Source organism: Citrifermentans bremense R1 (genome assembly GCF_000426865.1).
GTDB lineage: Bacteria > Desulfobacterota > Desulfuromonadia > Geobacterales > Geobacteraceae > Geomonas > Geomonas bremensis.
In genome coordinates this window covers 1-57,671 of sequence record NZ_AUGE01000025.1, presented here as the reverse complement: position 1 = coordinate 57,671, position 57,671 = coordinate 1, and the positions used below count along the sequence as shown (strand labels likewise).

The following is a 57,671-nucleotide window of genomic DNA, read 5'->3' as shown; positions in this document are numbered from 1 at the left end:
GGCGTGCTGGAAGAAATGCCTCCTGAAGGCGTAGCGCGAGTCGCGGGTCGCCTCGTTGCCGGTGGAGATCCAGGAGCCCCCCTTGATCAGGTTGTGCCGCGTGTCGAAGGTGGGGGTCGAGAAATCGTCGTACCAGGGGTGGACCCGGAAGCCGTGGAAGGGATAGATGGGCGTCTCGGTCCACTGCCAGACGTTCCCGATCAGGTCGAAGAAATCGCCGAAGGCGAAGCCGTCCACCGGGCAGGAGGAGGCCCAGTATTCGAGGTTTATATTGCCCGGCGCCCGGCGCCACCCCGGCTGGTCCGGCACCCCCGCCAGGTCGCGCAGGCGGTACCACTCATCCTCGGTCGGAAGCCTCATCGATTTGCCGCTTTTAGCGGAGAGCCAGTTGCAGAACGCCTTCGCCTCCAGGTAATTCACCTCTACCGGCCAGTTCCACGGAAGATCGATGATCTCCAGCATGGTTCTGAGCCCCCACCCCCATTCGCGCTCCACCCAGAAAAGAGGATGCTCCGCCTGCTTGAAGCTGCGCCAGTTCCACCCCTCCTCCGTCCACCACGCCCGCTCCCGGTACCCGCCAGCCTCGACGAAGGCCTGGTACTCGCGGTTCGATACCAGGAACTTGGAGGCGGAGAAAGCCTCCACCCTCGCCTCGCGGCTTCCGTACTCGTTGTCCCAGCCGTAGAGGGGATGCCCCTCCTCTTTCCCGAGCCTCACCGTCGCGGCGGAAACCGGCAGCAGTTCGTTCGCCGCGGGCTCGCCGGACTCCCGGCAGATCTCCCAGAAGTCGTGGCGCCGCACCTGGTCCAGGGGAAGCTGGCGGATCAGCACGGACGAGGTCTCCAGGTGGATCCGCTCGTGCTCGATCCCCATCATGATGGCCCAGAAGGGGTGCTCCCAGGTGATGGGGAGGGTAAGCGGCAGCGTCTTGATCAGGCCGTCCACCAGGTCGCGCACCTGGTCCCGGTAACGCTTCACCTCGCCGGGGGTGGGCCAGTCGTAATGAGACTCGTTCAGGTCGTCCCAGGACATCTCGTCCACGCCGACGGCGAAGAGCGATTCAAAACGGGGACTCAGGCGCCGGTCTATGACCCGGGCGATGATGAGCTTGTTGATGAAGAAGGTCGCCGTATGGCCGTAGTAGAAGATGAGCGGATGCCGGAGGCGGTCCCCCTTAAGGTAGAAGGTCGATTCGTCCTTCAAGGTCTCATAGAGCCGCTCGTCAATGGTGAAGGTGGCATGGAAGTAATCCAGTATCTCGGACCTTTTCTGTTCGGGGTCCCCTTCTGTCAGTATTACCGAATGTGTTTTTCTCAGATCCATAATAACGCTCACTATTCCCTTTTGTTAATGTCATCAGCAGTTGCCGATATACTGGCTTTGGCACCCGCTGTTACAGGCGCTATGTCAGTATGATCAGACTATACCAGGAAATTTTCGCACTGCTGCTTAAGCTCTGACGATACCGTTGGCTGGAACTGCGGCAGTTGACAACCCGTTGCTGGATTTTATCTTTAGCTGGTCTGCGCGACGTCTACGCAGGCGAGGGGGATATATGTCATACAAGAAATTTCCGGCCCTTTGTGCCGGGGGGTGCGCGCTATTTCTGGCGCTTATCGCTATTGCGGGAGGTTCCATGGTCATCCTGCCTGGACAGTCCTACCGGGGGGCGCTCCCACCGTTGGAACTGGAGGAGTTGCAGCTACGCGATAGGCTGCGCCAACACGTCGTTCAACTTTCCGGCGCCATCGGAGAGCGCAACGTGGCGCATTACGACCCCCTGATCAAGTCTGCCGAGTACGTCAAAGCCGAACTGCGAAAGGCCGGGCTTTCGGTAAGCGAGCAGCCGTTCGCAGCGGACGGAAAGGTGGTGGCGAATCTGGAAGTAGAGGTGAAGGGGACGACTGAGGCCCAGGAGATCGTCGTCATCGGCGCGCATTACGACTCGGCTCCAGGAACTCCCGGCGCCAACGACAACGCTTCGGGGGTCGCGGCGCTGCTGGAACTGGCGAGGCAGTGCGCCAACCTGCGTCCCGCCCGCACCGTTCGCTTCGTCGCCTTCGTGAACGAGGAGGCACCCTATTTCCAGGGGGAGGAGATGGGGAGCGTGGTCTACGCCCGGCGGGCCAAGGAACGGCGCGATAAGATCGTGGGAATGGTCTCGCTGGAGACCATAGGGTACTACTCGGACCAGCCCGGGAGCCAGCGCTACCCCGCGCCGCTGAGCCATTTCTATCCCGACACCGGCAACTTCATCGGCTTCGTCAGCAACTGGAGTTCGCAGTCGCTGCTGCGCCAGGCGATCGGTGCCTTTCGCAGGGGGGGCGTCAAGTTCCCCTCCGAGGGGGTGGCGGCTCCGGCAGGGATACCGGGGATCGGCTGGTCGGACCAGTGGTCTTTCTGGCAGCAAGGGTACCCGGGGCTGATGGTCACCGACACCGCTCCTTTCCGCTATACCCACTACCACGAGCCCTCAGACACTCCCGACAGGATCGACTACGACAGGATGACGCGGGTGGTGCAGGGACTCGGAAAGGTGGTCCAGGAACTGGCGGGTAAATGAGTGCGATTAAAAAAGGCGCCCCCGGAAATTCGGGGGCGCCTTTTTTCTTTTGAATCAGACCAGCTTCCGCTCCCTTAGTCGCAATGGAAGTTCGACTCGATGCGGCGGTTCTTCTGCTTCCCAGCCGCGGTCTTGTTGTCGGCCGCCGGCTTGGTCGGGCCGTAGCCCACCGCCTTCACGCGCTCGGGAGCTATGCCGAACTTGTCGACCAGGTACTTCCTGACACTGTCGGCACGACGCTGAGAAAGCTTCATGTTGGCGGCCTTGTCGCCGACGCTGTCGGTGTGACCCTCAATGGTCCCGGTGGCGTTCGGGAACTCCTTCATGAACTCCGCCAGGGCCTTAAGCTCGTCATGGTACTGAGGCTTGATGTCGGACTTGTTGGTGTCGAAATGGACGTTGATCACCGCCGGCTGGCACAGTTTGACCGGCGGCGCCGGGACCGGGACCGGGGGAGCCGCCACCGCCACCTTGGCATCGCTTCTTGCCGCGCCGCCGGGGCCTGTGCAGACGAGGGTGTAGAGGATATCGTCTTTCGGCGTGATGGTGAGAGTACCGGCGGTCGGGACCGGCCCGATTTCCGGCTCGATGGCGCAGGCGCTGGCGTTGGCGGAAGTCCAGCTGAGCGTGGCGGTCTCACCCTTGGTCACGGAAGCCGGGTTGACCTGCAGCGTGTCGGTAGGAGCCTTGGGCGCGGGCGGTGGCGGTGGCGGCGGAGCGACCACCGGCTTGGGAGCGGGCTCGGCCGGTCTCGGCGGGCAGAGCGCCTTGGCCTTCGCCGTCGCCTCTTTCGCCAGGGCGGCCCCCTCCTCGGTGTGGCAGGCCCGGAAGACGTCGTAGGCGTTGTTCTTCGCCGCCTCGGCCTCCCTGAATTGGTCAGGACAAAGGGCGGCTTTCCCGTCGGCGCGCGCAGCCTCGATGGCGCGGTCGGCCTCCTGCATCTCGTAACGGATCCAGTAGCCCGGGATGTTTCCGCGGCCGTTGTTTACTTCGTAGTGTGCGCATCCAGACAAGGTCCCCACCGAGCCCAGCGCTAACAACAGTAAAGCTTTCCCAACCAGCTTCTCCCGTTTCATCTTCCCCTCCTTTTGCATTAAATTCAGTGCCGGCATTGCATCGAGCCGGCAAAGCCTGGACGATAATCGCCTTGTCCCCTGTGACTTTGCGAAGTTCAGATGCAAAAAAGTTACAGCAGGGACAGTGTATGTCCACATAAAGGATGAATTAATTATTTTTAAGCGTTACAAATGGGCAGACAGTAACTGCGGCCGGGGGCGTGTGTTAAACAGATCCATTGACGGGAATAGTTGAGAGTGTTGGGCCGGCAGAGTAAAGGAAATGTGTCGAATAAGCTTCAGGAAATAGCCTTGTCTATGACAGACAGGAACTGCTCCGAGGTGAAAGGCTTGGGAAGGAAACTCACCTGCTGATGCTGCCTGGGGTTATGCACCTTCACATCGAAGGTATAGCCGGAGATGTAGAGTACCGGGAGTCCCGGCTGGAAGAGTGCCAGGCTCTCGTACAGCTCGGGTCCGCTCATCTCCGGCATCACCACGTCGGTCACCAGCAGGTCCAGGGAGACGGCGCGCTTCTCTACCAGTTGCAGCGCGAGAGCCGGCGTTTCCGCGGTCAGGACATGGTGGCCCGAGGCCTGGAGGAGCTCCAGGGCCATCTCCCTGATGCTCTCGTTGTCGTCGACGACCAGGATGGTGGCCCGGCTGTCGCTTTGCTCGATTTTTGCCACAGCCTCCGGCTCCGCCTGCTTCATTTTCGCCTTTGCCGCCTGCCTCGGGAAATAAAGGAGGAAGCTCGTGCCTTTGCCTACCTGGCTCTCCACCTTGATCCAACCGTTATGCTGCTTCACGATCCCGTACACCGTCGCAAGGCCTAGCCCCGTTCCCTGCCCTACAGGTTTCGTGGTGTAGAAGGGCTCGAAGATGTGGCTCAGCACCTCTTCGCCCATGCCGCAGCCATTGTCGGTGAAAGAGAGCAGCACGTGCGGGCCGGGCTTGATGCCCGGGTTCACGCGGGCGAACTCGTCGTCTATGGTCACGTTGCCGGTCTCTATCACGATGCTGCCGTTCCCCTTGATGGCGTCCTGGGCGTTGACGGCGAAATTGATCAGGATCTGCTCGATCTGCCCACGGTCGGCGAAGATCCGGGCGCCGCAATCGGTCAGGTTGGTCCTGATCTCGATGTTCGCCCTGATGGTACGCTGCATCAGGTCCAGAAGCGACGCGATCACCTCGTTCAGCTCCAGCACTTCCATGGTAAGCATCTGCTTGCGCCCGAAGGAGAGGAGCTTTTTGGTCAGGTCGGCGGCCTTGTGGGCCGAGACGAGGATGCCGTCGAGCTTCTTCCAGTTGGGGTCGTCGTGGGCAAAGCTCCGCTTGGCGATGTCGGCATAGACGAAGATGGGCGTAAGCAGGTTGTTGAAGTCGTGCGCGAGCCCCCCCGCCAGCTGCCCGATCGCCTCGATCTTCTGCATCTGGCGCATCTGCTCCTCTAGCTTTTGTCGGCTCTCCTCGCTGCGCATCCTGCCGATGGCGATGCTTGCCATGTGGGCCGCCGATTCGATCAGGGCAATTTCGTCCTCCCTGGGGGTGCGGCAGCTCCGGTAATAGATGGCGAAGGTCCCTAAAACCTCCGCCTCGCGCGAGAGGACCGGCTCGGACCAGCAGGCGCGCAGGCCGGCTTCGCTCGCCAGCCTGAAATTCCTCCAGTAGGGATGGGTCTCGATGTCCTCGACCACCACGCGTTTTTTGGTGAAGGCGGCGGTGCCGCAAGAGCCCATGCCCTGTTCGATCCTGAGGCCGGTCACGGCCCGGTTGTAGAAGTCGGGAAGGCTCGGCGCGGCGCCATGGACCAGGCGGGTGCCCGAGTCGTCCACGAGCAGCACGGAGCAGAGCGCACCGGGACTTTCCTGCTCCACGAAGCGGACAATGTCCCCCAAAAGCTCTTCGAGGTTTGAGCCTGTGGCCATCTGCTCCAGTATTTTCAGCCGCGCGTTCTCCCGCCGCTCGATGCGCTTGCGCCGGGAGATGTCTCGGACCACGCTCAGGATGGCCGGTTGCGCGCCGAATTCGATCCTCCGGCTGGAGACCTCGATCGGGACCGGCTCCCCCGCCCTGGTCTGGTGCATCGATTCGTACAGGGCCCGCCCATCCCTTTGTGCAGCGGCAAGCCGTTTCGGCAGTTTCTCCCTCTGGCTTGGGTGATTGATCTCATAAAGGCTTACGTGCAGCAGCTCTTCGTGGCTGTACCCCATTTTGTCGCAGGCCGACTGGTTCGCCTCCAGTATCCTGAAGTCGAAGTCGTGGATATAGATGGCGTCGACGGTGTTGTCGAAAAGCTGCCGGAACCTCGCCTCGGACATCTGCAGCACTTTTTCCAGCCGCTTGCGCCGTTCGTTGTTCAGGTAGAGGGTCAAAAGGCCCGTCAGCATCAGTACCGCTACGGCCAGCGCCAGCCAGAAGACGGTCTTGTTCACCGCATACACCGCGACCGGCTTGTTGATGACGCGTGCCCCGGCGGGAATCTTCCCCCGGTCTATGCCGAACCTGCGCACCACCGCATCGTCGAACATGGCCTCGGAGAGGTTCTGGTCTACCACGGCGATACTCTGCGCCTTCTCGCCGGAGATGATCCTGAGCGCCAGTTCCGCAGCTTTTCTCCCCTGGGTCTGCCCCTCCATCATGCGCCCGCCGACCACGCCTTTTCCCAGCTGGGCGGCGTGTACGGCATAAACGGGGACGGGGCTTGCGGTTGACACCATTTGGGCTACCTGGCCCTGGGTGAAGGAGCGTCCCCCTTTCTCCACCGAGTAGGAAAGGAGCAGCACCAGGGTGTCCGGACGCAGCGCCTTCAACTGCTGCACCGCGATCTCGAGCGGTAGGTTCGGGAGGAAACGTAGACGGACCCCCGCGAACTGCACATGGTGTTGGGTAAGTTCATGCGCCATGGCGAGCCCGGTGTCGGTATAGTCGTGCACCACCATCACCTGCCGGGTTCCGGGATGCAGGGAGAGCGCCATCTCCAGCGTGCCGACCATGTCATGGTGTTCGGCGACGCCGGTCAGGTTTTTGCGTCCCACGATCATCCGCGGGTTGTAGTCGTTGATGCCGCAAAAAACCAGCGGCGTGCCCGGGAATAGACGGTCACGGTAGCGCAGGGCGAACTCGAAAGCCGCGTTGTCCAGCGCCATCACCACCTGGAAACGACTGGCGCTGTATTTCGCCGCAAGGAGGTCGGCCAGTTGGGGGAAGTGCTTTTTGGCGGGGAATTTCTTGGTGTCGAGGTGCTCGATCAAGAGCTCCAGGTGGGGGAGCCTGCGGGTCAGGGTCTCCCGCAACCCGTGCATCTCGTCGTCGGACCATTCATAACCGTCGTTGTAGGAGTTGAGCACCAGGACGTGCGGTCTGGAAGCCGCCTGCAGCTGCGAGTAGCCGATAAAAAGCAGCCCAAACAACACCAGCAGGAAGATCAAAGCCGCGCTGATTTTACGGGGAACAGCAAGCATTTACTACCTCAGGAACCTATCCTGGAAAGTGTGCGGACCTTTTGAGGCTGGTTCTCGAATTATCGGTAAACCGGACAATTCCTTTAGTTATTAATGATGCAAGGAGTCAACTTAACAGCACGTAACGGCAGTTGACAATGGACAATTGACAACGAAATGCGCAATACGGACTGATAAGGGGGACAGGCACTTTTTTCAATAAAAAAGAAGCCTGTCCCCCTTATCAGTTACAGCGGCCGGGGGGTGCAGAGGTAACCTTCCTCGTCGGCCTTCGCCTGGCACCTGTTGCAGATGAACTTCGGTTTTGACGAATGCAGATCGATCTCCTCGATCCTCCCCTCGCGCTTCAACTGGCACATGTGCGCCTTATGCTCTGCCAGCTTCGGACACTCTTTATACTCGTTCATTGGAATCTCCTTTATTTTTGCAGTGGATACCGTTATCATAGCACATCCGCAATGCCGCACCCATCCTTGCATTGCGGCGTTTCCTTCCTTTACATGACCCGTTCCCCTGATAACATTAACGTAAAGTTACGTCACCCACATTAGAGGAGCAGGACATGCAGAAGACCATGCAGGCGCTGGTTAAGAAGTACCCTAAGCCCGGGCTGTGGCTCGACGAAGTCCCGGTCCCGGAGGTAGGGATCAACGACGTGCTGATCAAGGTCCACAAGACCGCGGTCTGCGGCACCGATCTGCACATCTGGGACTGGAACGACTGGGCCCGTAAAACCATTCCGGTCCCCATGGTGGTGGGCCACGAATTCGTGGGGCGGGTGGCCGCCATGGGCAGCAACGTCGCCGACCTGAACATCGGGGACATCGTCTCCGGCGAGGGGCACATCGTCTGCGGCAGATGCCGCAACTGCCTGGCCGGCAGGCGCCACCTCTGCAAGGACACCAACGGGGTAGGGGTCAACCGCGCCGGCGCTTTCGCCGAGTACATCTGCATCCCGGTCACCAACGTCTGGCACGCCGACCCCACCATACCCATGGAAATCCTCGGGATCTTCGATCCCTTCGGCAACGCGACCCATACCACCCTCGCCTTCCCCATCCTGGGGGAGGACGTGCTCATCACCGGCGCCGGCCCCATAGGCATCATGGCGACGGCCATAGCCCGCCATGCCGGGGCGCGCTACATCGTGGTGACGGACCTGAACCAGTACCGCCTCGACCTGGCGAAGAAGATGGGGGCGACGGTGGCCCTCAACGTCAGGGAAGGAACCCTGGCGCAGGTGCGGGAGCAGCTGGGGATGAAGGAGGGATTCGACGTGGGGCTGGAGATGTCCGGAAACGGCGACGCCTTCAAGGAGATGCTGGCCAACATGTGCCACGGCGGCAAGATCGCCATGCTGGGGCTTCCCTCGGCGGATCTCGCCGTCGACTGGAACCAGGTGATCTTCAACATGCTGACCATCAAGGGGATCTACGGCCGGGAGATGTACGAAACCTGGTACCTGATGCAGTCCCTGATCAAGATCGGGCTGGATCTCACCCCGGTCATTACCCACCGTATGCACTACACCGAGTTCGAAGAGGCGTTCCGGGTGATGAGCACCGGCAACGCCGGGAAGGTGATGCTCAACTGGGTCGAGGAGTGAAAATCACGCCAGGAGGCAAAGGATGTCCGAGAAGTTCGAGTGGATCAATGAGGAAATGGAGACCCTGAAACAGCAGGGGCTGAAGACGCATATCCGCACCATCGGTTCGGCCTGCGGCCCCTGGATGGTGGTGGACGGCAAGAAGGTGCTCAACTTCTGCACCAACAACTACCTGGGGCTCGCCAACCACCCGCGGCTCAAGGAGGCGGCCCGGGCCGCGGTACAGATCTGGGGAGTGGGGCCGGCGGCGGTCAGAAGCATCGCCGGGACCCTGGAGTTGCACCGGTTGCTGGAGGAGCGGCTGGCCACCTTCAAGGGGGTCGAGGACGCCCTCTACGTCCAGTCCGGGTTTTGCGCCAACCAGGCGGCCATCCCCTCCATGGTGGGGAAGGGGGACGTCATCTTCACCGACCGGCTGAACCACGCCAGCATCATCGACGGCTGCAGGCTTTCCTCCGCCCGGGTCGTGGTGTACGAGCACTGCGACGTGGAGGATTGCGAACGCGCCATCAAGGAGAACCTGGGGGAGTACCGACGGGCCCTTTTGATCACCGACGGGGTCTTCTCCATGGACGGCGACATAGCCCCCTTGGACCAGCTCTTCGAACTCTGCGAGCGCCACGGCATCATCACCATGGTGGACGACGCCCACGGCGAGGGGGTCCTTGGGCGCGGCGGGCGCGGCATCGTGGACCACTTCCAGCTGAACGGGAAGTTCGACCTGGAGATAGGGACACTCTCCAAGGCCTTCGGCGTCATGGGCGGGGTCATCGCCGGGAGCAGCACGGTCATCGAGTGGATCAGGCAGAAGGCGCGCCCTTTCCTCTTTTCGAGCGCGGTAACCGCCGCCGACACGGCGGCGTGCCTCGCTGCGGTCGACCTGTTGGAGGAGGGGACCGAGCTGGTAGAGCGGCTCTGGGAAAACACGCGCTACTTCAAGGAGGGTATGCGGAGTGCAGGGTTCGACATCGGCGCCAGCGTCACTCCCATCACGCCGGTGATGATCGGGGATGCCACGCTCGCCCAAAATTTCTCGCGCATGCTCTTCGATTCCGACCCCGGCATCTTCGCCATGCCGATCGGCTACCCGACCGTCCCGCAGGGAAAGGCGCGCATCAGGGTCATGATCAGCGCCTCCCACTCCCGCGAAGACCTCGACCTGGGGCTGGACATCTTCACCCGGATCGGGAAGTCCGTGGGGGTAATCGGCTAAAGACACGGGAGATCGCACGAACGGAAAAAGAAAGCCTCCTCGTCCCCGACACTGGTGGGAAAGAGGGGGCTTCTTTATTTGGAAATCCTGTTCCCCTGGTTCCCAAGCCCCAGCTATGCAAAAGGGGAAGCTGGAGCTTCGGCAGGGCCTTGCGTTCCCAAGGTGGACCTTGGGAACGAGATCAAGAGGGACTTAATACCAAAGTTAGCCGCGTCCGCCCTTGATCGCCCTGGGGTTGCAGAGCCGGCAGGGGTCGTTCGCCTGCATCTTGCACTTGTTGCAGAAGACGATGGGGTTTTCCTGGAACTTTTCCAGTTCCTCGGTCCTGCCGTCTTTTTTCAGCTTGCACATGTGATCCTTGTGTTTCAGCGGGGTCTCGCACTTTATCTTGTCGGCCATCTCAAGGCTCCTCCTGTCATTTAGCACCGAATATAGCAAGGGTGACCAGTAGCGGGTAGCAATGAAGCACCAAACCGGCGAAGGGTTCCCAACGCTTCCTGGACCAGAACAGGAGGGGGACCGGCAGCAGTATGGTGCAGATAAGGGGCGTGACCCGGACGACGCCGAAGAGCGGAAGCATCAGGGTGCCGGCTACCATGGCCGCCATCCAGAGCCGGCAAAGCGGCGCGCAACCGTCGGCGCCGGCGGGAGGCGTGAAGACGGGGAACCCGGCGCGCCGGTAGTCGTCGGCATGCTTTCGCTGCAACTGCCAGAAATGCGGGACCTGCCAGAGGTAGATGACCCCGGCCAGCAGGATGACCGGAAACTCCCCGAGCCCCCCGCCGGCGGCGCTCCACCCGACCAGCGGCGCACCGCACCCGCACAACCCTCCCACCAGAAGCGCCAGCGAACTGACCCGCTTCAGGGGGGTGTACAGCGCCAGGTACCAGAAGAGGGTGAAAAGAGAGACGGCGGCCGGAACCGTACCGGCCACGAGGAAGAGAAGGGCCGCGCCTGCCGAAAGCGCGGCGAGTCCCGCCAGGAGGGCGGCGGCCGGTGTGAGTTTTCCGGTGGGAAGAGGGCGGCCGCAGGTGCGCCGCATAAGCGCGTCGAGGTCGCGCTCCATGACCTGGTTCAGCGCGGAGCCTGCCGCGGCCAAAAACGCCACCCCCAGGAAGACGGCCAAGAGGGTAGGGCGCTGGGCAGGGGAGGGGAAGAGCAGGTAACCCGCCGCCGCCGCGGCCCCGTTCATGAGCGCCAGCGGCAGCCGAAAAAGTCGCATCAGTATTTTCACTTCAACCCCTTCAGGTACTCGATCACCGCCTTCAAATCCGCCTCAGGCATGGTGGAGGGGGGCATCACCGCGGGGTAGTCGTCCACGATGGCGGCCGCGGGATTTAGTATGGATTCGCGCAGGTAGGCGTCATCAGCGGTGACCGTTTCCTCTTTCTTTTCCCTTTCGACCTTGACCTTGCTTCCGTAGAGCCCCTTGAAGGTGGGCCCGACTTTCCTGGTGCCGTCCAGCGAGTGGCAGCCGAGGCAGCCGTATTTTTCCAACAGCGCCTGCCCCTGAGCCGCGCCCCCTGCGGCTGTCTGCTGCAGCCAGGCGGCGAACTGCGCCGGGGGGAGGGCTTCGACCGTGGTGATCATGGCGGAGTGGCCGGTGCCGCAGTACTGGGAGCAGAAGAGGTCGTAGGTGCCGGGGCTCGTCGCCACGAACCAGACGTGGTTCTTCATCCCCGGGACCACGTCCCGCTTGATCTTGAAGGCGGGGACGTAGAAGCCGTGCACCACGTCCTTCGACTCAAGGTTCACCTGTACCGCCCTCCCTACCGGGACGTAGAGCTTGCCGCTTTGCTTGCCGTTGTCGTAGACGAAGTTCCAGGACCACATCCTCGCCTCGGCCTTAACCTGCATCGCGTTTTTAGGGACCGTCCTGAGCGACAGGTAGCTGGTCCAGCCGTAGTAGAACATCCCCATCACCAGGATGGTGGGTAGGACAGTCCAGACCACCTCCAGAAGCGGACTCCCCGAGACCTGCGAGGTCGGCTCCGGGTTCTTGGAGCGGCGGTAGCGGACCACGAAATAAACCATGGTAGCGGTGATCCCCAAAAGCAGCACCAGGCAGGCGCCAAAGAGGAAGGTGAATACCGGGTCCACTGCTTGTTGCGTCGATGTAATTAGCTGATTTTCCACGATGCCCCTCTAACGGTAGAGTACGTCGAAAAAGGTGCCCCCGATGAATCCGGCCAGGGTGAAGAGGGCCACGAACAGGATGATGCGAAATAGCCGCGGCTCGTACTTCATGTGCATGAAGAAGGCGATCACCAGCCCGGACTTGACGCTGGCTATGGCGAGCGCCGCCCAGACCTTCCAGACCCCCAGCTCGAACCGTGTGACCATGATAGTGGCGGCGGTAAGGACCAGCAGCGCCACCCAGACCGCTGTCAGTTTCCCGTAACTCAGGATATGTTCCGTATGTTCCACGTTGGCTCCTGGAAACCAGATAAAGATAAAGATTGAGTTAAGGCAGAAACCTAAAACAGGTGTACAGGGCTTACTCAATTTTTAATCTTTATATTATCCGTTTCTAAAGGGTTTCTTTATCTTTATCTCTATCTCTATCTTTATCTGTTTCTTTATCTGTTTCTTTATCTGTTTCTAAAGAATCAAGTAGTAGAGCGGGAAGATGAAGATCCAGACCAGGTCAACCAGATGCCAGTACAGGGTCACGTTTTCCAGGGTGACGTTGTCAGCGCTGTTGAGTATTCCTTTTTGCACCATGACTGCGGTCCAGGTCATCAGGATCCCGCCGATGATGACATGGATCCCGTGCAGCCCGGTGCTGAGGTAGTACAGGCTGAAGAAGATCGATTCTCCCGGCGGCCCCGCGATCAGCTTGGGGGAATTCGGATAGATGCCGTGATGGAACTTGGCGCTCCACTCCAGGTACTTGATGAACAAGAAGATGAGCGCGCAGCCGATGGTGCCGGAGAGAAGCCCCAAGGTGAGCTGCTTCGCCCCACGCTTGATGGCGGTGACCGACATGGCGGCGAAAAGTGAGCTGGTCAGAAGCACCACGGTGTTGGTCGCGCCAAAGACCAGGTCAAGCTGGTGCCCCCCCAGGCCGAACTCTTTCGGGTACCGGGTCAGGTAGACCGAGTAAAGGATGAAGACCCCGCCAAAGAGAAGCATCTCCGTGAACAGGAACAACCACATGCCGAGCTTTGCTCCAAAACTGTCCTTTTCCGCATGACTCATGGAATGCCTGCCCCCTTGAACTCGTACGGCCCGTGGGTCACCACCGGGTCCTCATCAAAATTTTCGGTGGGAGGAGGCGTGGCGATGCTCCACTCAAGCGTCGCGCCCCCCCAGGGGTTGCCGGTGAACGGCTCGCCCCGGAACAGGCCGCGCCAGAGGTTCCAGACCACGATGACGATTCCTGCCACCAGGATCCAGCTCCCGACGGTGGCCACGAAGTTCAGCCGGGCGAATTCCGGGAGGTAGTCGTAATAGCGCCTGGGCATCCCCTCCATCCCCAGCACCTGCATGGTGAAGTACATGACGTTGAAGCCTACGAACATGAGGATCCAGCCGAAGATGGCGGGCTTTTCCTTATATCTGCGCCCGTAGTATTTGGGGAGCCAGTAATGCGCCGCCGCGAAGAAGGCGAAGCCGGTGCCGCCGAACATGACGTAGTGGAAATGCCCGACCACGAAATGGGTGTCGTGCACGTGGATGTCGGTGGCGGCGGCGCCGAGGATCAGCCCCGACAAGCCGCCGATGGAGAAAAGCAGGATGAAGGAGAGCGCGAAGAGCATGGGGGCCTCAAGCGAGATGGAGCCCTTGTACATGGTGGAGACCCAGTTGAACACCTTGATGGCCGAAGGGATCGCCACGATGAAGGTCAGGAACGAGAAGACCAGGACACCGAGGTCGCTCATGCCGGAGGTGTACATGTGGTGCCCCCAGACGGCGGAGCCGGCCGCGGCGATGGCGAGGCTGGAAAAGGCGATCATCTTGTAGCCGAAGATGGGTTTCCTGGAGAAGACCGGGATGATGTCCGAGATCACCCCCATCCCCGGCAGGATCATGATGTACACGGCAGGGTGCGAGTAGATCCAGAACATGTGCTGGTACATCACCGGGTCCCCGCCGCGGTTCGGGTCGAAGAGCCCGAGGCCCAGGATCCGCTCGGTCACCACCAATAGGAGCGTGATGGCGATGATCGGGGTGGCGAGCACCTGCACCCAGGCGGTCGCGTAGAGGCTCCAGGTGAAAAGGGGGAGCCGGGTCCAGGTCATCCCCGGCGCGCGCATGCGGTGGATGGTGGTGATGAAGTTGATCCCCGTGAGGATGGAGGAAAAGCCGAGGACGAATACGCCGAAGACCGCGAGGGAGACATTAGTGCTGGTCCGGGCGCTGAAGGGGACGTAGAAGGTCCACCCTGTGTCGGGCGCGCCTCCTCCGGTGAAAAGCGAAACGAGCACGATGACGGCGCCGATGGCGTAGAGCCACCAGGATAAAAGATTCACCCTGGGAAAGGCGACGTCGCGGGCGCCCAACTGGATGGGGAGCACCAGGTTGCCGAAGGAAGCCGGTATCCCCGGGATGATGAAGAGGAAGATCATCACCACCCCGTGCACCGTGAAGAGGGCGTTGTAGGTCTGGGCGGTGACGATGGTCGGGCCGGGGGCGATCAGCTCCAGCCGGATCAGGAACCCGAGGACGACCCCCACCAGGAAGAAGCTCAGTACGCAGTAGAGGTACATCATCCCTATCCGCTTGTGGTCGGTTGAGAAGATCCAGGAGCCTATCCCGCTCCTCCCGGTATCCCGCCAGAAACCGCCCTGCGCCATTGCCGTATCTTGACTCATTTTCCCTCCGAACGAACCGGCACCCTGTCACAGGCGCCAGGTGATCTTGTCGCTGTTATTCCCTTTTCTGCCCTTTCCCCGCCGGCGGTTTTTTGCCCCCGAAAACGAGGAAGGCGGCGAATGCGAGCACGCAGGCTATGATCACCGTGGCGCTCACCCGCAACAGGTTGAATTCGTAGCTTTTGCTCTTGGGATCGAAGCTGAAGCAGTAACCCACCATCTTGCTGATGGTGGCGCCGACCCTCCCCTGGCGGGCCTCGATCAGGGCGAGGGTGACGTCCTTGGCCAGGAACTGGGTGCCGTAGAGGTAACGGACGATCATGCCGTCGCCCGCCACCACGAAACTCGCCACCGGATGCACGAAATCGTTCCCCTGGCGCCGGAACTGGAACCCGGCCGCATCGGTGAGCTTGCGGATGCTCGCCGCGTCGCCGGTCAGGAAGGTCCAGTTGCCGGCGGGAAATTTCCCGCGCATCACCGTCTCGTACATCCGCTTGGAGCGCGCCGCCCGCTCCGGCGTCTCGCGCTCGTCGAAGCTCAACGACAGGACCCGGTAGTCCTTTCCCGGGACCAGCTTGATCTCCGGGAGCACCCTGGCCAGACCTTCCTGCATATAGTTGCAGACGTTGGTGCATGAATAATAGACGGGAAGGATGATGGTCGGCCCGGTGATGAGTTCCGACAGGCGCCGTTCGCGCCCCGTCTCGTCCCGGAAGGTCAAATCGAGGGGTATGCGGCCGCCCAGCCTCTCGGTGAGCCCGAGCGGTTGGGCATTGGCGGCGGCGGAGGAAAAGGAACTAAGCGGCTGGGGCCCTTCCACGTGTGCCGCTGCGGTGCCCCAAAAAAGCAGCACCAAAACCGGCACCCACGCTCCCCACCGCCTTACAAAACCCATGTGTCATCCCGCCTTGCCAAGATCATTAAGAGACAAGTGCTCATTGTAATGGAAAGTTGCAGCATGTCCATTGCTGAGACAAAAAATGCAGACCCGCGCTGGGAGCATGGCTGCGGGTTTGCTCGGCCAAAAGAGGGAAGATGTGCCGGCCAAATAATAAGCTTGACTTAATAACCATATACATTAGACTGTACCAATCTCATTCCTCATATGGCAATCTAGCCTGTGGGCGGCGACGCCGCCTTTTCGGCGACAAGGAGGCCGGCATGAAGAATTACCGCGGTAAATTGGTCATGGCTGCAATCATCCTCTCCTGTGGATTGGTGATGCAGGCCGAGCATTCGGAACAGGTCCAACTGAAGCAGGATACAAACGAGATCCGCACAAGCCCAGAGGACAGCCAAGCAGGGACCAACAGCAGTACGGTCGCACACAACGTAGACAGCTCCCGGTAACTGCCGGCAACGGCCCAAGATTCCAGCGCCCGCCCCGCGGCCCTCGACAGCCGCTGGGCGAGTTGCCCCTCCCATCCGTAATCCTCTCCGGTTTTCTCCATATAGTTTCACTAATTGCTCAAGTTTTAAATTACGCGGGACGATAAACGACTGTGAATCTTAAATGCCAAGATCTACAGGAGATCGTATGTCTTTATTCTCTCGCGTATTAACGATCAACTTCATTGCTGTCGCCACCACGATTGGCGCTGCCGTCGCCTTCGGCAGCGGGGTTGGTCTGTTCGCCGCCGGCGCCGTGATAATCCTCCTCTCCGCCGTAGCCTGCGGCCTGTCGTCACGTGGGGAAACCAGGGCGTTGGAGGAAATGGCCATCGCGCTGGAAAGCGCCGCGGCGGGCGATCTTTCCTACCGGGTGACCGGCGGCGGCGACGGCGAGATAGGACGCATAGGGGCCGCATTCAACACCATGATGGGCGACTGGAACAAGACCATGCACAAGTTCTTCACCGTCACCGATCTGGTACGCGATTCCGTCGCCCTGGTGAGCGCAACCAACGACGCCATGGCTGCCGCGGCCGAGGACGTCGCGCTGCAGGCCGCTACCATAGCTACCGCCAGCGAAGAGATGTCCGCCACCTCCGGCGACATCGCGCGCAACTGCCTCTACGCCGCCGAGAACGCCCACAGGGCGACCGAGGAGACCACCTCCGGCGCGGAGATCGTCAGTAACAGCGCAAGGCTCATGGAGAACATCGCCCAGCGCGTCATGGCCACCTCCAGCTCCGTCGCCGGGCTGGGCGAGCGTTCCGACCAGATCGGCGCCATAGCGGGGACCATCGAGGACATCGCCGACCAGACGAACCTTCTGGCCCTGAACGCGGCCATCGAGGCGGCCCGCGCCGGCGAGACCGGCCGTGGCTTCGCCGTCGTCGCCGACGAGGTGCGCGCCCTGGCGGAGCGGACCACCCGCGCCACCAAAGAGATCGACGCCATGATCAAGTCGATCCAGACCGAGACGAGAGCCGCCGTCGGCTCCATGGGAGAAGGGGTCGAGCAGGTGAACCAGGGGACCGCCGAGACCTGCCGCTCCGGCGAGGCGCTGAACGGCATCCTCAAGATGATCAACGACCTGACCATGCAGCTCTCCCAGATCGCCACCGCGGCCGAAGAGCAGACGGCTACCACCCACGAGATCACCAGCAACATCCAGATGATCACCAGCGTGGTCAACAGCAACGTAGAAAGCGCCCGCGACACCAGGGCCGCAACCGGGAAGCTGGTCCAGCAGGTGGACGAGCTGCACCAACTGGTATCGCACTTCCAGCTCTCCGACGCCATGGTCTGGGACCAGAGCTTCGCCACCAACATCGGCACCTTCGACGACCAGCACAAGAAGCTCTTCGCCATGGTGAACGAACTGAACCAGGCCATGCAGCACAAGCGGAGCAAGGAAGCGATCGGCTCGGTCTTGAACCGCCTGATCGAATACACCGGCAGCCACTTCGCCGCCGAAGAAGAGGCTTTCCGCAAGAGCGGCTATCCCGAGGAGGAGGCGCACGTCAGGGCGCACCGGGACCTGGTGCAGCAGGTGGTGGCGCTGCAGCAGAAATTCAACGCCGGCGAGACCCTCCTTACCCACGACGTCATCGAATTCCTGCAGAACTGGCTGGTCAAGCACATAAAGGGGACCGACGTCCGCTACACCTCCCACCTGACCAAGGCCGGAGTCCGCTAATCCGGCGGCTACAGCAAAAAGGGGGACAGGCTACTTTATTTTTCGAAAAAGTAGCCTGTCCCCTTTTTTGTTTCCTGCCGGCATTCCTCCAGCCACCCCAATGAATTTAAGGAGTTCTCCTGAACATCTTTTTCTGCTATTAAAGGGGGGCAGGCTACTTTATTTTTTAAAAAAGTAGCCTGTCCCCTTTTCCCAACTGCCGAGGTCGCTATGTCATCGAAAACAGCACTCCTTCTGCTCCAGATGGGAGGCCCGGACTCCCTGGACGCCGTGCACCCCTTCCTTATGAATCTGTTCACGGACCGGGACATCATCAAAATCGGGCCCGCTTTCCTGCAGCCGTTCATCGCCCGGCGCATCGTCAACAAGCGCGCGCCCAAGGTGGAGGAGTACTACCGGCAGATCGGCGGCAAGTCCCCGATACGCGAGCTGACCGAGGCGCAGGGAGAGGGGCTGCAGCAGCTTTTGGGGGAGGATTTCCGCTCCTTCGTGGCCATGCGCTATTCGCGCCCCTCGACCATCGACGCGCTGGCGGCGATCAAACGCGCGGGAATCGAGCGGGTGATCGCGCTGTCGCTCTACCCGCACTACTCCAAGGCGACCACCGGGTCGAGCGTCAATGAGCTTAAGCGCGTGCTGAAGGAGTCGGGGGCGAAGTTCGAGATCAGCTACATCGACCGCTTCTACAACCATCCGCTCTACATCAAGGCCTTGTCGGAGAAGGTCGTGCAGGGGCTGGCCTCGTTCCCCGACCGCAAGGACGTGGAGATCGTGTTCTCCGCCCACTCGCTCCCCCAGTCCTTCATCGAGGAGGGGGATCCCTACCTGGACCACATCCAGGAGACGGTGCGCCTGGTCATGGAGCAGGTGGGGGAGGGGAGCCACACCCTTTGCTTCCAGTCCAAGGCGAGCCGGGTCAAATGGCTGGAGCCTTCCACCGAAGCGACCATCGTGCAGATGGCGAAGGCCGGGAAAAAGAACCTACTGATGGTTCCGCTTTCCTTTGTTTCCGACCACATCGAGACCCTGTACGAGATCGACATCCAGTACGGCGAGGAAGCGAAGGCGCTCGGCATCGAGCGTTTCGTCCGTAGCGAGTCCTTGAATTCATCGCCGCTCTTCCTGGAGTGCCTGGCGGACCTGGTGAAAACGGCGGCAAGCTGATGAAAACCTGCAGCATCTGCAAGAAAGAGTACGACGAGAACGAACCCGACACCCTGTACGGCGAAGCGGGGGAATGGCTGGCGGAAGAGCTTTTCAAGGACGCTGGCGAGCTTTGCCGCAGCTGCCGCGAGAACCGCGCCCGTCTGGTCATGATGTACGGGCACGACGTGAACACCTGAAACCCTGAAACCATTGGCAAGGAGAACATCTGAGGAGATCTGAGAAAAACCAAAGAGAGACCCCTTAGAGGTTTGGGTTTCTCCCGCCTTTGCTCAGATTTCCTCAGAGTGCCTCCTTGCCAACGGTTTTCGTTTTTGGAGCCTTACATGGAACGCATTACTTTAGACGGCATCAACCTCACCCTCGCCAACCCCATCGAGCTGCCGCTGCGCTGGGTGGGGGACGAGGAACTTTTGAAGCAACTTCTGGCCGCGTGGATGGTGATCGACGAAAGGGACATCCCCTTCAACCCCCGCCTGATCGGTAAGCCGGGCGTGGGCAAAACCACCCTCGCCTACGCCGCCGCAAAAAGGCTGGGACGCAAGGTCTACCTCTTCCAGGCCACCATGGACACGCGCCCCGAGGACCTGATCGTGACCCCGGTGATCGGGCCGGAAGGGTCCATCCAGTACGCGGCTTCTTCCCTGGTCTCCGCCATGATCAGCGGCGGCGTGCTCATCCTCGACGAGGGGAACCGCATGAGCGAGAAGGCCTGGGCTTCGCTCGCGCCGCTTCTGGACGACCGCCGTTACGTCGAATCGATCATCACCGGCCTGCGCATCACCGCCCACCCCGACTTCAGGATCGTGGTGACGATGAACGAGGATTCCTCCACCTTCGAAGTCCCGGAATACATCCATTCGAGGCTGCAGCCGCAGCTCTTCATCGACTTCCCCGAGGCGGACGAGGAGCTGGCCATCCTGAAAGAAAACCTACCCTTCGCCGGGAGCTCCATCCTCAACTACGTCGTGCAGTTCCTGCAGCGCGGACACGCCTCCGACGAGCCCTATTCGGTGCGGGACGGCATCAACATCGCGCGCTACGCGCTGAAGATGATGGCAGCCACGGAAAAGGATCCGCGCGAGCTGCTGCCGCTTGCGGTGGAGAGGATCCTCGGCGAAGAGGCGCTCCGCTACCTGAAGTAACCCAACCACTTATGCCCGAGCGCCTGCATCTCGAAAATTTCGGCAACGTCCACGCCCTCCCGATCCTGCACTACCGGATGGAGTTCGCGCATCTGGTGCGGGATGCGTATGAGGTTCTGAAACCGGACTGCATCGCCATCGAGCTCCCCAGGACTCTGGAACCGCAGTTCCTGCGCGCCGTCGCGCGCCTCCCCGAGCTTTCCGTCCTCGCCTATCATGTCGCCGGCCAATCCGTCTTTCTCCTCGTCGAACCCGCCGACCCTCTCATCGAGGGGGCGCGGCTCGCGCTCAAGCACCGCATCCCGCTGCACCTGGTCGACATCGACCTGGACAGCTACCCGTCCCACGACGAGCAGCTTCCCGACTCCTACGCGGTGCAGCGCATCGGGCTGGAACCGTTCTACCGGGAGGTGGAAAAGCTCTACCGCGACCTGGAGCCTTGCGAGGAGGACCTGCGCCGCGAGCTCGGCATGGCCCACAGGCTGCAACAGCTCTCGGCGCAGCACCAAAGGGTCCTTTTCATCTGCGGCATGTCGCACCTGGAGCGGATCCGGGAAAGCTTCGGGCGGCCTCTGGCGCAGCCTCTTACCCGCACCCACCGCGAAGGGATCGCCATCTTCAACCTGCACCCGGAATGCTGCCACGAGGTCCTGGCCGAATATCCCTTTCTTTCCTCCCTCTACGAGACCAGGAGATCGCCGCTTCCTCCCGAACCCACGCAGGCCGCCTCCTTGCGGAAAAGCTTCAACGCCTTCGAGCTGATCCTGGGAGGGAAGCAGTCCATCCCCGAGGAGCAGGCGCTCTTGGAGTCGATCCAGCGCAGCGCCCACCGCATAGCTGACGAAGGGGAGATGCCGGACCGCCAGAAGATCATGCTGCGGCTCTTCCTGGAGGCGGCGCGCCACTACCGACAGGAGACAGGCGATAAGGTCCACTACTGGCAGAAGCGGGCCTTCTTCCGTTTCGCCAGGAACTATGCCCTGCTGTCGCAGATGCTCCTTCCCGACCTGTACCAGATGCTCGCTGCCGCCCGAGGGTGCCTCGACGACAACTTCGCCTACGCCTTCTTCCGGTTGGCCGCGCACTACCCCTGGCAGCGCGAACAAAGCGACATCCCGACCCTGAGGCTTTCCGCGGCCGAGCTTTCGGCGGGGACCCGCAGGATACGCTTTCGCCCCCGGGAGCAGGTACGCGGCAAGGGGCGCTCCGGCATCAAGATGACGAACCGGCGCAAGGAAAAGCGCCCCGGCGACTGGCTGGAGGGGTTCGACGACCCGTATATCTGCTCCTATCCCCCCGAGGACTTAAGCATCGAGGAATACGGAAGGAACCTGAAGCGTATCGGGGCGCGGCAGCTGAGCGAGGAGGCGAGCCGGACCGAGCCATTCTCGGTGTCCCTTCTGGACGGGATCGACATGCGCGAGACCATCAGGAACCTGCGCGAAGGGAAGATCTACGTAAAGGAAAACAAGCGGTTAAAGAGCGGGGTAGGGTGCGTGGTGGTGGTCTTCGACGAGGACCGGGAGGATTCCGGGTACCCCTACTGCATGACCTGGCTCGGCGAGCACGAACAGGAATCGGACATGGCTTTTTACGCCACACCTCCCACCGACAATATCGTCGGCCCCGGCATTTCCCGCTGCGAATACGGGGGGTTCCTGTTAAGCTACCCGCCGCGCCGGATGCACGACGTCTGGCAGGACCCGGATTACCGCGAAGCCCTGGGGAAGGGGGAGGTGCTGTTGATGGCGGCGCTGGATTATTCGTTGGAGAAGGACGTGGTATATGCCGCGGCGAAGCCGCCGAGGAGCTATCTGAAGCAGCAGGCGGCGCGCCTTGGGAAGAGGATCATCTATCTGCCGCTGGGGAGCCTCTCGCCGGTGGCGCTCAAAAGGCTCCGGGCGTTTCACATCCTCTACGGCAAGGACAAGCGGGACATCGCCAAGGACTATATCTGGTAAAACCTTAAAACGGTTTTGCTTTTCATCCCTTCCGCAATATCCTCTTGTCCCCCATCCTGATGGTGAGCTTCTCGCTGTCGAAGTATTCCAGAAGCGGAATCATGAACTTGCGGCTTAGGCCCGTGACCTCGCGGAATTCCGGGGGAGTGATCTCTCCTTTTTCCTTCAGCCGCGCCACGAGTTTCTCGCGCAACTCGGCTACGGCCCCGGGGGCATAGAAGATATCCCCCTTGATCTTCGCCACCCTCCCTTCGCGGGTGAGCAGGTTCGCATGATCTAATACCTGCTTCTCGCTGCAGCCCAGCATGTCGCAGAGCTCCTTCAGGGTGGGAGGCTCGCACCATCCCTTTTTCAGCGCCTCCTCCAGCGCCGCCTGCACGCTCGCCTGGTCCTGGGTCACCCCCGCTTTGCGCCCGGGGAGCTTGACCAGATCCCGGTCGGAAAGGGCCTGTCCGTCCTTCTCCATGCTGGCCAAGAGCGGGCCGAAGAAACGGGGGTCGCTCCGCTTCGGTATCCGGGATTTCAGCTCTTCCTTCCCAATCCCCTCTTGCATCGGGTTCTCTTCCAGGTAGTCGTGCAGTTCCCCGGACAGCTTCTGCTTCAATTGGGCGAAAGCGTCCTTGCCCAGGAAGATGCGAGGCTCCTTCACCACCTGAATCGCCGCGCCGCTGGAGAGAAGGGGCGCCAAGGCGGCCTCGATCCGCTTTGCGGACATGCCGGAGCGGTTCACCATCTCCTGCACCGAGATCCCCGACAGAAGCGACGACTCCACCAGTAACCGGATCCTCTCCTGGTCGCCCCCCGATTCCGCCGCGGCCAAGAGTTCCAGCGCCTCGACGGTGCGCCTGCGCCTTCTCGGGGGCGCCGGGTCAAGCACCGTACCTCCCCCGAGGGTCGCCTGGGGCGAATAGGTGCGGAGCACGAACGGGTCGCCCGGCAGCAACAGCACCGGCCTGGAGAGGCGCAACTGCACGTAGGCGCTCTCGCCGGGCTGCAGCGCTCCCCGGTCGAAAAGGATGATCTTGGCGGGCACCTCGTAGGTCGCGGAATGGAGCCGGACGGTGGCGCGGTGCTTCAGCTCCTTCCCTGCGGAGGCGAGGTAGTTGAGCCGGACGTCGACGGCGCTGGTCGGCTGGTAGAGCCCTTTGGGGACGACGACGTCGCCGCGCTCGACGTCCGTGTGATCGACCCCCTGCAGGTTGACTGCAAGCCTCTCCCCAGCCCCCCCCTTCTCGACCTTGGAGCCGAAGGACTGCACGCCGCGCACGCGGCAGGCGATGCCGGAAGGAAGTATCTCGACCTCGTCCCCGACCGATACGGCGCCGGAGAGAAGGGTCCCGGTGACGACGGTACCGAAGCCGGTCACGGTGAAGACGCGGTCCACCGGGAGCCGGAAGGGGGAGTCGACCCGCTTCTGCTCGATCTCTCCCGCCATTCGGGTCAGCTCGGCCTTCAGCGCCTCGATGCCGTCGCCGGTCCGGGAAGAAACGGCGACGATGGGCGCGCCGGCGAGGAAGCTCTCGGCCAGATACTCGCGCACCTCCTCGGTCACCAGGTCGAGCCAGTCCGGCTCCACCGTGTCCTTCTTGCTGAGGACGACGATGCCGCGCTTGACCCCCAAGAGCTGGCAGATCTCCAGATGTTCGCGGGTTTGGGGCATGATCCCCTCGTCGGCGGCGATCACCAGGAGCACCAGATCCATCCCCCCCACGCCGGCGACCATGGTGCGCACGAACCTCTCGTGCCCCGGGACGTCGACGATGCCGAAGCGCAGGTCTCCCGGCAGCTCCAGGTGCGCGAACCCGAGCTCGATGGTTATGCCACGGGCCTTTTCCTCCTTGAGCCGGTCGGTATCCACGCCGGTCAGCGCCTTCACCAGGGAGGTCTTGCCATGGTCTATGTGTCCGGCAGTGCCGAGAATTAGATGCTTCATCGTTCGTTGCTCCAAGAGAAAATAAGGTTCGGGGGGGAGTCTCAATCCTTGAACTGCAGCTGGTAAAGCCGGTAGTAGACGCCTTTGGCATCCATCAATTCCGCGTGGGTCCCTTCTTCCATCTTCTCGCCATGATGGATGACCACGATGCGGTCGGCGTCGCGGATGGTGGAGAGCCGGTGGGCTACCACCAGCGTGGTCCTACCATGCATCAATCCCTCCAGCCCCCGCTGGATCAGGCGCTCGCTCGCCGTGTCCACGCTCGCCGTCGCCTCGTCAAGGACCAGAATGTCGGGGTCGAAGGCCACCGCGCGGGCGAAGGAGATCAGCTGCCGCTCCCCGGCCGAGAAGTTAACCCCGCGCTCCCGCACCTCCTCCTCGAACCCGTTGGGAAGCTCTCTTATTAAACGGTCCGCGCCGACCACGGCCGCGGCCTTTTCCACGCGCTTCAGCGCCTCCGGATCCCCGAGCGAGATGTTGTAGGCGACGGTCCCGGAAAAGAGGTAGGGATCCTGCAGCACCACCCCGATCCGCTTCCTCAGGGTCTTCAGCGGGATCTCCCGTATGTCGGCGCCGTCAACTGTTATGGAGCCGCGGTTCACGTCGTAGAGCCTGGAGAGAAGGCGCGTCACGGTGGTCTTGCCGCCGCCGGTCTCCCCGACCAGCGCCACCTTCTCGCCGCGCCTCATCTGCAGCGAGAAGTCCTTCAGCACAAAGGCGTCCTCGCTGTAGGCGAACCAGATGTCGTTGAAACAGATGCTGCTCCCCGCCTCATCCGGCGCCGTCTGGCACGAGACTCCCTTCTCTTTTCCGGCGCCTGTCGCGGCCGGGGCGAGTAGGGCAGGTTCAAGCGCCTGGTTGTCCAGCAGCGTGAAGATCCGCTCCAGCGACGCCATCGCCCCCTGCATCACCGAGTATTTGGCGGAAAGATCCCGGATCGGGGAGAAGAAGCGCTCGATGTACTGGATGAAGGCGACCAGCGCGCCGAAGGAAAGGGTCCCCCTGACGATCTCCCCTCCGCCGTACCAGATGATGAGCGCCACCGCCACCGAAGAGAGCGTCTCCACCACCGCGTAGAGCGCAGCGTCCCAGGTGATGACCGGGAGGTTCGATTCCATGTACTCCGTGTTCAACCTGCGGAACTCGCGCGCCTCATCCCTTTCGCGGTTGAAGAGCTGTACCACCGCCATGCCGCCGATGCTCTCGGTCAGGAAGGAACTCAAATTGCTCTGCCTGGCCCGCACCTGCCTGAAGGCAGCGCGCATCCACTTTCGGAAGGCGAATGCCGTCCAGATCAGGAAGGGGAGCACCGAGAAGGTGACCAGCGACAGCTTCACGTTCATGAAGAGCATGATGCCGACGATTCCCGCCAGGACCAGGACGTCCCCGACGACGGTGACGATGCCCGCCGCGAACATCTCCCCCAGCACCTCGATGTCGCTAGTGAGCCTGGAGACGAGGCTCCCGACCGGGGTCCGGTCGAAGAAGCGGGCCGACAGGCGCTGGATGTGCGAGAAGAGCTGCACCCGGATGTCGTACATCACCTTCTGCCCCACGTACTGCAGGAGGTAGACCTGCGCGAACATGAGAAGCGATTCTGCGAGGATGACGCCGAGGAAAAGCGCCGCCAATGACGGGAGTCCGGCCATCACCCCTTTGGTGATGTGGTCGTCGATCGCCAGCTTGAGGATCCAGGGCTGGACCAGCTTGGCAGCCGCCACGAAGGGGAGAAGAACGAGCGCGGCCGCGATGAGGCGGCGATACGGCAACAGGTAGGGGAAGAAGCGCCCCATCAGCCGCCGGTCGTACATCTTGCCGACTATCTCGTCCTCGTAGATCCCGCCGAAGTGCATACTAAAGCCTCTCTATCTCCGCCTTCAACTGCTCTTCCTTATGGATTGCGGCGTAGCGCCCGCCCAACTCCAAAAGCTCCTCGTGGCTTCCCTGCTCGACGATGGCCCCCTGCTCGAGCACGATGATCTGGTCGCACCCCCGCAAGGGCGAAAGCCTGTGCGATACGATGAGAACCGTCCGCTCTCCGTAGTAGCCGGAAAGGGCGGACAAAATCTCTTCCTCGGTATCGGCGTCGACCGCGGAAAGGGGGTCGTCCAGCACCAGTATGCTCGGCTCCTTCAGAAGCGCGCGCGCTATGGAAACCCTCTGCCGCTGCCCCCCGGAAAGGGTCACCCCCCTCTCGCCCACCAGGGTCTCCAACCCCTGCGGGAAACGCGCGACGTCCCCGGCGAGCCCGGCTATCCTTACGGCGCGCTCGATTTCTTCTCTCCCCGCCCCGGGCTTTCCGTAGGCGACGTTCTCGGCGATGCTGCGCGAGAAGAGAAAACCTTCCTGCGGCACGAACCCTACGGCGGCGCGGATCTTCTCCAAGGACATCCGGTTCAGATCGACTCCATCGACGAAAACGGTGCCATCGGGCACCGGGAAAAGCCTGGGGATCATCCTGACCAGGGTGGACTTGCCGCTTCCCACCACCCCGACGATGCCGACCCGGGAGCCTGCGGGTATCTTCAACGTTATCCCGCGCAGCATCTCGGTGGCGCCGTAGGAGAAGGTGAGGTTCCTGAACTCGACCTCCCCCCTGATCTCGCCGGGATCGACGGGGTCGGTCGGCTCGACCAGCTCGGCGCTAGCGTTGAGGATCTCGCCCAGCCGCGCCATGGAGGCGGCACCCCGCTGCACCAGGTTCAGGATCCATCCCAGCATGATGGTGGGCCACACCAGCATGGCAAGGTAGCCGTTGAAGGCGACGAAGCCGCCCAGGGTCAGCTCCCCGCTGACTACCTGCGCGCCGCCGACGAAAAGGATGATGAGCGTGCCGAAAGCGCCGGTCGAGGCCATGATCGGGAGCATAAACCCGCGGATCTTCGCGACCGCCATGCTCGCGTCGCTGTAGCCGTCACAGGCCTGCCGGAAGGTCTCGATCTCCCCATCCTCGCGGCAATAGGCTTTCACCACCGCGGCGGCGGAGACGTTTTCCTCCACCCGGGTGGTCAGCCTGGAAAGCGCCTCCTGCATCCGCTTGGAGGTCTTGAACATCGAGGCGCTCAGCTTCTTCACGATGAAGATCATCAACGGGAAAGGGGCTATGGCGCAGACGGTGAGAAAGGGGGAGATGCGGGTCAGCAGTATAAGGGCGGCGGTGTAGACGATGAAGGTGTTGAGCACGCTCAGCACCCCGAAGCCGAGCAGCATCCTGACGTTGGTCAAATCGTTAGCCAGCCGTGAGAGGATGTCGCCAGTGCGCCAGTTGGAGAAATAGGTGCGGTCGAGCGTCAACAGCTTGCCGTAGAGGTCCTCGCGCAGCAGGTATTCGATGCGGCGGCCGGCATTAAGAAGCGTGGTGCGTGAGAAAACGCGGATTATCCCTTGCCCCACGGCGGCTGCCGCGATCATGGCGCCGTACTGCCCTGGGGTGAAGCGGCCCGAAGCCGGATGCTGCAACTCCTCTATGGCGAGCTTCAGCAGCCAGGGAATCGCTAGCCCGCACAGGTTGGTGCCGACCAGCAGCAGCGCGCCGCCCAGGTAGGCCCCCCTGCAGGTCCGCACGTAGCGGTATAGTCTCTTCAGTTCCTCGATGGCACACCTCGTCCGGGTCTAACGCCACGGTACTATTATTACATTTCACTTTTCCTGTCAAAGCTTTTACCCCCCCGCCACATGAACGTTTTTTGTTTTAAAATCGTGTATACCCGCACCAAACGCCCGCTTTCAGCTGCTGGTGCAACAAGGTACGCATTTGCTTCCTTTTCCCTGTAACTTCAGTGACTTTAGCCTAATATCGCTGGTCCGCCCACCGTTGTTTTAAAATTTACATTTTTCTTCGAATTGTGTCGCCGTAATTTCTTGATAATTTCACGCAATTAGCGCCACTTTCTTTAAAACTCCTTCTTTTTCAATGACTTCAACGCGAAACAAATCCTTGCTTTTTTGTTTTAAAATGGCGTATATTCCAGCTGCTTTTTTTCAACACCCGCCAAAACGGTCATTTGTAAAACGATGTTCTTAAAGAATGACATATGAAGGAACTTTCTCCTTGCGTCCCGGTCGGAGTGGTCGTATGATTCTCGCCGTTTATTAAATTTCCCACTACCTCACGAGGTCCGCTGTGAAAAACAAGTTGATGCACCTGTCGAACGAGACCATGAACGTCGGTTTCGTGAAAAAGGTGGAGGCGCTTTCCGGCAGCTCGGTGCGGCGCTGTTTCCAGTGCGGCAAGTGCTCCGCCGGCTGCCCGATGTCGGCGTTCATGGAGCACCCCCCCAACCGGATCGTCCGGCTGCTGCAGCTCGGGCAAGGGCAGCGCGTCCTCGCCGGCCGCTCCATCTGGTACTGCGCCTCCTGCGAGACCTGCACCACCCGCTGCCCCAACAAGGTCGACCTCGCCGCCATCATGGACGCGCTGAGAAAGCTCTCCTGGGACGCCGACGGCCCCTCGAAGGAGAGCTACGTGCAGCTCGCCAACCGGCTCTTCATTGAGAACATCCGCACCTACGGCAGGCAGTACGAGCTGAGGCTGGGCGCCGCGTTCAACATGAAGAGCGGACAGTTCCTGAAAGACCTGATGCTCGGGCCGAAGCTGATCTCCAAGGGAAAGCTCAAGATGTTCCACTCGAAAAACAAGAACATCGGTGAGATCGAGGCGATCTTCAAGAGGATCGAGGAGATGCGCAAGAAAGGAGAGGCGCTGTGACACCTGGCAAGAAACGGCTCAATTATTCCTACTACCCCGGCTGCTCTCTGCACGCTTCGGGGCGCGAATACGACATCTCCACCCGGGCGCTCTTCAAGGCGCTGAACGTCGGGCTGAAGGAGGTGCCGGACTGGTTCTGCTGCGGCGCTACCCCGGCCCACAACGTGGACGAGCTTTTGTCGCTCTCCCTTTGCGCCAAGAACCTCTCGCTGGCGGAGCAGGTCGAAGGTGACCTGGCCGTTGCCTGCGCCGCCTGCTTCTCGCGGCTTAAGACCACGCAGCACCACCTGAAAGAGGACGAGGAGAAGAGGAAGCAGGTCGAGACCGCAATCGCCGGACCGGCTGCCCTCGACAAGCCGGTCAAGCACATCCTGGAGATCCTGGCGCGGGAATTCGGCCTGTCCAAGCTGGAGGAGAGCGTCAAGAAGCCGCTAATGGGGCTGAAGGTGGCAAGCTACTACGGCTGCCTCCTCACCCGCCCCCCCGAAGTCCCCGAGCTCGACGACTGCGAGGACCCGAGCATCATGGAAGATATCCTGCGCGCGCTCGGCGCCGAGCCGGTCAAGTGGTCGCACCGGATGGAGTGCTGCGGGGCCAACTTCACCCTGTCGCGCCCGGGCGTGGTACTGAAGCTCTCCAACGCCATCCTGGAATCCGCGCGGCTCGCCGGAGCCGACTGCATCATGGTCGCCTGCCCGCTTTGCCACGGCAACCTCGACATCAGGCAGAAGGAGATCAAGGACGCCTATGGCGCCCCCGACTCCACGCTGTTCGGCAACATCTTCGGCTCCGAGCTGCAGCAAGGAGCACCCAAGGACCAGCGCGACCTGCCGGTCTTCTACATCACGCAGCTCGCCGCCCTCGCCATGGGAGTCCCCTCCGGGAACCTCGGCTTCGAGAGCGTCATCACCGACCCGAAGCCGCTTTTAAGAGAGAAACAACTGCTGTAGCCCAAGGGCCGGCAGCTAACGATTGAGGAGCTTATGTCCAGAATCGGCGTTTTTGTGTGCCACTGCGGCGAGAATATCTCCCGCACCGTGGATGTGGAGCAGGTGGCCAGTGCCGCCGGGGAGATCCCCGGCGTAGCTTACGCCTGCGATTACAAGTACATGTGTTCCGACCCGGGGCAGAACCTTTTGAAGAAGGCCGTAGCCGAGCACAAGCTCGACGGCGTGGTGGTGGCGGCCTGCAGCCCGCGCATGCACGAGAAGACCTTCAGGAAAGCGGCATCGGCCGCGGGTCTCAACCCGTACCTCTGCGACATGGCCAACATCCGCGAGCACTGCTCCTGGGTCCACGAGGACAAGAAGCTCGCGACGGCCAAGGCCAGCGACATCGTGAAGCTCATGGTGGAGCGGGTCAAGAAGGGTAAGTCCCTCGCGCCCATCACCGTGCCGGTCACCAAGCGGGCGCTTGTCATCGGCGGGGGAATCGCCGGAATCCAGGCGGCTCTCGACATCGCGGACGCGGGGCACCAGGTGGTGCTGGTCGAGCGCGAGCCCTCCATCGGCGGGCACATGGCGCAGCTCTCCGAGACCTTCCCGACCCTTGACTGCTCCCAGTGCATCATGACCCCGAAGATGGTCGACGTCGCCAACCACCCGAACATCACCCTGCACACCTATTCCGAGATCGAAAAGGTCGAGGGGTACATCGGCAACTTCCAGGTCACGCTGAAGCACAAGGCGCGCTCGGTGGACGAGTCCAAATGCACCGGCTGCGGCATCTGCATGACCAAGTGCCCGAAAAAGAAGATCCCCAACGAGTTCGACCAGGGGCACGGGCTGCGCACCGCCATCTACGTCCCCTTCCCGCAGGCGGTCCCCAACACCCCCGTCATCGACCGCGAGAACTGCACCATGTTCCAAAGCGGCAAGTGCGGCGTCTGCGCCAAGGTCTGCGGCCCGGGAGCGGTCGACTACCAGCAGGAGGATCGTTTCTCCGTCGAAGCCGTGGGCGCGGTCGTCGTCGCCACCGGATTTAAGCTTTACTCCATAGACAGAAAGCCTGAGGGCAGCCCAATCCAGGGATACGGCGAGTTCGGCTACGGCGCCATCCCCGATGTCATCGACGGCATGACCTTCGAGCGGCTCGCCTCTGCCTCCGGCCCGACCGGCGGCAAGATCTTGAGGCCCTCCGACGGCAAAGAACCGAAGCAGGTGGTTTTCATCCAATGTGTCGGCTCCCGCGCCAGGGAGAAAGGTATCTCCTACTGCTCCAAGGTCTGCTGCATGTACACGGCCAAGCACACCATGCTCTACCACCACAAGGTGCACGATGGCCAGGCGTACGTCTTCTTCATGGACGCGAGGACCCCGGGGAAGGGGTACGACGAGTTCTGGAGGCGCGCCGTCGAGGAAGAGGAAGCGGTCTACATCAGGGGGATGGTCTCCCGCCTGTACCAGAAGGGCGAGAAGATCGTGGTGATGGGGAGCGACATCCAGGTAGGCGTGCAGGTGGAAATAGAAGCCGATCTGGTGGTCCTGGCCACCGCGGTGCAGGCCCAGGACGGGGCCGACCTCCTGGCCCAGAAGCTCGGCATCTCCTACGACAAGTACAACTTCTACTCCGAGGCCCACGCGAAGCTGAAGCCGGTGGAATGCGCCACCGCAGGGATCTACCTGGCCGGCGCCTGCCAGGGACCGAAGGACATCCCGGACACCGTTTCCCAGGCATCCGCCGCCGCGGCCAAGGTGATGACGCTCTTCTCCAAGGACCAGCTGGAGCGCGACCCGGTCGTCGCCAAGGTCAACGAGAAGTACTGCGTCGGCTGTCTCGCCTGCAAGAAGGTCTGCCCCTACGGCGCCGTCGAGGAGAAAGAGATCAGGGACCGCCAGGGGAATCTGGTCAAGGTAGTGGCCTACGTGAACCCCGGCGTCTGCGGCGGCTGCGGCACCTGCCAGGCCACCTGTCCGTCCAAGAGCGTCGAGCTCGACGGCTACACCGACGAGCAGATCATGGCGATGATCGAATCGCTGTAAAACAAACCGAAAAGCTTTACCACAGAGGTCACGGAGGTTCACGAAGGACACAGAGGTAAACCAAGAGCTTGGGGGTTTTAAACCCGAACCTGATTTCTTTTTCTCTGTGACCTCTGCGATCCTTTGTGACCTCTGTGGTGAGCTTTTAGACTCAGCTATCTAAAGGATTCTCCATGCACGCTGAAGCTAAACAGCACGATTTCGAGCCGAAGATAGTCGCTTTCGTCTGCACCTGGTGCACCTACGCCGGCGCGGACCTGGCCGGCACCAGCCGGATGCAGTACCCGGCCAACGTCCGGGTGCTCAAGTTCCCCTGCACCGGGCGCATCGACCCGGTCTTCATCCTGCGCGCCTTCCAGAAAGGGGCGGACGGGGTGCTGGTCTCGGGATGCCACCCCGGCGACTGCCACTACATGGCAGGCAACTTCCACGCCCGGCGCCGCTTTGCGGCCTTCCGCGCCCTGCTTGATTTCGTCGGGGTCGACCTGCACCGACTCCAGTTCTCCTGGGTCTCCGCCGCCGAAGGGGGAAAGTGGGTCGAGGTAGTGACCGAACTGACCGAGAGGGTGCGCGCCATGGGACCGATGCTGGAGTTCAAATCGCTGGAACACGAGGAGCAGTGGTCTGCCTTTCAAGCTATGGCGGACGTCCCCGGCGTCGTGAACACGCCTGAACTCAAAGAGGCTTACGACAAGATATGAACGCTAAAGCAAACAAAAACCAGTCGAGCTGCATCGAGCCGTCCTACTACCAGGCGGTCACCCAGGCGATCCGCACGCAGGCAGTGCAGGTCCTTAAGGATGGAACCGTGGCCGGCGTTGTCGGTTACCTCCCTGGCCGCCGCAAGGGGACGGCCCGCCCGGCCTTGATCACCACGCCGGAAGAGGCGGAAAAGCTCATCTTCTCGCCGGCCTGCGTCAACAACCTCTCGGTTTACCTGACCAAGTCAAAGAAAGGGGTGCTGAAGCAGGGACGGATCGGTATCGTCGCCAAGGGATGCGACATGCGCGCACTGGCCGGACTGATGGGGGAATCCCAGATCAAGCGGGAGGATCTTTTCATCATCGCCGTCGACTGCGCCGGGGTCTACGGCTCCAGGGCCGAACGCAGCGAGTCGGTGACCGAAGCCAACATTGCCAGGAAGTGCCATGAGTGCACGGTACATCACCCGGAGGGGGCTGATTTTGTGGCGGGTGCCGCCACCGAACTTTCCGGCCTGACCCCGCTGGAAGCCGAGGAGATGGCGCGCATCGAGGCGCTGCCGCAGGCTGAGCGCTGGGCTTTCTGGAAGGAGCACTTCTCCCGCTGCATCCGGTGCATGGCCTGCCGCCAGGTCTGCCCTTTTTGCTACTGCGAGCAGTGCCTGTGCGACAAGAACCGCCCCCAGGCGGTGGAGAACTCCCCCAGGCCCGCAGGAAACACCGCCTGGCACATCGTGCGTGCCATGCACCTGGCCGGGCGCTGCGGCGGCTGCGCCGAGTGCGAGCGCGTCTGCCCGATGGACATCCCGCTGAACCTCCTGAACCGGCGCATGGCAAAGGAGCTGAAGGAGCTTTACGACTACGAGGCAGGCTTAGCACCCGCCGAGAAAGGGCCGCTCAACCAGTACAAGGAAGACGACGACCAGTCGTTCATAAAGTAGAAGCTGTTACCAGTTAGCAACACCCTCACCCCAGTCCCTCTCCCAGAGGGCGAGGGGTTCAAAGGCAAAAACGGTCAAGGCGCGCCCAGCTACGCGGCCTCCTTGGCCACCTAAAGATCGTTGTCCATTGTCAATTGTCAATTGTCAATTGCTTTATAGGAGAATCCTTATGCCGCAGATAATTACGGAACAGAACCTTCGCAATCTGATCGACCTCCTGGTCAAGGAGTCGAAAGTCGTGGTGGGACCCAAACAGGCGGACTCGGTCGTCCTGTACCAGCCGCTTGCCGCCGGGTCGGAACTCACGCTCGACTCGCTGCCCCGCCGCTCGGCCAAAGAGCTGTTCTTTCCCATCTGCGAAAACATCCTTTCCTACCAGAGGCTGGACGGGAAGATGCAGGTGACCGACGTGGACCGCTCCCGTTTCCCCGAAACGGTGCTAATCGGCGCGCCCCCCTGCGATGCCGCCTCTCCGGCCATCCTGGACGCCGTCTTCTCCTGGGATTACAACGACGAGTTCTACCTGGAGCGCCGCCGCAAGAGCACCATCGTGGGGATCGCCTGCACCCAGGGGGACGACGCCTGTTTCTGCACCGCGGTCGGCCTCGCACCCGATACTGATACTGGAAGCGACCTGTTCCTCACCCCGCTCAAGGACGGCTCCTACGCCTGCAAGGCGGTCACGGAAAAAGGAAAGGCCCTGGTCGATGCCCACGCTAGACTCTTCGGCGAAGCCGCTTCGGCGGACGCGGCCCCCTTCGCCGAGCAGGGGACGGAAAAGCTGGACCTGGTGAAGATCAAGAAGTGGCTTGAGGGGCACTTCGAGGACCCGCTCTGGGAGAAGATCTCGGACATCTGCGTCGGCTGCGGCTCCTGCGCCTTCATCTGCCCGGCCTGCCACTGCTTCGACATCAACGACGAAGGGAGCACCGAGCAGGGCTCCCGCCGCAAGCACTGGGACGCCTGCGGCTTCAGCAAGTTCACCAACCACGCCTCCGGCCACAACCCTCGCGACGTGCAGAACAAGCGCTACCGCAACCGGATCATGCACAAGTTCAAGTATTACGACGACAAGTTCGGCAGGACACTTTGCACCGGCTGCGGTCGCTGCGTCCGCGCCTGTCCGGTAGGAATCGACATAGCCGAGATCCTCAGCACCATCAACGCAAAGCAGGATTAACCCCATCTCTCCCCCTCCCTTGATGGGAGGGGGTCGGGGGGTGGGTGAAGGTGCTATCGGCAACGCCTATGGCCACTTCCCCCCCCCCCCCCCCCCCCCCCCCCAAGGGGGGAGGGAGCTTAGACACGAGAGAGAATCCATGTGCCAATCGAACAACATCTACCTGCCTAACCTTGCCACTATCGAGGCCATCGTCGACGAGACCCCCGATGTCCGCACCCTGCGCCTGGTCTTCCAGGACGAGCAGGTCCGCGAGAACTTCAGCTTCCGTGCAGGGCAGTTCGCCGAATATTCAGCCTTCGGCGCCGGCGAGTCCACCTTTTGCATCGCCTCAGCTCCTACCAGAAAAGGGTACATAGAGTGCTGCTTCCGGAGCGTCGGTAGGGTCACCGAGTCGCTCAGGAGACTTGAGGTCGGCGATACCATCGGCGTGCGCGGCCCCTACGGCAACTCCTTCCCCATCGAGCAGTTCTTCGGCAAGAGCCTGGTATTCATAGCCGGGGGCATCGCGCTCCCGCCGCTTAGGACCGTGATCTGGAACTGCCTCGACCTGCGCGACAAGTTCAAGGACATCACCATCGTCTACGGCGCCCGCTCCGAGGCGGACCTGGTCTACAAGCGCGAGCTTGCCGAGTGGCAGCAAAGAGACGACGTGAGGCTGGTGAAGTGCGTCGATCCCGGCGGGAACGGACCGGATTTCGACGGCAAAGTCGGCTTCGTCCCCAACGTCCTGGAGGAAGCAGCGCCCAGTTCCGAGAACACGGTAGCGCTCGTCTGCGGACCGCCAATCATGATCAAGTTCACCCTCCCCGTGCTGGAGCGCCTAGGGTTCGCCGACGACCATATCTACACCACGCTGGAGAACCGGATGAAGTGCGGCGTCGGCAAATGCGGCCGCTGCAACGTCGGCAACGTTTACGTCTGCAAAGACGGCCCGGTCTTCACCGCCGGCGAAGTAAAGGCGATGTCGCAGGAGTTCTAGGAGAACCGCGGGTCACAGCAACGGCGGGTAATAAAGAGAAGAGGGGGAAAGGCTCGATGCCTTTCCCCCTCTTTTCGTTCTACAAACAATCTTTTCTCGAGTTTTAACCTGACCTAAAAAAGCGCGGCACCATGGTACGCCGGCGACAAATTGGTGTTCCAGATGAAACTGTAGACTTCCTTGGCCGCCGTCTGCTTGTCAGCGTCGGTAAAAGGCGGCGATGGCAGCATCTGGTACAGATGGTCAAGTATGAAAACCTCCACTTCGGCCTGTGTCTGCTCTTTTTGAGTCCACTGTTCAAGGGGCGCCAGCAACTCATGCAGAGCCTTCAGCATTTCCTGGCTCCCCCTTTTCAACCGCTCCCTATCCGCCTTGCTGAGATCGTCGCGCTGCAGCAGACTGAACAAGGCATATTCTTCCTCGCTCAATCCTTCCTCCACGGCTCTACGTTGCTCCTCATCGAGACTCGCCGCCAGATCCACCAGCTTGGCGAAAGTTTCCTCGATGGCTACCCGATCCTTCTCGCGGTTATAGTCCGAGATGATCTCCTGGTAACGCTTGTAGTAATCCATCCGCATTGGATTACGCGCCAGCATTTCCGCCAGCTTCGCTTCGACCAGTTCTCTTATATCCTGTAGGGCGGTTGCCTTGCGGCGCACTTTGCGGGCGAACTCGTCTCTTAGCTTCTCAAGATCGATGCTGCTCAAGTCGTAGAATTTTCCATCCTTCTCATAGACCCTGGACTCCTGCGCTTGGATCGCCTCGTTCACTATGCGATGCAGTTCCATGAGGAGAGCCGTGACATCGGCAGTGTCCCTTCGTTCCGTGAGCTTCTTGTACACGGCTTCTATGTTGTCGTGGCGTTCGGCATAGAGGAAAGCTGACGGCTCCATCAGCAGCCCTTTGAAACGTATGAAAACTTGTCGAGCGAGTATCTCGAAACGCCGCTTGGCCTCGTCGCTTGTATATACAGCTTCCACAGCGTCCGCCAAAGCCAGGATACGGTCGAATCCCTTGGCCCCAACCAGGCACCGGGAGTCGAAGCCGAGGGATGCAAGGTGGGCTTCGGTTTCCTCGATGGCATCCAAAAGTGCCTTTACCCGCTCCTCGACCGGGGCGACTATCTCTTCTCCCCCCCCTTCGTTCCCGAGCGCGTACTGCGCTAAAGCTTCACGCAGGCTCTTCAGCATACCGTTGTAGTCGACGATGAGGCCGAAGTCCTTGCCCGGGTAACGCCGGTTGGCACGCGCAATGGCCTGCATCAGGGTATGGGCCTTCATCGGCTTATCTATGTAGAGGGTGGAAAGGCACTCCACGTCGAAGCCGGTCAACCACATGGCGCAGACTATGGCGATGCGAAACGGGTGCTCCGGATTCTTGAAGGCGGATTCAACATCCACCCTCTTGCCGTCATCTGTCTCGAACCCCTGCTTCATGACCAGGCGATGGGGGATGATGTCGAAGCCCCATTTCTTGAAGTCCCTCACCTCATTCTGCCCCTCGCTGATGATGACCTCGACAATGGTGCTTTCCACCCAAGCGAGCTGCCCCATCAGGCGGTCCCTCTTGGCGCAAAGCTCCTTTCGGGTCTCGGGGTCCGTCTCGCCGGAGAGTTTCGCCACCACGCCTGCGGTCTCCATCCGAAGCGCCATGAACTTCTTGCGCCACAACGGAACGATCATCTTGTACATGCGCGCGCAGGTTATTTTGTCCACGCATACCAACATCGACTTGCCGGATTCCCAGCGGGTGATGGCATGTTCGACAAAGTCGGCGGCGATCTTCTGCAACCGATCATCGGCGGTTATCACCTCGTAATCCTTCCCGAGGAGCTTTTCCAGCAAAGCCTCCTGGTCAGGATCAAGGTCGGCCTTTTCAACCGCGTCAGCGATGCGGTCGTTCAGGTCCAGCCGGGTGAGACCGAGTTTTTCGCCCCGGTTCTCATAAACCAGTTTCACGGTTGCGCCGTCCTCTTCTGAACGCTTGAAGTCGTAACAGGAAACGTAGTCGCCAAAGATGCGCCGCGTGAGGTGGTCGTGCTTGAAGAGCGGGGTGCCGGTAAAGCCGAGGAAGGCGGCATTGGGGAGGGCCATGCGCATGTTGCGGGCCATCTTCCCCGCCTGCGTGCGGTGCGCCTCGTCGGAGATCACGATGATGTCGTCCCGGCGGCTGTAGGGCTCTTCCGGGTTCACATCCTGGTTGAACTTGTGGATCAGGCTGAAGACGTACCGATGGTTCTGCTTCAAAAGCTGCTCTAGCTCTTTACCGGAACCGGCGCGTGGCGTCTGTTCGTCTGCCACGCCACAGCCGACAAAGGTGCGATAGATCTGGCTATCCAGGTCGTTCCTGTCGGTCATTATGACGAAGGTGAAATTGCCCGGTATGGTGCGGCGGATCTTTTCCGCGAAGAACGCCATGGAATACGACTTGCCGCTTCCCTGTGTGTGCCAAAAAACCCCTAATTTGCCCAAATCGGGGTGAGCCGCTTCCGGGAGATTGACGATGCGTCGCTCCGCGCTTGTTTCCTCTTCACCCTCCACGTAAGAGAGTAGCGGCACAAGGGAAGCATCCGTGGCCTGTTCCCGCGACAAGTTGACAACGCGGTAGGTGAGGCGCTGATCCGGCGGGAACTGCTCCTTCAGCTTTTCCTGACGCTGCACCGATGCCACGGCGAGGTTGACGCCCAACATCTGATGATTGCGGGCCACGACCTTCCGAACCGCCCCCGGCTTGCTGGCATCGAAGAGCACGAAGTTCTCAACGATATCCAGGAGACGTTCCTTTTTCAGCATGCCGTTCAGAAGTACTTCAGCGTCGACGCTCCCCTTGTCCTTCTCATTCAGGCGCTTCCATTCCGCGAAATGATCCCATTCGCTGGTGATGGAACCGTAACGCGCCCGATGTCCGTTACTGACGATGAGGAATACGTTGTGATGGAAGGCATGGGCGATGATGTGCTCGTCCAGATAATCCTTGAGGTTGTTGTCGAATCCGGCCCGGATGTTCTTGTAGACCGCTTTCAGCTCGATGAATACCAGCGGCAGGCCGTTCACGAAGCAGATCAGGTCCGCCCGGCGATTGTAGTTGGGCGAGCGCAGGCCCGTTATTTTCAGCTCCCTCACGGTGAGGAAGCGGTTGTTCTTGGACTCCCTGAAATCGATCACCCGCGCCTGTGCGTGGCGCAGCGTTCCGTTGGTTTCACGGTAGCTGACGGGGACGCCATCTCGGATCATCTTGTGGAAGGTCTGATTGTGCTGCGGGAGAGAGCGGGTGAAATCGTGGTGGGAAAGTTTGGCGATCGCCTCGTCTACGGCCGAAGCGGGGAGCTGCGGATTCAACCTGACCAGGGCCTGGCGCAGATCGCGCTTCAGAACCACCTCCCGGGTATCAATTCGTCCCAGCAGGCTGTTCGGTCCGAAATCTTCCTGATTCCAGGCATAGACGCTGTCCCAGCCGAGCGCCTTTTCCAGATGATCGGCAAAGGTAGTCTGCACCAGTCGATCTTCGCTGTTGATGTCGGTGATCATGACGCCCTCCCAGGCACATCAAAAAAACATCAGGTTCTTCCGTATTGGCTCAGCATTGGCTCAGCATTGGCTCAGCATTGGCTCATTCGGCCAGGAAAAGACTACCGGCTCATAATCGGCTCATTTGCCCGCTGATGCTTTCTTTGGGGTCTTCGCTGGACGGGCGGCGATATCCACGATTTTCCCGTCCTTCATTACATAACAGGGCGTGTTCGTTTGGCGCGCAAGCTTAAGGGCGCTGGCCGCAGATCTTTTGAGAGCCTGCATTGATCCCAGCAAATCAGGGTCTTTCGGTAGCTCTTTCTTTTTCATCATTTCTCTCCCCAATCCAGCACGTTCAGTTTGCTCTCCATGTTGTCGTAGAGTATCCAGGCATCCACTAGCGGCTTATAAAGCTCCTCTAGATTCTTTAAACCTGCTTTGAACCGGCGCCGTATCACCTGCTCAGGGATGTTATGACCACCTTGGATCACGCGGCCTGCTAAACGGGCGACAGCCATGTCAGCGTCTGTCAGACTCAAGAAAATGAGCTTAACGTGGTAGCCCAGATCCTGCCACCATTTTATTTTTACAGCGTATCCACGGCCGCTCAGTGTAGTTTCAAAGGCGAAGCTCTTGCGTTGGGCCACCCGCTGATCTATCTCCTCAAGCATCAGCCTGCCGGCTCGGACTGCAGCAGCGTCGGGGTTGAATGGCGAAAGCCCTGCCGCGATAAGATCGGCATTGATGAAATCGGAGATGTTCCCTTCCTGCGGGAGGAATTCACGAGCAAAAGTTGTTTTGCCGGCACCGTTTGGCCCGGCAATAATGACAATCTTCTGCTCATCGCTCATACGCTTATCTCCCCGCTCATCAGCTTAGGCAGCAGCAGGTCACGGGCGGCGCGGAGTTTTTGGTTCTGCACGCGCAGGTTATGTGCAAGCGATATCTGAGGCTCTGCAAATTCATTGAAGGCTGCAAGTAACCAATCTTTTGGCACAAGTACTTCAGCCCTCTCGAAATCACCCGCCACAACAGCTGGGTATGCTGCGCCTTTTGCGTGGTTGACCAAATAACCGACAAACGCCTCAGTGGTCAATGCTTGGTACAAAAATGAGGTAGGAATATGTTGAGGAGAAATAACGGCAAATCCAGTCGAAGCGATGAGATTCTCCGCTGGGTTCCAAATAACAGCATGTGAACGCCTATTAGGACGTACGCAGGACCAAATTATGTCTCCGTGCTTGACGATACGACGCGCTCGGCTTGGCGCGTCACGGAAAGCATATCCAGTCGTTTCGTTTATTTGTCCCGGAGTAACTGAAGCTATGTCTATGTATTCAATCGCACCATCATACGAGCTAGGCAAATTCTCGCTATTGATATAAGCAACTTCACGCAGGCTTTTCCTCACCCACCCCTCAGGCACGCCATCAACGATTCGGGTGTGCTCGTAACCAGGGAAGCGCAGGCGCACGAACCATTCCTGATACACCTGCCGCACCGCCTCTTCCAACAACACTATTCGCCGCTGGTTGTTTTGAATCAAATCGTCATATCCAGACAGAACTTTTATGATTTCTGTTTGTACTGACCTAAGGGGCACTCTCAGGGCAATTCTTTTTATGATGTCTTGATTTAAGGATGCCATTGTCGCTTTATTACCTGCTTGCTTAAGCATCCACTGTTGATGACCACTGAGCAAAAAAGCGTATGAGATAAATCTAGATATGATTTTGTTTGTATCAAACCTTAAACGGATACAGTCTGAGCCCTGCATCCACTTCTCCTGCTCTTTTGTCACGAATAGGTGCCTGTCAACCGCACCTTTTCGCCCAAACACAATGTCATTTTCCTTCAATAAATGGGCGGAAAGACGGGTTGTCACTTGATCTCCGACATACTCAAGTTTCTCAGTGCGTAGATCAGAATAACCAATGTTGCGGACATTGATTACAGGAGTGCCTATATGGATATAGTCGCTGGCTTTGAGTTGAGTTCCAAAGGGACCTGTTTGTATATCGGCCAATCCCGAATCTACGAGCTCTCCGATGAGGTATGTTTCCCACTTCATACCCCCAACTCCTCGAAATTCACTTGAATCTGCGCCGCGAGTTCCGCCGCCTCCTTGTTCAGATCTGCCAACTCCACGTGAATATCCCGCAATGTCTGCTCGAAATCGAAATCTTCATCCACCTCCGGTGGAGCCACGCCCACGTAGCGCCCAGGGGTAAGACTCCAGTCGGCGGCCTTTATTTCGGCACGGTCTACGACTTTGCAGAGTCCCGGCAAAGGAGCCATCTCGGCGTCAGGGAAACGATCCTGCAGCCAAACGATCTGGCGGTGAAAGTACGCTGCCTGTTTAAGCTGCTCCACGGCTTGCTTGCGCTCTTCCTCAAGCTGCTTCAGCCGCCTGTTGGCCAAGCGGCGGTCGTGAAACTCGGCGGCTTCTTCGACACCGGCTATCTGTTGCGCCACCTGTCCCACGCGTGTCACCAGCTTGTAAAGCAGATCAACTTGCTTCACCAGCCCCTTGGCTTTTTCTGCTAACGGATCAAAAACTTCCCGGGCAGAGTGCTGAGCCTCATTAGTTGCGGGCAAGGCCTTATCGTGTTTCTTCTGAAAAGCGGCGAATTGCTTCAGTAACGCTGCCCCGTCAGCATGATAAGCAGTCTTTGCTTCATTCAACTCAATAAGGGCATCGATCAAAGACTGCCGCTGCTCTTTTGTTACAGCCTCCAGATCCTTCACGCTGTCCGAGAACTCCCCGAACTGTCCACTTAAATCCGCGAGCGTCGTCTCAAACGCCTCAAGCTCGGCTGGTACGGCGGAGAACTCCGCACAAAGGGATCCGAAATAATCCCGCACCAGCCCGAGAAACCGCGCCTGCTCTCCACGATAGAGCCAGACTATGGCAGTTAGGTTAGCTAGCTGCTCCGGGCTGAAGTCGTAGATCTTGCGGGTCACCTTGCGGTAAACGTTGCGAGCATCCAGCATCAGGACCCTGTCCCGGCGCTCTTCCGGCTTCCCTTTGTCGAAGTGCCACAGCTCGCAGGGCACGGTGCGGGTATAGAAGAAGTTGGAGCGGATCGAGATCATCACGTCCACATCCCCCGTCTCCACGAGTTTGCGGCGCACTTCTGCCTCGCCGTGCCCTCCGCTGGACGCCTGCGAGGACATGACGAATCCAGCCCGGCCCGTCTCGCTCAGGTAACTGTGGAAGTAGGAGATCCAGAGGTAATTTCCGTTGCTGACCTTCTTCGCTTTGTTCACCCCAGGCAGGCCGAAGGGCAGACGCCGGTCGTCCTTGATCCGCTCCGCATCCACCATATCGACATTGAATGGAGGGTTGGCCATGACAAAGTCGCAGTTGCCGAAGATCGGGTGCACGTCCTCGTAAAAGGTGTTGGCCTCCCGGATATCCCCCTCTAGGCCGTGCACCGCCAGGTTCATCTTGGCCAGCCGGATCGTGGTGCCGGTCTTCTCCTGCCCGTAGAAGGTCACCTTGTGGCCGGCGTCCAAGCCTTTGCGCTCGATGAAATGGCTGCTCTGCACAAACATGCCGCCGGAGCCACAGGCAGGATCGAAGACAATTCCATGGTCTGGTTCGATGACGTTGACAATGGTCTGCACCAGGGAAGGGGGTGTGAAGAATTCTCCGTTGTCTTGGGCGCCCTGCATGGCGAACTTCCTCAGGAAGTATTCGTAGATGCGGCCGAAGATATCGCCGCTGGCGTTACGTAAGGCGTCGCTGTCGAAGGTGCGCAGCAGATGGTCCAGCAGATCGTTGTCGAATCGGTCATACTCCTTCGGAAGCTGGCCCCGTAGAGGCTCGAAATCCTCCTCGATGGCGTTCATCGCGTCAACCAGTGCGCTGCCCAGATTGGTCCCGGCAGGCAGTTTGATCAGATATTCATATCGGGCGCTGTCGGGTAGCATCAGCGCCCTGCGCTTGATGAAGTCTCCCTTCACCAGCGGCCGGCTGGGCATTTTGCCGGCAGCCTGCTCGGCCTGGATCTGCTCCAGCGCCTTTTCATAACGGTTGCTGGCGTGCCGAAGAAAGATGACGCCCAGCACCGGCATGCAATATTCGCTGGAGGTAAGTTTTGAGTTGGCGCGGAGTTGGTCGGCGGCTTCCCACAGGCTGGATTCTACTTGTGCGATGTTTTGGAGTGCATCATGAGCCATCTATGCTTATCCTTTGTTCTGTCAGCGTTGCCTGAGGTGCTCAGGCTCTTTCGGCAGGCCACGAATATAAGCCTAGTGGAAAGGAAAGTGAATAATTTTATGCTTTTCAACAGGAGTTTCGTGGCATTCACCCTTATCCCCACAAATTTTCTTGACGCACTGCACCTCCGTATTTACAGTGTGCCCCCTAGACCACCATGGAGGAGATCGCAAATGACCCACCCACGCCAAGGCTGGAGTGAAAAATTCAAAGAAATGGCCGAGCGCGGTCACGACAGGATTATCGGTTCAGAACTTGGTGATCGATCAGAGTGGGACGAGCAAGAATGGGAATGGAATTCCTAATGCCATATCTCCTCCTCACCCTGAGTGCCCTGATCTGGTCCGGCAACTTCGTCATCAGCCGGGCAATGAACAATGTGATCCCTCCTGCCGGTTTCGTTTTCTGGCGCTGGGTGGTCGCGCTGGTGGTGCTTCTCCCCGTCGTGCTGCCGCGGCTGCGCAGGGAGTGGCCCATCGTGCGGGCAAACCTCGGGCTGATCGCTGTCTGTGGCCTCTTCGGGGTGACACTCTTCAACTTCCTCATCTACACCGCGATGCACTACACCACCGCCATTAATGCGGCGCTGGTCAATTCCGCCATCCCCATCTTCATCCTCATGTTCGCCCGCATCTTCTACGGGCAACGGGTCGTATTGCGCCAGCATGTCGGCATCGCGCTCTCCCTCATCGGTGTCGCCGCGATCATCCTGCGGGGAGACCCTTCCCGCATCCTCACGCTCAGCTTCAACCATGGCGACCTGCTGGTTCTTTTGGCCGCCATCGCCTGGGGGTTGTACTCCGTCGCCATCAAGCGTTACCCGCAGGGGCTTAACCCGTTCGTGTTCCTTTTCAGCATGACCGTAGCCGGATTGGTGCTGCTCATCCCCTTTTACGCCTGGGAGATCGCCCAGGGGCAGTTGATGACGCTGAACCAGCCGACCGTCCTCAGCATCGCCTACGTCGGCATCCTCGCCTCCGTCGTCGCCTTCACCGCCTGGAACCACGGTCTGCGCCAGATCGGTCCGCACATAGGCGGGCAATTCGTCCACCTGATGCCCGCCTTCAGCACCATCCTTGCCGTCATCTTCCTGGGAGAGCGTCTGCAATCCTTCCACATCGCAGGCATCGTCCTCATCTCCGCAGGCATCCTCTGCGCCACCTACAAGATCCGGGCGTAGCTCCCAGCCACCATACCCCCTCCAGCAGGCTCAGCCGAACCTATCTCACAATTCCCCTCCCCCGCCTCCGTGGGGAGAAGAGACCTATCCGCGTTGTCAATCGTCAATTGTCTGTCTAATTGCCTTTCAAAGTTGCCTTCCCCTTGCTTTCCGTATACTTCCTTGCGAAATCCCCTCCGTTGTTGATATCGTATTCAATATCGCAGCACATCTGCAGCAAATCCCCTTAGACAAAAAGGTGACCCCCATGTTCGAAGTCGTAAGCAACGAGATACTCGCGGAAAACCTCCACAAGATGGTGCTGGTGGCACCACGGATCGCACGGGCCAGGAAGGCCGGGCAGTTCGTCATGGTCAGGCTGGCGCAAAGCGAGGAGCGCATCCCTTTGACAATCGGTGACGCCGACCCCGAGGCCGGCACCATCACCCTTTTCATCCAGGCCATAGGCGCCTCTACCAGGAAGATCGTCGACACCCCGGCGGGCGGTTCCATCCGCGATGTCGCCGGGCCGTTGGGCAAGGAGACACACATAACCAACTGGGGGCGCGTCGCCTGTGTGGGCGGCGGCGTCGGCACCGCGGTGCTCTTCCCGCTGGTGAAGGCTCTGGCGGAGGCAGGAAACGAAATCACCACCATCATCGGCGGACGCTCCAGCCGCTACGTCATCCTGGCGGAAGAGTTGGGCGCACTCTCGAAAAACCTGCTGGTCACTACCGAGGATGGCAGCCTCGGCTCCAAAGGGTTCGTGACCGGGCCGCTAGGGGAGATGATCGCCGACCCGGCGCGCGCGCCCAAGGCGGTATTCGCCGTAGGTCCGGTGCCGATGATGAAGGCGGTGGCCAACATGACGCGGGAGCCCGGCATCGAGACCATCGTCAGCCTGAACCCCATCATGATAGACGGCACCGGCATGTGCGGCGGCTGCCGCGTGCAGGTGGGAAGCGAAACCAAGTTCGCCTGCGTGGACGGCCCTGAATTCGACGCGCACCTGGTCGATTTCGACGGGCTTTCCGACCGCCTCACCAGCTACCGCAAGGAAGAGGCGCAGAGGCATGCAGCGACGGATTGCAAGATAGCTAAGGAGGTAGCAAAGTGAGCAACGATTTGTCCCCCAAAGAGAGGATGGCTATAGAAAGGGTCCACATGCCGGAGCTTCCGGCAGACGAGAGAAGCAAGAACTTCGAGGAGGTGAACCAGGGGCTCTCCCCCGAGCAGGCTGTCGCCGAGGCGCAGCGCTGCCTGCAGTGCAAAAGCAGGAACTGCGTGGCCGGGTGCCCGGTCGGGGTCTCCATTCCCGAGTTCATCGACGCGCTGGCAAGCGACGACATGCCCAGGGCGGCCCAGGTGCTGCGCGGCGACAACGCGCTTCCCGCGGTCTGCGGCAGGGTCTGTCCCCAGGAAACGCAGTGCGAGGCGCTCTGCGTGCGCGGCAAGAAGGGGGACGCGGTGGCAATCGGCTACTTGGAACGCTACGTGGCCGACTGGGCCATGCAGCATCCAGACGAGCTGTTAGCGGATAAAATCCCGGAGCCGACCGGCAAGTCGGTGGCCGTGGTCGGCTGCGGCCCGGCAGGACTCACCGCCGCCGGCGAGTTGGCCCGCCAGGGGCACAAGGTGACCATCTTCGAAGCGCTGCACGACACCGGCGGGGTGCTCCGCTACGGCATCCCCGAATTCCGGCTTCCCAAAGAGATCATCGACCGCGAGGTGGCGGTGCTGAGCCGGATGGGGGTCGCCATCGAGTGCAACGTCATCATCGGCAAAACCCTGACCATCCCGCAACTGCGCAGCGAGTTCGACGCCGTCTTCATCGCCAACGGCGCGGGCCTTCCCACCATGCTGAACATCATGGGCGAGAACCTGAAGGGGGTCTACGCCGCCAATGAGTTCCTCACCCGCGTGAACCTCATGGAAGCCGGGCGCAGGGCCGACAGCTCCACCCCGATCCTGCAGCGGGACGAGGTAGCGGTGATCGGCGGCGGCAACACCGCCATGGACTGCGTGCGGACCGCCCGCAGGCTGGGGGCCAAGCGCGCCATGATCGTCTACCGCCGCGGCGAGGCCGAAATGCCTGCCAGAGTCGAGGAGATCAAGCATGCCAAGGAGGAAGGTGTGGAGTTCATCATGCTCACCGCCCCCGTCGCCATCGTCGCCACAGAGGACGGCTGGGTCTCCGCACTGCGCTGCCAAAGGATGGAACTGGGTCCCGCCGACGACTCCGGCCGCCGCAGGCCCCAGGCGATAGAAGGCTCCGAGTTCGACCTTCCCGCCGGGATCGTGATCAACGCCGTCGGCACCAGCGCGAACCCGCTCCTCACCGCGACGGCTCCCGACCTCACCCTCAACAAGTGGGGCAACATCGTGACCAACGACGAAGGGGAGACCAGCATCCCCGGCGTCTTCGCCGGCGGCGACATCGTCAGGGGCGGGGCCACGGTCATCCTGGCCATGGGCGACGGCAAGCGCGCCGCAGCCGCTATCGACAAGTACCTGAAAGGCTAGCCTGAGCTGGCAGAAACAACCGAGGGGGCACCGCAAGGCGCCCCCTCTCTTTTTCAGGTTCATCAGGGAATTTCTGGAAAAGTTGCTCTTACGTCCCCCTCCCCTTGCGGGAGGGGGAGACTCTTATCCCCCAAACTGACCAGCCCTTTTAATATTCGTCCGTTTCCCAGCCTCCATCACCCCCACTCCCATCCCCGTCTTGTTGACACCCCTTCTCAAATGAGTATGTTTTAACTCGTCTTCCAATCTAACCGGTCAATGGAGGCGTACATGAAAGCGAAATGGATCATACTGCTCTTGCCGCTGCTTCCCGGATGCGTCGATGCCACCGCGAAGGAAACGATGTCCAAGGCCCAGGCGACCTTCAAGCCGATCCCGACGCAGGCCCCGGCCATCAAGGGGAACGAGGCAACCAAGGCCAAGGTCGATCTGGGAAAGAAACTGTTCTTCGATCCCCGCCTCTCCACCTCGCAACTCATCAGCTGCAACACCTGCCATAACGTCGGGCTGGGAGGGACCGACCTCCAGGAAACCTCCGTCGGCCACGGCTGGCAGAAAGGCCCCCGCAACGCCCCCACCGTCTTCAACGCCGTCTACAACGTCGCCCAGTTCTGGGACGGCAGGGCCAAGGATCTGCAGACCCAGGCTAAGGGACCGGTGCAGGCTTCCGTGGAGATGAACAGCAATCCCGAGTTGGTAGTTAGAACCTTGAAGAACATCCCCGGATATCCAGCCCTCTTCGAGGCGGCTTTTCCCGGGTACCGCGATCCGGTCTCTTTCGACAACATGGCGAAGGCTATCGAGGTGTTCGAGGCGACACTGGTGACTCCGGATGCCCCGTTCGACCACTTCCTCAACGGAGAACCCAGCGCTCTCAACGCGCGCGAGCAGGCTGGCCTTGGTGTCTTCATGGTGAAAGGATGCGCCGCCTGCCACGGGGGAATCAACATCGGCGGAGCCGCCTACTACCCCTTTGGCGTCCGTGAGGTCCCGGCGGCAGAGATCCGTCCGGAAAGCGACACGGGGCGTTTCAAGGTGACCAATACCTCCAGCGACAAGTACGTTTTCCGGGCGCCGTCGCTCAGGAACGTCGCGCTCACCCAACCCTATTTCCATTCAGGAAAGGTGTGGAGCCTCAAGGATTCGGTGGTGGTGATGGGGTCTGCGCAACTGGGAATGAAACTGAACGAGACGGAAGTGAACGACATGGTCGCATTCCTGAAGAGCCTGACGGGAAAACAGCCGAAGATGGATTACCCTGTGCTTCCGCCGAGTTCGGACCAGACCCCGCATCCACAGCTGAAGTGATCGGTGAGGTATCGAAGGAGAGGTTTAACTGGAGAGATGAAGAAGATGCGGCACCGGCTTTGCCGCAGTTTGCAAAAGGGCCTGTTTGCCGGCGCGGCTCAGGCCCTTGATGTATAGTTCCCGCTTGCTGGCGCTGCTCCTGTCGTGCCCCCCTTCCAGGAAAAGAACTTCCTCGGGGCGGCGCCCCCGAAAATACTTCGCTCCGCTGCCGATCGCATGCTGCCGCAGGCGACGCGCGATGTCTGTAGTTATCCCGGTATAAAAGGTGCCATCCGAGCAAAGGATGATATAAACCTGCCAATTCATTTGTGTTTCCTCGAAAATGCAGGAAAGGGGGACAGGCTACTTTTTCAAATCGAAAAGTAGCCTGTCCCCTTTTTTTATTGGTCACGGAGCGGGCAGAAGTACCCGCACGGTGGTCCCTTCCCCCGAGGCTGTGTCGACCAGTATGGCGCCGCCGCTCGCTTTCACGATCGCCTGCACCGCGGTAAGCCCCAACCCTCTGCCGACCGCCTTGATGGAGAAGAAGGGGTCGAACATACGGTCGCTGGTTTCCCCGTCCATCCCGCAGCCGCTGTCTGACACATCGATGAACACGAAGCGCCCGGAAGCAGGCTTCGGCTCGACCCGGCTCCTGGTGAATTCCGCTGCAGGCAAGTCCCCCACACCGGTCGACACGCCGATGGCGCCCGTTTCCCCTAGCGCCTCGGCCGCGTTGGTTACCAGGTTCACGATCAACTGCTGCATCTGGCCCGGTTCCGCCTGTAAGGAGGGAAGCTCCGGGTCCAGCCGCGTCGACAGCGAGATGCCCTTGCGCATCGACCCCTTCATCAGTTCCAGGTTTTCGGCAACCAGCCGGTTGAGATCGACCGACTTCACCCCCTGACTCCCTTTCCTGGAGAAGGCGAGCATCTGGCTGCTGAGATTCGCCGCGCGCCTGGAGGCATCGAGTGCGTTGTCCATGTATTTTTGCGAGGCGGCGTCCAGTTCTTTTGCCAGGCGCAAGAGTTCAAGGTTGCCGCTGATCCCCATCATGAGGTTGTTCAGGTCGTGCGCGATTCTCCCCGCCAGGACGCCTACCGCGGCAAGCTTCTGGACTTGCAACAGCTGCTTTTCCAGTTCGTCGGGCGCAAGCAAGGCTTCATTCGGCTTAGCCTCGGCGGCAGGGGAGGAGGGTTCCTTTCCTGCCCCGGCGGGACACGAGCCTTCGGTGTGGCTGGCTAATATGTCGCGGCACCAATCGCGAAGCGACATCATCTTCCTTCCTTCTCGTGCTGACGCTGCCGTCCCTTGCGTGGCTGCGACAGCACGAACGGCCTCTTTACAAAGTGTGAAGCTGCAGTCTCACAGCCACCACAATACCTGTTGGATCTATCGGCAGCAGCAAGGACACTCTTGAGGGATTGTTGTGAGGGTCGTTCCAGACTGAGGAACGGTATCGGGCAGCGGTGCAACTGACAGTGTGCCTTTCGCGACGGCAGCCCTGTCCCTTTGACTTCGAATTATGTAGCTTTAGAGCCAACCCTTGCGCTTGAAGTACCAGTAGGGAGCGATGCCTGAGAGAATCATCAACGCGAGAGCCCAGGGGTAGCCGAAAGAGAGTTTCAACTCGGGCATCACGTCGAAGTTCATCCCGTAGATGCTGGCGACGAGGGTGGGGGGGAGGAAGACCACTGCTGCGATGGAAAAGATCTTGATGATCTGGTTCTGCTCGATGTTGATGAAACCCTGGGTGGAGTCCATGAGGAAGTTGATCTTGTCGAAAAGGAAGGTGGTATGCGACATAAGGGTCTCGACGTCGCGGGCGATCTCACGCAGCGTCTCGCTCTGGTCGGCCCGGTCGCGCAGGTGCCGCAAAAGGAACGAGATGTCCCTCTGGGTATCCATGAGGCAGAGCCGGATCTTTCCGTTGCTGTCCTCGAGCTTGGCGAGCTTGCTGATGGCGTCTTCCAGCTCGGAATCATCGTCTTCGAGCACAAGGTGGCTTACCCCTTCCAGCTGGCGGTGGATGTCCTCCAGGGTGTCCGCGTGGTTCTCCACCTTCTGGTCCAGGAGCAGCACGAGAAGCTCGGACGGGGTGCGGCATTCCACCTGCCCTCTCCTGGCGCGCATGCGCAGGAGCCGGAAATCGGCAAGGTCCCCTTCCCGGATGGTGATCAGGTGCTTGCTTTGCAGGATGCAGGCGACGGTGAGCGTCACGTGGCGCCCTTCGCTCTGCGATAGGAAGAGGGGGTGCACGTGTATCCCGGCCTGGTCCACGAAGCAGCGGGCTGAGATCTCGATCTCGTCCACCTCGTCGGACTCCGGAATGTCGGTGTGCAGCAACAGCTCGAGCAGGTCCCTCTCTTCGTCATCCGGCTCGTGGGCGTCGATCCAGTCGGCATGCAGGATCTGATTGGGGAGATCGCTTTTCTCAAAGTCCATCTCCTTTATGAGCCCGTTGTCTATGCTGAAAAGCCTGAGCATGTTTACTCCCGCTGATCCGGTGCGGCAGGCAGCCGTGGCCTGCGAAATCGACCGGATCCTTTGTTGCCTGGTCAAGAAGAAGGGCGGCCTCATCGGCCGCCCTCCGGTTTGCCATTATTTCCTCGACAGCCGGTGCACGCAATCGACCATGAAGATCGCTTTTTCCGGCGGAACGGTCGGAAGGATGCCGTGTCCCAGGTTGAAGATGAGACCGGGCCTGCCTGCGTTTTCGTCCAGCACCCTCTTCACCTCGCGCTCGATGATCTCGTTAGGAGCGAAAAGCACGGTCGGGTCCAGGTTCCCCTGCACCGCCATGTCGCCCAGGATGTCGCGGGCCTTGCCGAGGTTCACGTGCCAGTCGAGGCCCATGACGTCGCCGCCGGCCTGCTTCACGATCTCCAGCATGGTCCCTGCGCCCTTGACGAAGTGGATCACCGGGATGTTGGTGCGGTCCAGGCCGTTGATGAGGCGCTGGGTGTAGGGGAGGACGTAGCGCTCGTAGTCGGCCGGGGAGAGCATGCCGCCCCAGGTGTCGAAGATCTGGATCGCCTGCGCGCCCGCCTTGATCTGCGCGTTCAGGTACTCCATGTCCATGGTGGTGATCTTATCCATCAGCGCCGCGTACACTTCTGGGTCGGCGTACATCATCTTCTTGAGGGCGGCGAAGTCCTTGGACCCCTTACCCTCGACCATGTAGCAGGCCAGGGTGAAAGGCGCGCCCCCGAAACCGATCAGCGGCACCTTGGTGGCGAGCTCCTTGCGGAGCAGTTTGACTGCGTCCAGCACGTAGGGGACGTCTGTCTCCATCTTCGGGATCTTAAGTGCCTCGACGTCGGCCATGGTGCGGATCGGCTTGGCGAAGACGGGGCCGGGGGTGAAGTCGAGCTCCATCCCCATCGGCTCGATCGGGGTAAGGATGTCGGAAAAGAGGATCGCGGCATCGACGCCGAGGATGTCTACCGGCTGGACCGTTACCTCGGTCGCCAGTTCCGGCGTCTTGCACAGTTCCAGGAAGGTGCATTTGGAGCGAACGCGCATGTAGTCGGGGAGATAACGTCCCGCCTGGCGCATAAGCCAGACCGGCACCGTATCAACCGGCTTCCCCCAACATGCGTCTAAAAATCGAGTATTCATGGTAATCCTCCTGGGTGAATTTTTATTGTATGCAAAACGTCCCTCACCCTGTCCCTCTCCCAGAGGGAGAGGGGACGCTTCAGGGCAGGGGGCTATCGGTTTTCAACGTAGAACGTCGAACCTTGAACAGCAGCTAATCTTTCTGCTTTTTCTGCAGCTTGATCGGGACGTAGTTGCAGAACGGTTCCTCTTCCATGTAGTCGCCGTGCACTGCATCGGCGCGGGCCCGGCAGCCGCCGCAGACGTTCAGGTACTCGCACTCGCCGCATTTCCCCTTGTAGCTCTTGAAGTCCCTCAGGTCTTTGAAGATCTCCGAGTTCTCCCAGAGCTCGCGGAACGGCGTTTCCTTCACGTTGCCGGCAGTGCGGTGGAAGTAGGAGCAGGGCTTGAGGTTCCCGTAGCAGTCGATGAGGCAGATGGTCTGCGCCGCGATGCAACCCTTGCCGCCGCCGGTGGAGAAGGTGAGCGAGCGGCGCTCGAACTTCTCCCCTTCCGCCTTGGCCTTTTGCGGCACGATGCGGTAGTAGTGCGGCGCGCAGGTGGGGCGCATCAGGATGTCGTCCTCGTTCTTCTCCTGGTGGTAGTGCCAGTCGAGGATCTCCTCGTAGTCCTCCTTGGAGATCAGTTCGCTCATGATGTCCTCGCCGCGGCCGGTGGGAACGATCATGAACATGTACCAGGCGGTGGCACCCAGGGACTTCGCCACCTTGAAGGTGCTGGCGATATCGTGCTGGTTCCTCTTGGTGAAGGAGGAGTTGATCAGGAACTTCTGGCCGTGCTTCCTGAAGAGTTCCGCCGCGCGCAGCACCCCCTCGAAGGAGCCGGGGCACTGGCGGAAGTTGTCGTGAACCTCGGCAGTCGAGCCGTCCAGCGAAAGCGAGACCATCTTGATGTCGGCCTTCTTCATCTTCTCGCAGACCTCGTCGGTCACGAGCGAACCGTTGCTCGCCATGCACATCCTGAGGCCGAGCGAGGTGCCGTATTCGGCCAGTTCGAAGATGTCCGGCCTCATCAGCGGCTCGCCGCCGGAAAGGACCACGACCGGCTTCGAGAAGTCGGAGATCTCCTTCAGGAGCTTCTTCCCTTCTTCGGTGCTGAAATCACCTTCGGAAGAGGTCAACTCGGACGAGCAGCGGCAGTGGACGCATTTGAGGTTGCAGCGCTGGGTGGTCTCCCAGGCGATCCATTTGGGTACGAACTCTTCGGCCATGGCATCTCCAATAATTTGGCCCTGGAAAAGCGTTGCATGTGGCGGGGGGCGCATCAGTCAGGCAGGAAAAAATTTCACGCCAAAACGGTAGGCTCTGCGGCAACGTACGCTCGATTTGCCGTCTTCGCGCCAAAAGCGCTGCGGAGGCATCCAGGAGGTTACAAAGTTTAGGGCAAACTTTACTATGAAATTAATGGGAAACTCAAGAAGAATCGCTTATTCCGCCATCTTGCGGTCGAAGGTGTAGACCGCCACCAGGAAGGAAACGGCTGCGGTGGCTATCAGGTTCAGCAGGTAGGGTGCGGGGACGGATCCCTGTAAGAGCGCGTCCCGCGCCCCTTCGAAGACTGCCGTAGTCGGGAGGAGTTCGATAAAGGGGCGGATGGAAGCGGGATAGGAGGAAAGGGGGAAGAAGATGCCGGCCATGAAGATGAGGGGGACGATAACCACCGACTGCACCCGCCCGATATTCTCCGGCTTGTCGATCACCGTGCCGCAGATGGTTCCCAGGCAGGAGAAGGTCATGGACGAGATGGCGATGCACATCAGGTAAACGGGGAGGTGGCCGTAGTCGATACGGAAAGGGGTCAAAAGGAGGATCACCAGGAAAACCACCGAACCTTTGACGGCCCCCTGGGAGAAACCGGAGAAGATCTTGCCGATGACGATGTCGTAGACCGTGATAGGGGTGACCCGGTACTCCTCTATGGTGCGCTGCACCCGGCGGTGGAACCACATGCTCCAGGAGCTTTCGTCGAAGGCGGCGTTGATCGCCGTCATGGAGATGAGGCCGGGCGCTATGAAGAGGGGGTAGGGGACGCCGTTCACCTCAGAGATGTACCCCTTGAGGCCGAAGCCGAAGGCGAGGTAGAGGGTGAGTGGGTAGGCGATGACGGCGACGAGTTCGGAAAAGATGCTCCGCCTCAGCACCATCATGTCCCTGCCCCAGATGGAAAACGCGCCTTTGAACATCAACCCCTCCGTTCAACGTTCAACGTTCAAGGTTTTATCTGCAACGTCCCAGCCCTCGGCAGTCCGCGAGGAAATCACCGTGCCGCCAGTTTGACTCGGCCCCAGGGAGGCACGTTTCGAACGTTGAACGCTGAACCTTGAACGGCTTCACTCCCGCAACTTTTCCCCGGTGAGCGAGATGAAGACCTCCTCCAGGCTCGGCTCCTTGAGGCAGATCCTGCGGATGTCGGCACCACCCAGGCAATCCATCAGCGGCTTGATGGACTCCTCGTCGCTCAGGGTGATCTGGAAGCTGCTCCCGCTCCGCTCGACGCTGCGCACGAAGGAAAGCCCGGCCAGCATCCCCTCGTACCTGTCGCTGTCGCGCCGGAATTCCACCTGGTACACGTGGGCCCTGGAAAAGGCGTCTTTCAATTCCGCCGCCGTGCCGTCGGCCAGGCATACGCCGTGGTCCATGATCATGATCCGGTCGCAAAGCGCGTCCGCCTCGTCCATGTAATGGGTGGTGAGAAAGACGGTCATGTTCCGCCTAAGCCCCCTGACGTACTCCCACAGGGCGCGCCTTGATTGCGGGTCGAGCCCCGTGGTCGGCTCGTCCAAAAACAGCACGCGCGGCTCGTGCACCAGGGCGCGCGCCACGACCAGCCGGCGCTGCATGCCGCCTGAAAAGGTGTCGGGGAAATCGTTCTGACGGGAGGTGAGCCCGGTCATCTCCAGGAGCTCGTCGATGCGCCGGTTGTAGGCGGCAGGCCGCAGGCCGTGCAGCCTGCCGTGGAGCGCGAGGTTTTCCCTCGCCGTCAGGTACCGGTCGAGGTTGTTCTCCTGGGGGACGACGCCGATCACCCGGCGCACCGACTTGCCGGCAGTGAGGATGCTGAACTCCTCCACGAAGGCGTCGCCGTGGGTTGGGCGCATCAGCGTGGTGAGGATCTTGATCAGGGTGGTCTTGCCCGCACCGTTCGGGCCCAAAAGCCCGAAGACGGTGCCTCGCTCCACTTCCAGCGAGAAACGGTCCACCGCCTTGAACTCGCCGTAGCTCTTGGTTATTTCATGCAGCCTGATCGCGTGCGGCATCGATGGCTCCCGCCTGGATCCTGGGATGTGTCCGATTTTCAACCTGCAGAATATACCCGGTTATGCGGCGGTTGCAGAGGCATCCCGAAATCATTCGACGGGGAAAAGGAGCGAGAAGGTGCTTCCTCCCCCCTCGGCCTCTTCGACCCAGACCGCCCCTTCATGGGCTTCCATGATGCCGCGCACGATGGAGAGCCCGAGCCCCGACCCCTTGGACATGAAAGCGGTGGCGCCCGAGCTGTGGTGGTCGATATCCCCGACGCCGTAGAACTTTTCGAAGACGCGGACCCTCTCGTCCGGCGGGATGCCGATGCCGTTGTCACGCACCTGGAGCAGGTAGTATTTTTCGGTCGCAGCGACGTTACCGGGGAAGGAGGGATAGAAGGAGCGCAGCGTCGGCGTCATCTCCTTGAGCTGCGCCTGCTTCAGCACCCGTCCGGCTAATCGAACGCACCCTCCGTCGCGGGTGAACTTGATGGCGTTCTCCAAAAGGTTGCGCACCGCGAGCATGGCAAAAGCCTCGTCCACCGGCACGAGGACGTCGTCCCCCGTGATCTCCACCGCAATGTGCCGCTCGGATAGCGGCAGCGCAAACAGGTCGTGCACCTCACGGCAGACCCGCATCAGGCTCGCCGGCTTTTTCTGGGCCAGCGGCCCCTGCGCCTCGATGCGGGAGATGGAGAGGAGGTCCTCCACCAGTTTCCTGAGCTGAATGGTCCCTTCGTACACCGAGACGAAGATGTTGTGCTGCTCGGGGCTCATCTGAATGCCGGAATATTTCAGCAGGAACTCGACCCCCCCCATGATCGAGGTGATCGGGGTCTTCAACTCGTGCGAGGCGATGCCGATGAAGTTGTTCTTCGCCGTGTTGAGGCGCCCCAGCTCGATGTTGGCGCGCTTCACCTTCTGCAGGTTCTCCTTGAGCTCTTCCTTGCTGCGGTAGAGCTCCTCGGCTTTCTCCTTCATCTTGTCGTAGAGGCTGTAGTTGTCGATGAGGACCGCAAGCTGACCTGCGATGGAACAGAGCAGGAAGACGTCGCGGTCGCTGTAGCTGCGCCCGGAGACGGTCCCCACCGTCATCACCCCCATCACCTCCTGCCCGATCTTGAGCGGCACTGTGCACCAGGAGTGCAGCCCCATCTCGATGGCGGCGCTTTTGGCCCTGGCCGGAAACCTTGCGTCTGGCTCCTCTCCCAGAAAGGGGCGCCCCGCCTGCGCCAGGGTCGCCCACTTGGTCTCCCGGGGGAGCGTCTTCATCGCCTTCTCGAACCCGGGAGAAACACCCAGCGAGGCGCGCATCTTGAGCTTGTCGTCCTCGAAGAGGTGGATGCAGGAGAAGTCCATCTGCAGCATGTTGTGCAGCTGGAAGAGGAGGTCCCCCATCACCTTGTCGACCCCCTTCGTGTACTGCAGGCGGAAGGCGACCGCGTACAGGGTGAGGAGTTCGCGGTCGCTGGTCCGTTTCTCCTCCTCGACCTCGCGCCTTTTGGTGATGTCCTTGATGATGAAGACCAGGTTCGGGCGGTTGCTCCCCTCGGTGCGCATGGGGTAGCTGGCGACGTTGTACCAGCCGCTCAGGTTGGGGAAGCGGATATCCTCGTCGGCCTCGCTCTGGACGCTGTGCAGGAAGCGGAACAGCTTTCCCTCGGGTTGCTCCGATCCGAAAAATATCTCGTCGATCCTGCGGCCGATGATGGCGCCGTACCCGCCGGGAAAGTAGGCGCTCACCCGGCCGTTGCAGCGCAACACGATGCCGTTGGCGTCGGTGATGATGATCAGGTCCGAGACCGCGTCGAATACGCTTTCCCATTCCATCTTGCCGCGGCGCACCGCTTCCTGGGTGAGCCGGTGCGTCCTGCGCTCCTCAGCCTCCCTCAGCTCCCGCACCATAACCGGTACCAGGCGGGCCAGGTTCCCTTTCATGAGGTAGTCGCTGGCGCCCGATTTCATGGCCTCGACGGCTAAGTCCTCGCCGATCTTGCCTGAGACGATGATGAAGGGGATGTCGCGCCCGGTCTCGTGCAGCACCTGCAGGGCCCCGAGGGCGTCGAAAGAGGGCATGCGGTAGTCGGAGATCACCACGTCCCACTCCCCGTCATGCAGGGCCCGGCGCATGCTCTCCGCAGTTTCCACCCGCATGTGTATCAGTTTGTAGCCGCCGCGGCGCAGTTCCCTCAGCAGAAGCAGGCTGTCTTCTTCCGAGTCCTCGACCAAAAGGACCCTCAGCTCTTTGGACATGCTTTACCTCTTAAAACCAATCCTGATTAGCGCCAATCTTCCGCTGGTGCGGTGGCGCGACATTGTCCGTCACATGCAGTCGGCATAATCACGGCAACTTTACTAAAGGAGTCTGCCGTGAAAAACCGGTTCCAGTTTCAACAGGGCTTAAGTCTGAATGCTTTCCTCACCAAGTATGGCCAAGAGCATCAATGTGAGGCTGCCATTGAATCTGCACGTTGGCCAGAAGGTTTTGTATGTCCCAACTGCAAGGGGCGATGCCATTGCAACTACAGGCGTGGCAAAGTCAAAGTGTTCCAATGTCGTATCTGCCGTAAACAGGTTACTCTAACCGAAGGCACTATATTTCACTCG

At 60.6% G+C, this 57,671-nt stretch carries 49 protein-coding genes (1 of these 49 running past the window's edge); 22 read left to right on the top strand and 27 right to left on the bottom strand.

What is annotated here, in order from left to right:
- Positions 1–1,323 carry the 5' portion of a 5-histidylcysteine sulfoxide synthase gene (gene ovoA / locus K419_RS0114520; RefSeq protein ID WP_026842231.1) on the bottom strand. The gene continues 783 nt to the left of window position 1, outside the view, so the window shows 1,323 of its 2,106 coding nt (coding positions 1–1,323); the start codon lies at positions 1,321–1,323; the stop codon falls past the left edge of the window.
- A gap of 232 nt (positions 1,324–1,555) precedes the next feature.
- On the opposite strand from ovoA, the gene K419_RS0114515 reads away from it, so the two are divergent.
- The gene (locus K419_RS0114515) at positions 1,556–2,563 is read left to right on the top strand and encodes a M28 family peptidase (RefSeq protein WP_026842230.1); all 1,008 of its coding nucleotides are present in this window, start codon (positions 1,556–1,558) and stop codon (positions 2,561–2,563) included.
- Between the two features lie 74 nt (positions 2,564–2,637).
- On the opposite strand, the gene K419_RS0114510 is transcribed toward K419_RS0114515, so the two are convergent.
- From K419_RS0114510 to K419_RS0114500, 3 genes are all read right to left on the bottom strand, one after another.
- Positions 2,638–3,639: an OmpA family protein gene (locus tag K419_RS0114510; protein WP_026842229.1), complete on the bottom strand. Its 1,002-nt coding sequence runs from the start codon at positions 3,637–3,639 to the stop codon at positions 2,638–2,640.
- A 278-nt stretch (positions 3,640–3,917) separates the two neighbouring features.
- The gene (locus K419_RS22105) at positions 3,918–7,082 is read right to left on the bottom strand and encodes a PAS domain S-box protein (RefSeq protein ID WP_051293043.1); all 3,165 of its coding nucleotides are present in this window, start codon (positions 7,080–7,082) and stop codon (positions 3,918–3,920) included.
- A gap of 227 nt (positions 7,083–7,309) precedes the next feature.
- Positions 7,310–7,489, bottom strand: a complete 180-nt coding sequence (locus K419_RS0114500; protein WP_026842228.1) for a hypothetical protein — start codon at positions 7,487–7,489, stop codon at positions 7,310–7,312.
- Between the two features lie 155 nt (positions 7,490–7,644).
- On the opposite strand from K419_RS0114500, the gene tdh reads away from it, so the two are divergent.
- Both tdh and K419_RS0114490 read left to right on the top strand, forming a co-directional pair.
- The gene (tdh, locus tag K419_RS0114495; RefSeq protein ID WP_026842227.1) at positions 7,645–8,688 is read left to right on the top strand and encodes an L-threonine 3-dehydrogenase; all 1,044 of its coding nucleotides are present in this window, start codon (positions 7,645–7,647) and stop codon (positions 8,686–8,688) included.
- Positions 8,689–8,710: 22 nt separating this feature from the next.
- A complete protein-coding gene (locus K419_RS0114490) occupies positions 8,711–9,901 on the top strand; it encodes a glycine C-acetyltransferase (RefSeq protein ID WP_026842226.1) in 1,191 nt (396 codons plus the stop codon).
- Between the two features lie 204 nt (positions 9,902–10,105).
- Here the strand turns inward: K419_RS0114490 and K419_RS0114485 are convergent, their stop codons facing one another.
- The 7 genes from K419_RS0114485 to K419_RS0114455 all read right to left on the bottom strand — a co-directional run bounded on the left by K419_RS0114485 (position 10,106) and on the right by K419_RS0114455 (position 15,583).
- Entirely contained in the window at positions 10,106–10,300 is a 195-nt protein-coding gene (locus K419_RS0114485; protein WP_026842225.1) for a hypothetical protein, read from the bottom strand.
- Between the two features lie 16 nt (positions 10,301–10,316).
- On the bottom strand, positions 10,317–11,123 hold the full coding sequence (locus tag K419_RS0114480) for a protoheme IX farnesyltransferase (RefSeq protein WP_035497282.1): 807 nt from the start codon (positions 11,121–11,123) through the stop codon (positions 10,317–10,319).
- A gap of 8 nt (positions 11,124–11,131) precedes the next feature.
- Complete coding sequence (coxB, locus tag K419_RS0114475) at positions 11,132–12,037, bottom strand: cytochrome c oxidase subunit II (RefSeq protein WP_026842223.1); 906 nt, start codon at positions 12,035–12,037, stop codon at positions 11,132–11,134.
- A 9-nt stretch (positions 12,038–12,046) separates the two neighbouring features.
- The gene (locus K419_RS0114470) at positions 12,047–12,328 is read right to left on the bottom strand and encodes a cytochrome C oxidase subunit IV family protein (protein WP_012528486.1); all 282 of its coding nucleotides are present in this window, start codon (positions 12,326–12,328) and stop codon (positions 12,047–12,049) included.
- Positions 12,329–12,502: 174 nt separating this feature from the next.
- A complete protein-coding gene (locus K419_RS0114465; protein ID WP_026842222.1) occupies positions 12,503–13,102 on the bottom strand; it encodes a cytochrome c oxidase subunit 3 family protein in 600 nt (199 codons plus the stop codon).
- A complete protein-coding gene (gene ctaD / locus K419_RS0114460; protein ID WP_035497277.1) occupies positions 13,099–14,718 on the bottom strand; it encodes a cytochrome c oxidase subunit I in 1,620 nt (539 codons plus the stop codon). The genes K419_RS0114465 and ctaD overlap by 4 nt, the downstream gene beginning before the upstream one ends.
- Before the next feature lie 55 nt (positions 14,719–14,773).
- Positions 14,774–15,583, bottom strand: a complete 810-nt coding sequence (locus tag K419_RS0114455) for an SCO family protein (protein WP_318842535.1) — start codon at positions 15,581–15,583, stop codon at positions 14,774–14,776.
- Between the two features lie 296 nt (positions 15,584–15,879).
- Here K419_RS0114455 and K419_RS0114450 point away from each other — a divergent pair, with 296 nt between their 5' ends.
- The 6 genes from K419_RS0114450 (at position 15,880) to K419_RS0114425 (ending at position 22,073) form a co-directional block, all read left to right on the top strand.
- The gene (locus tag K419_RS0114450) at positions 15,880–16,068 is read left to right on the top strand and encodes a hypothetical protein (RefSeq protein WP_026842219.1); all 189 of its coding nucleotides are present in this window, start codon (positions 15,880–15,882) and stop codon (positions 16,066–16,068) included.
- 187 nt (positions 16,069–16,255) lie between these two features.
- On the top strand, positions 16,256–17,803 hold the full coding sequence (locus tag K419_RS0114445; protein ID WP_026842218.1) for a bacteriohemerythrin: 1,548 nt from the start codon (positions 16,256–16,258) through the stop codon (positions 17,801–17,803).
- A gap of 210 nt (positions 17,804–18,013) precedes the next feature.
- Positions 18,014–18,967, top strand: a complete 954-nt coding sequence (gene hemH / locus K419_RS0114440; protein ID WP_026842217.1) for a ferrochelatase — start codon at positions 18,014–18,016, stop codon at positions 18,965–18,967.
- Positions 18,967–19,146 carry a hypothetical protein gene (locus K419_RS0114435; RefSeq protein WP_012528479.1) on the top strand — a complete coding sequence of 60 codons (180 nt, stop codon included), beginning with the start codon at positions 18,967–18,969 and terminating at the stop codon, positions 19,144–19,146. The genes hemH and K419_RS0114435 overlap by 1 nt, the downstream gene beginning before the upstream one ends.
- A gap of 147 nt (positions 19,147–19,293) precedes the next feature.
- The gene (locus K419_RS0114430; RefSeq protein WP_026842216.1) at positions 19,294–20,112 is read left to right on the top strand and encodes an AAA family ATPase; all 819 of its coding nucleotides are present in this window, start codon (positions 19,294–19,296) and stop codon (positions 20,110–20,112) included.
- An 11-nt stretch (positions 20,113–20,123) separates the two neighbouring features.
- Complete coding sequence (locus K419_RS0114425) at positions 20,124–22,073, top strand: TraB/GumN family protein (protein WP_026842215.1); 1,950 nt, start codon at positions 20,124–20,126, stop codon at positions 22,071–22,073.
- 22 nt (positions 22,074–22,095) lie between these two features.
- Here the strand turns inward: K419_RS0114425 and selB are convergent, their stop codons facing one another.
- From selB to K419_RS0114410, 3 genes are read right to left on the bottom strand one after another with little or no spacing between them, the layout of a single operon-like run.
- On the bottom strand, positions 22,096–24,006 hold the full coding sequence (selB, locus tag K419_RS0114420; RefSeq protein ID WP_026842214.1) for a selenocysteine-specific translation elongation factor: 1,911 nt from the start codon (positions 24,004–24,006) through the stop codon (positions 22,096–22,098).
- Between the two features lie 41 nt (positions 24,007–24,047).
- Positions 24,048–25,859, bottom strand: a complete 1,812-nt coding sequence (locus K419_RS0114415) for an ABC transporter ATP-binding protein (protein WP_026842213.1) — start codon at positions 25,857–25,859, stop codon at positions 24,048–24,050.
- Between the two features lies 1 nt (position 25,860).
- The gene (locus tag K419_RS0114410) at positions 25,861–27,570 is read right to left on the bottom strand and encodes an ABC transporter ATP-binding protein (protein WP_026842212.1); all 1,710 of its coding nucleotides are present in this window, start codon (positions 27,568–27,570) and stop codon (positions 25,861–25,863) included.
- 559 nt (positions 27,571–28,129) lie between these two features.
- On the opposite strand from K419_RS0114410, the gene K419_RS0114400 reads away from it, so the two are divergent.
- The 7 genes from K419_RS0114400 to K419_RS0114370 all read left to right on the top strand — a co-directional run bounded on the left by K419_RS0114400 (position 28,130) and on the right by K419_RS0114370 (position 35,499).
- The gene (locus tag K419_RS0114400; protein ID WP_026842211.1) at positions 28,130–28,714 is read left to right on the top strand and encodes a 4Fe-4S dicluster domain-containing protein; all 585 of its coding nucleotides are present in this window, start codon (positions 28,130–28,132) and stop codon (positions 28,712–28,714) included.
- The gene (locus K419_RS0114395; protein WP_026842210.1) at positions 28,711–29,664 is read left to right on the top strand and encodes a CoB--CoM heterodisulfide reductase iron-sulfur subunit B family protein; all 954 of its coding nucleotides are present in this window, start codon (positions 28,711–28,713) and stop codon (positions 29,662–29,664) included. Before K419_RS0114400 ends, K419_RS0114395 begins: the two co-directional genes overlap by 4 nt.
- Positions 29,665–29,697: 33 nt before the next feature.
- On the top strand, positions 29,698–31,695 hold the full coding sequence (locus K419_RS0114390; RefSeq protein ID WP_026842209.1) for a CoB--CoM heterodisulfide reductase iron-sulfur subunit A family protein: 1,998 nt from the start codon (positions 29,698–29,700) through the stop codon (positions 31,693–31,695).
- Positions 31,696–31,868: 173 nt separating this feature from the next.
- The gene (locus K419_RS0114385) at positions 31,869–32,396 is read left to right on the top strand and encodes a hydrogenase iron-sulfur subunit (RefSeq protein ID WP_012528470.1); all 528 of its coding nucleotides are present in this window, start codon (positions 31,869–31,871) and stop codon (positions 32,394–32,396) included.
- Positions 32,393–33,337 (top strand): 4Fe-4S dicluster domain-containing protein, encoded by a 945-nt coding sequence (locus K419_RS0114380; RefSeq protein WP_026842208.1) that lies wholly within the window; start codon positions 32,393–32,395, stop codon positions 33,335–33,337. Before K419_RS0114385 ends, K419_RS0114380 begins: the two co-directional genes overlap by 4 nt.
- A gap of 169 nt (positions 33,338–33,506) precedes the next feature.
- Positions 33,507–34,517: a 4Fe-4S dicluster domain-containing protein gene (locus tag K419_RS0114375; RefSeq protein WP_026842207.1), complete on the top strand. Its 1,011-nt coding sequence runs from the start codon at positions 33,507–33,509 to the stop codon at positions 34,515–34,517.
- A 139-nt stretch (positions 34,518–34,656) separates the two neighbouring features.
- On the top strand, positions 34,657–35,499 hold the full coding sequence (locus tag K419_RS0114370; protein WP_026842206.1) for an FAD/NAD(P)-binding protein: 843 nt from the start codon (positions 34,657–34,659) through the stop codon (positions 35,497–35,499).
- A 113-nt stretch (positions 35,500–35,612) separates the two neighbouring features.
- On the opposite strand, the gene K419_RS0114365 is transcribed toward K419_RS0114370, so the two are convergent.
- The 5 genes from K419_RS0114365 to K419_RS0114345 form a co-directional block, all read right to left on the bottom strand.
- The gene (locus K419_RS0114365; protein ID WP_026842205.1) at positions 35,613–39,026 is read right to left on the bottom strand and encodes a type I restriction endonuclease subunit R; all 3,414 of its coding nucleotides are present in this window, start codon (positions 39,024–39,026) and stop codon (positions 35,613–35,615) included.
- A 120-nt stretch (positions 39,027–39,146) separates the two neighbouring features.
- The gene (locus tag K419_RS0114360; protein ID WP_026842204.1) at positions 39,147–39,338 is read right to left on the bottom strand and encodes a hypothetical protein; all 192 of its coding nucleotides are present in this window, start codon (positions 39,336–39,338) and stop codon (positions 39,147–39,149) included.
- Positions 39,338–39,859 carry an AAA family ATPase gene (locus K419_RS0114355; protein WP_026842203.1) on the bottom strand — a complete coding sequence of 174 codons (522 nt, stop codon included), beginning with the start codon at positions 39,857–39,859 and terminating at the stop codon, positions 39,338–39,340. The genes K419_RS0114360 and K419_RS0114355 overlap by 1 nt, the downstream gene beginning before the upstream one ends.
- Positions 39,856–41,079, bottom strand: a complete 1,224-nt coding sequence (locus K419_RS22100; protein WP_035497280.1) for a restriction endonuclease subunit S — start codon at positions 41,077–41,079, stop codon at positions 39,856–39,858. The genes K419_RS0114355 and K419_RS22100 overlap by 4 nt, the downstream gene beginning before the upstream one ends.
- Positions 41,076–43,193, bottom strand: a complete 2,118-nt coding sequence (locus K419_RS0114345; RefSeq protein ID WP_026842202.1) for a type I restriction-modification system subunit M — start codon at positions 43,191–43,193, stop codon at positions 41,076–41,078. Before K419_RS0114345 ends, K419_RS22100 begins: the two co-directional genes overlap by 4 nt.
- A gap of 213 nt (positions 43,194–43,406) precedes the next feature.
- Here K419_RS0114345 and K419_RS24285 point away from each other — a divergent pair, with 213 nt between their 5' ends.
- From K419_RS24285 to K419_RS0114320, 5 genes are all read left to right on the top strand, one after another.
- Entirely contained in the window at positions 43,407–43,538 is a 132-nt protein-coding gene (locus K419_RS24285) for a hypothetical protein (RefSeq protein ID WP_264175615.1), read from the top strand.
- Positions 43,538–44,413, top strand: coding sequence for a DMT family transporter (locus tag K419_RS0114335; RefSeq protein WP_026842201.1), 876 nt, complete (start codon positions 43,538–43,540; stop codon positions 44,411–44,413). The genes K419_RS24285 and K419_RS0114335 overlap by 1 nt, the downstream gene beginning before the upstream one ends.
- 247 nt (positions 44,414–44,660) lie before the next feature.
- Positions 44,661–45,509 carry a sulfide/dihydroorotate dehydrogenase-like FAD/NAD-binding protein gene (locus K419_RS0114330; RefSeq protein WP_026842200.1) on the top strand — a complete coding sequence of 283 codons (849 nt, stop codon included), beginning with the start codon at positions 44,661–44,663 and terminating at the stop codon, positions 45,507–45,509.
- Positions 45,506–46,915, top strand: a complete 1,410-nt coding sequence (gene gltA, locus K419_RS0114325) for an NADPH-dependent glutamate synthase (protein WP_026842199.1) — start codon at positions 45,506–45,508, stop codon at positions 46,913–46,915. Before K419_RS0114330 ends, gltA begins: the two co-directional genes overlap by 4 nt.
- A 270-nt stretch (positions 46,916–47,185) precedes the next feature.
- Positions 47,186–48,223: a cytochrome-c peroxidase gene (locus tag K419_RS0114320; RefSeq protein WP_026842198.1), complete on the top strand. Its 1,038-nt coding sequence runs from the start codon at positions 47,186–47,188 to the stop codon at positions 48,221–48,223.
- 24 nt (positions 48,224–48,247) lie between these two features.
- On the opposite strand, the gene K419_RS0114315 is transcribed toward K419_RS0114320, so the two are convergent.
- From K419_RS0114315 to K419_RS0114280, 8 genes are all read right to left on the bottom strand, one after another.
- Positions 48,248–48,529, bottom strand: coding sequence for a GIY-YIG nuclease family protein (locus K419_RS0114315; protein WP_026842197.1), 282 nt, complete (start codon positions 48,527–48,529; stop codon positions 48,248–48,250).
- Between the two features lie 81 nt (positions 48,530–48,610).
- Entirely contained in the window at positions 48,611–49,480 is an 870-nt protein-coding gene (locus tag K419_RS0114310; protein ID WP_026842196.1) for a two-component system sensor histidine kinase NtrB, read from the bottom strand.
- A gap of 255 nt (positions 49,481–49,735) precedes the next feature.
- The gene (corA, locus tag K419_RS0114305) at positions 49,736–50,689 is read right to left on the bottom strand and encodes a magnesium/cobalt transporter CorA (RefSeq protein ID WP_012528458.1); all 954 of its coding nucleotides are present in this window, start codon (positions 50,687–50,689) and stop codon (positions 49,736–49,738) included.
- A gap of 114 nt (positions 50,690–50,803) precedes the next feature.
- On the bottom strand, positions 50,804–51,823 hold the full coding sequence (gene hemE, locus K419_RS0114300) for a uroporphyrinogen decarboxylase (RefSeq protein ID WP_012528457.1): 1,020 nt from the start codon (positions 51,821–51,823) through the stop codon (positions 50,804–50,806).
- 133 nt (positions 51,824–51,956) lie between these two features.
- The gene (locus tag K419_RS0114295; RefSeq protein WP_012528456.1) at positions 51,957–53,033 is read right to left on the bottom strand and encodes a radical SAM/SPASM domain-containing protein; all 1,077 of its coding nucleotides are present in this window, start codon (positions 53,031–53,033) and stop codon (positions 51,957–51,959) included.
- Positions 53,034–53,249: 216 nt separating this feature from the next.
- A complete protein-coding gene (locus K419_RS0114290; protein ID WP_026842195.1) occupies positions 53,250–54,005 on the bottom strand; it encodes an ABC transporter permease in 756 nt (251 codons plus the stop codon).
- Between the two features lie 147 nt (positions 54,006–54,152).
- Positions 54,153–55,079, bottom strand: a complete 927-nt coding sequence (locus tag K419_RS0114285; protein WP_026842194.1) for a daunorubicin resistance protein DrrA family ABC transporter ATP-binding protein — start codon at positions 55,077–55,079, stop codon at positions 54,153–54,155.
- A gap of 90 nt (positions 55,080–55,169) precedes the next feature.
- Positions 55,170–57,317 (bottom strand): hybrid sensor histidine kinase/response regulator, encoded by a 2,148-nt coding sequence (locus tag K419_RS0114280; RefSeq protein WP_026842193.1) that lies wholly within the window; start codon positions 57,315–57,317, stop codon positions 55,170–55,172.
- 117 nt (positions 57,318–57,434) lie between these two features.
- On the opposite strand from K419_RS0114280, the gene K419_RS23185 reads away from it, so the two are divergent.
- A partial coding sequence (locus K419_RS23185; protein ID WP_198013117.1) for a transposase occupies positions 57,435–57,671 on the top strand: 237 nt, incomplete at its 3' end.

Excerpts from the sequence above, each read along its gene's own strand:
- K419_RS0114515 (WP_026842230.1), top strand. The coding sequence starts at position 1,556 with ATGTCATACAAGAAATTTCCGGCCCTTTGTGCCGGGGGGTGCGCGCTA.
- K419_RS0114510 (WP_026842229.1), bottom strand. The coding sequence starts at position 3,639 with ATGAAACGGGAGAAGCTGGTTGGGAAAGCTTTACTGTTGTTAGCGCTG.
- K419_RS22105 (WP_051293043.1), bottom strand. The coding sequence starts at position 7,082 with ATGCTTGCTGTTCCCCGTAAAATCAGCGCGGCTTTGATCTTCCTGCTG.
- K419_RS0114500 (WP_026842228.1), bottom strand. The coding sequence starts at position 7,489 with ATGAACGAGTATAAAGAGTGTCCGAAGCTGGCAGAGCATAAGGCGCAC.
- tdh (WP_026842227.1), top strand. The coding sequence starts at position 7,645 with ATGCAGAAGACCATGCAGGCGCTGGTTAAGAAGTACCCTAAGCCCGGG.
- K419_RS0114490 (WP_026842226.1), top strand. The coding sequence starts at position 8,711 with ATGTCCGAGAAGTTCGAGTGGATCAATGAGGAAATGGAGACCCTGAAA.
- K419_RS0114485 (WP_026842225.1), bottom strand. The coding sequence starts at position 10,300 with ATGGCCGACAAGATAAAGTGCGAGACCCCGCTGAAACACAAGGATCAC.
- K419_RS0114480 (WP_035497282.1), bottom strand. The coding sequence starts at position 11,123 with ATGCGACTTTTTCGGCTGCCGCTGGCGCTCATGAACGGGGCCGCGGCG.
- K419_RS0114465 (WP_026842222.1), bottom strand. The coding sequence starts at position 13,102 with ATGAGTCATGCGGAAAAGGACAGTTTTGGAGCAAAGCTCGGCATGTGG.
- ctaD (WP_035497277.1), bottom strand. The coding sequence starts at position 14,718 with ATGAGTCAAGATACGGCAATGGCGCAGGGCGGTTTCTGGCGGGATACC.
- K419_RS0114450 (WP_026842219.1), top strand. The coding sequence starts at position 15,880 with ATGAAGAATTACCGCGGTAAATTGGTCATGGCTGCAATCATCCTCTCC.
- K419_RS0114445 (WP_026842218.1), top strand. The coding sequence starts at position 16,256 with ATGTCTTTATTCTCTCGCGTATTAACGATCAACTTCATTGCTGTCGCC.
- hemH (WP_026842217.1), top strand. The coding sequence starts at position 18,014 with ATGTCATCGAAAACAGCACTCCTTCTGCTCCAGATGGGAGGCCCGGAC.
- K419_RS0114435 (WP_012528479.1), top strand. The coding sequence starts at position 18,967 with ATGAAAACCTGCAGCATCTGCAAGAAAGAGTACGACGAGAACGAACCC.
- K419_RS0114430 (WP_026842216.1), top strand. The coding sequence starts at position 19,294 with ATGGAACGCATTACTTTAGACGGCATCAACCTCACCCTCGCCAACCCC.
- K419_RS0114425 (WP_026842215.1), top strand. The coding sequence starts at position 20,124 with ATGCCCGAGCGCCTGCATCTCGAAAATTTCGGCAACGTCCACGCCCTC.
- selB (WP_026842214.1), bottom strand. The coding sequence starts at position 24,006 with ATGAAGCATCTAATTCTCGGCACTGCCGGACACATAGACCATGGCAAG.
- K419_RS0114415 (WP_026842213.1), bottom strand. The coding sequence starts at position 25,859 with ATGCACTTCGGCGGGATCTACGAGGACGAGATAGTCGGCAAGATGTAC.
- K419_RS0114390 (WP_026842209.1), top strand. The coding sequence starts at position 29,698 with ATGTCCAGAATCGGCGTTTTTGTGTGCCACTGCGGCGAGAATATCTCC.
- K419_RS0114385 (WP_012528470.1), top strand. The coding sequence starts at position 31,869 with ATGCACGCTGAAGCTAAACAGCACGATTTCGAGCCGAAGATAGTCGCT.
- K419_RS0114380 (WP_026842208.1), top strand. The coding sequence starts at position 32,393 with ATGAACGCTAAAGCAAACAAAAACCAGTCGAGCTGCATCGAGCCGTCC.
- K419_RS0114375 (WP_026842207.1), top strand. The coding sequence starts at position 33,507 with ATGCCGCAGATAATTACGGAACAGAACCTTCGCAATCTGATCGACCTC.
- K419_RS0114370 (WP_026842206.1), top strand. The coding sequence starts at position 34,657 with ATGTGCCAATCGAACAACATCTACCTGCCTAACCTTGCCACTATCGAG.
- K419_RS0114365 (WP_026842205.1), bottom strand. The coding sequence starts at position 39,026 with ATGATCACCGACATCAACAGCGAAGATCGACTGGTGCAGACTACCTTT.
- K419_RS0114360 (WP_026842204.1), bottom strand. The coding sequence starts at position 39,338 with ATGAAAAAGAAAGAGCTACCGAAAGACCCTGATTTGCTGGGATCAATG.
- K419_RS0114355 (WP_026842203.1), bottom strand. The coding sequence starts at position 39,859 with ATGAGCGATGAGCAGAAGATTGTCATTATTGCCGGGCCAAACGGTGCC.
- K419_RS22100 (WP_035497280.1), bottom strand. The coding sequence starts at position 41,079 with ATGAAGTGGGAAACATACCTCATCGGAGAGCTCGTAGATTCGGGATTG.
- K419_RS0114345 (WP_026842202.1), bottom strand. The coding sequence starts at position 43,193 with ATGGCTCATGATGCACTCCAAAACATCGCACAAGTAGAATCCAGCCTG.
- K419_RS24285 (WP_264175615.1), top strand. The coding sequence starts at position 43,407 with ATGACCCACCCACGCCAAGGCTGGAGTGAAAAATTCAAAGAAATGGCC.
- K419_RS0114335 (WP_026842201.1), top strand. The coding sequence starts at position 43,538 with ATGCCATATCTCCTCCTCACCCTGAGTGCCCTGATCTGGTCCGGCAAC.
- K419_RS0114330 (WP_026842200.1), top strand. The coding sequence starts at position 44,661 with ATGTTCGAAGTCGTAAGCAACGAGATACTCGCGGAAAACCTCCACAAG.
- K419_RS0114320 (WP_026842198.1), top strand. The coding sequence starts at position 47,186 with ATGAAAGCGAAATGGATCATACTGCTCTTGCCGCTGCTTCCCGGATGC.
- K419_RS0114315 (WP_026842197.1), bottom strand. The coding sequence starts at position 48,529 with ATGAATTGGCAGGTTTATATCATCCTTTGCTCGGATGGCACCTTTTAT.
- K419_RS0114310 (WP_026842196.1), bottom strand. The coding sequence starts at position 49,480 with ATGATGTCGCTTCGCGATTGGTGCCGCGACATATTAGCCAGCCACACC.
- corA (WP_012528458.1), bottom strand. The coding sequence starts at position 50,689 with ATGCTCAGGCTTTTCAGCATAGACAACGGGCTCATAAAGGAGATGGAC.
- hemE (WP_012528457.1), bottom strand. The coding sequence starts at position 51,823 with ATGAATACTCGATTTTTAGACGCATGTTGGGGGAAGCCGGTTGATACG.
- K419_RS0114295 (WP_012528456.1), bottom strand. The coding sequence starts at position 53,033 with ATGGCCGAAGAGTTCGTACCCAAATGGATCGCCTGGGAGACCACCCAG.
- K419_RS0114290 (WP_026842195.1), bottom strand. The coding sequence starts at position 54,005 with ATGTTCAAAGGCGCGTTTTCCATCTGGGGCAGGGACATGATGGTGCTG.
- K419_RS0114285 (WP_026842194.1), bottom strand. The coding sequence starts at position 55,079 with ATGCCGCACGCGATCAGGCTGCATGAAATAACCAAGAGCTACGGCGAG.
- K419_RS0114280 (WP_026842193.1), bottom strand. The coding sequence starts at position 57,317 with ATGTCCAAAGAGCTGAGGGTCCTTTTGGTCGAGGACTCGGAAGAAGAC.